This is a genomic window from Methylobacterium oryzihabitans (genome assembly GCF_004004555.2).
GTDB classification, from domain to species: domain Bacteria; phylum Pseudomonadota; class Alphaproteobacteria; order Rhizobiales; family Beijerinckiaceae; genus Methylobacterium; species Methylobacterium oryzihabitans.
This window is the reverse complement of the sequence record NZ_SACP01000021.1, coordinates 1-56,079: the sequence shown is the minus strand read 5'-3', so window position 1 is coordinate 56,079 and position 56,079 is coordinate 1. Positions and strand designations below refer to the sequence as shown.

The window sequence follows — 56,079 nt, the reverse complement described above, 5'->3', positions numbered from 1 at the left end:
CGATGCCCGCCCCCTCGTCGACCACCGACAGCACCGCGAACGGGCCGGGGCTGCCGGCATGACCGCGGATGACGGGCAGGGGCCGGCCGCATTCGAGGTGCAGGACCAGGGTGCCCTCGCCGCGCATGGCGTCGCGGGCGTTGACCGCCATGTTGATGAGCGCGGTCTCGAACTGGCTCACGTCCGCCCGCACGTGGCACGGCACGTCCGGCAACCGCATCACCACCCGGATGCGCGCGCCGGTGACCGGGTCGAGCATCTCGGCGACGCTGCGCAGCCGCGCGCCGATGTCGAACACCTCCGGCGCCAGCGCCTGCCGGCGGGCGAAGGCGAGGAGCTGGCCGGTGAGCTTGGCGGCCCGATCCACCGTGTCGGAGACCGCGTCGAGGTAGCGCCGGCGGCGTTCCTCGGCGAGGTCGGGCCGGCGCAGGAAGTCGACCGAGGAGCGGATGATGGTCAAAAGGTTGTTGAAGTCGTGCGCGACCCCGCCGGTGAGCTGGCCCACCGCCTCCATCTTCTGCGCCTGCCGCAGGGCATCCTCGGCCCTGGCCAGTTGCGCCTGCTCGCGCAGCCGCTCGGTCACGTCCGTGGCGTACTGGAACGCGCCGATCCGCCGGCCGTCGCCGTCGTGCAGGACGGTGAACCGGATCTCGTAGGAGGCGCGCCGGCGCTCCGGGTCGCCGAACTCCGCGACGACGGTGAATTCCTCGCCCGCGACCGCGCGGCCCCACAGGCTGCGCACCGCCTCGCGCTCCTCCGGCACGGCGTCCAGGAGGGCGAGGAGGTCGTCGCCGGCCCGCGGCCGCACGCCGTAGAGACGCGCGAACTCGTCGGCGTAGGCGCGGTTGGCGGCCAGCACCCGGTAGTCGGGATCGAGGGCGGCGACGAGGGCGCTCGTCGTCTCGAACACGTCGGCCCAGAGCTTGCGCTGGGCCAGCGCCTCGGCGATGCGCCGCTCCAGCGTCCGGTTCAGCCCCCGCAGGGCGTCCTCGGCGAGCCGGCGGTCGTGGATGTCCTCGACGACGCCGTACCAGCGCAGGATCGCGCCGGCCTCGTCCCGGCGCGGCCGGGCATGGGCGCGCATCCAGCGGTGCTCGCCGGTGGCGGCGACGCGGATGCGGTACTCGACGTCGACGGGATCGCCCGAGGCGAGGCTGGCGGCGAAGACCGCGAGCGTCGGCGCCACGTCGTCGGGATGGAGCGCCCTCACCCAGCCGTCGCCGAGGGGCTCGCCCGGCGCCTGTCCGGTCAGGGCGAGCCAGCGGCTGGCATAGGACGTGATGCCGCCGGACGGGTCGCAGGTCCAGGCGACCTGCGGGCTCAACTCCACGGTGTGCCGGAAATGATCCTCGCTCTCGCGCAGGGCCGCCTCGCCGAGGACGCGCGCGGTGGTCTCGGCGGTGACGCAGAACAGCCCGCGGACCGCGCCGTCGTCGTCGAGGACCGGCGAGTAGGTGAACGACCACCAGCTCCGCTCCGGCCGCCCGTCGCGCGAGAGGTCGAGCATCAGGTCGGTGAGGGTCCGGCTCTCGCCGGCGAGCGTCGCCTCGACCAGGGGCGCGATCTCGTCCCAGATGCTGGCCCAGACCTCGCGGAACGGCCGGCCGAGGGCGGCGTCGAGGCGGTAGCCGAGGAACGGCCGGTAGGCGTCGTTGTAGAAGCACAGCAGGTCGGGCCCCCAGGCGAGGAACATCGCGGTGGGACACGACAGCATCAGCGAGAGGCTGGCGCGCAGGCTCGCCGGCCAGCCCTGCGGCGGCCCGAGCGGGGTCGCCGACCAGTCGCGGGCGCGGATCTCCGCTCCCGTCGCGCCGCCGGGGGGCAGGAACGAGAAGGCGTCGCTCACGCGGCCGCCGTCCCGCGGCCGGGCAGAGTCGACCGGGGACAGGGAAGGCAACTCGGAGTTGTAAAATCAACGGCACGCATCGCAGAGCTTATGCACCGATCGTTCGGGCGTTCAACGCTCGGGCGGGCCGGAACCGGCGGAATCACGGCGACGTCCCGGCGGGGCGGTCGGCCCGGAGCCGGTCGAGCAGGCGCGCCTCGGCGTAGCCGTCCGGCACCAGCCCGGCGCCGGCCTGATAGGCCCGGATCGCCGCCCGGGTGCGCGGGCCGATGCGGCCGTCCACGGTGCCGACCGGGAGGCCGCGGGCGGCGAGGCCGGCCTGGATCTCGCGCCGCTCGTCGCCGGTGAGCATGCGCTCGCCCCGCGGCCACGGCCGGGCGAGGTCCGGCCCGCCGCGCAGGCGGTCGGACAGGAGCGCGACCGCGAGGCCGTAGGGGAGCGCCGCGTTGTAGCGCAGGATGACGGAAAAGTTCGGCCGCAGCAGGAAGGCCGGGCCGCCGGCGCCGGTCGGCACGAGCAGCCGCGCGGTGGCCCCAGGATCGGGGAAGGCCGCCGCGTCCGCCGGCCGGACGCCGAGGTCGGCCCAGGCGGCGAGGCTGCGCTCGGTGGTCTCGTCGGCGAGGCGGTAGTCGAAGCCGTCCGGCAGCAGCGCCTCGCCGCCCCAGCCCTCGCCGCGCCGCCAGCCGAGGCTCACGAGGAAGTTCGCGGTCGAGGCCAGGGCGTCGGGCACCGAGCCCCAGATGTCGCGGCGGCCGTCGCCGTCGCGGTCGACCGCGTGGCGCAGGACGGTGGTCGGCATGAACTGGGTGTGCCCCATCGCCCCGGCCCACGAGCCCGTCATCCGCTCGGCGGCGACGTCGCCGCGTTCGAGGAGTTGCAGCGCCGCGACCCACTCGTCGCGCCACAGCCCGGCGCGGCCGTCGCCGCCGCAGGCCAGGGTGGCCAGCGAGCGCAGCACCGGCCGCACCCGGGCGGGGTCGTCGAGGACGCTGCCGTAGCCCGATTCGATGCCCCAGATCGCCACCAGGACGTGGCGGTCGACGCCGTATTCGGTCTCGATGCCCGCGAGGTCCGGCGCCCATTGCGCGAGCTTCGCCCGGCCGGTCTCGACCCGGGACGGCCTGGTGGCGGAATCGACCGAGGCCCAGACCGGCTTCTCGAACTCGGCCTGGTTGCGCGAGGCGGCCAGCACCTCGGGGTCGGGCGTCAGCCCCTCGACCCGGGCCGCGACGAGGCCGGGTGCGACGCTGCGCTGAACCGCGAGCGCCGCGAGGTCCTTCAGACAGGTCTCGAAGGCCGGGGGTTCCGGGGCCGGCGTCTCGGCCCGTCCCGGCCCGACCGCCGCGAGGAGCAGGGCGCCCCCGATCAGCCAATCCCGCATCCGGCTCTCCCCGTCTTGCGCCTCAGATCCCGATGCGCCCGACCGCCGGCAGCTTGAGGCCGGGCCGGCGCAGGTCGAGGCCGGCCACCGCCCCGAGGATGTTGACCTCGATGCCCTCGACCCAGCCGAGGGTGAGGCCGAGATAGCCGCCGAGGTTGAGCCGGATCCCGGTGCCGGACGGCGTGAGGCCGAGCCGGTGGCCGTCGAACGGGTAGTCCTTGCCGATCGCCGTGGCGGGCAGGCTCGCGCGCATCTCCGGCACGGCGCTCATCACCGCGGCCACGAAGGTGTTGGAGTTCGGCCCCGGCCACGCCCGGTAGTCGCCCGGGGCGGCGTAGCGGTAGCCCCGGATGGTGTCGCGGATGCGCGGGATCATCGCCTCGGCCGCCGGCCCGTCGGCGGCGAACACCACCTCGGGCGGGCTGCCGAACCAGCGCCCGTCGGGGACGAAGCGGTCGATCCAGATCGGCGTGCCCCAGGCGGTGTAGTCGAAGCGCTGGTAGGCGGGCGCGCCGGCCTCCTTGACCACGATCCAGCTATGGGTGGCGACGATGCCGCGCCAGCTCACCACGCGGGCGGACAACACCCGCACCACCGCGCCGGGCATGCGGTCCGCCGGCGGCAGCAGCCCGGCGCTCGACCGGTCGGCGAGGCGCCAGTCGCCGCGCTCGCGCAGCCCGTAGAGCAGGGCGCAGAGCGCGATCGGCGCGAGGTAGACGAGCGCGAGGACGAGGATGACGACGATCACGGGGGGTCCGGACAGCGGGGCCGCTCTAAGCATGTTTCGCAAAAGTGGTTGCCACTTTTGCGAGAAAACTTGCGACAAAACAATAAACCAAGCGGACGAAGCGTTGGCCTGCCAACGCAAGTCTGCTTAGGCCTCCCCCATATGGAGGCGGGGCCGGCCCCGCGGAAGGGCGCCCTGGGTCAGGGTGCGGTCCCGGCCGGCGCCGCGGCACCCTGGAGGCGCATCAGGACGTAGCCGACCGCGACGACCAGCACGGCACCGGCCGCGGCGGCGGCGTGATGGGCCACAGCGCCGAAGCCGGCGACGCGGTCGGCGAGGAACGGGTCGGTGACGATCATCTCGCCGGCGATCCAGCCGAGCAGGGCCGCGCCGGCCCACACCACCGCCGGGAAGCGCTGGATCAGCGAGGTGATGAGCGAGGCGCCGGCGACGATCAGCGGGATCGACAGCAGCAGGCCGAGCACGAACAGCTCGGGATGGCCCTTCGAGGCGGCGGCGATCGCCACGACGTTGTCGAGGCTCATCACCGCGTCGGCGATCGCGATGGTGCGCACCGCCTTCCACAGGGTGTGGCTCTGGCCGAGGTCGTGGGCCGCGTCGTCCTCGCCCGCCACGAGCTTGACCGCGATCCACAGCAGCAGGACGCCGCCGAGGATGCGCAGGAACGGCACGCCGAGCAGCGTGGACACCACCAGCGCGAAGGCGATGCGCAGGGCGACGGCGGTGCCGGCGCCGAGCAGGATGCCGAGGCGCCGCTGGCGCTCGGGCAGCGACCGGCACGCCATGGCGATCACCACCGCGTTGTCGCCCGACAGCAGGATGTCGATCCAGACGATCTGCAGGACCGCGATCCAGAACGAGGCGCTCGTGTAGTCCATGTCCGGTCCCGGATTCCCGAAAGGCGGCCGCGGGCGCGCGGCGATGGGCCATAGCCCGACGATCGTGGTCGGAACGAGGCCGGTCGCGGCCGTGCGACGGCGTGGAGCGCGAAAAGGGTCGTCGCTCGGCGATACGGGAACCGGCCCTGCCCAGCGGAGCCTCACAGTACACGGCACAGCAGGTTGCGCTGTGCAGGAGCGACGGCGCCGCGCAAGACCCCTCCCCCCTCTGCGGGGGAGGGTGGCCCCTGCGTCAGCAGGGGTCGGGAGAGGGGCGGCGCGACGCTGATCCAGAGAGCGCCCTTCACGACGGTTCCGCCACATCCGGAAGCGTCGTTCCCCTCTCCCGGCCTGCTCTGCAGGCCACCCTCCCCCGCAGAGGGGGGAGGGTTCACGCTCTCGGCCGTCGCTCCCGCACCCGTGCAGCCTTCTGTGTCGTGTAATGTTAGAGGTGCCTGCCGGACTCACCCTTCCTGCAACATCCGGCGGACCGCCTCACAAGCCGGGCGCCACGACGGGAGCGGCCCCGACCACCACCGGCAGCAGGTTGAGTTCGAGCTGCGGCTTCTCGTCGGCCCGCGGCAGGGCGTGGCGGTAATGGTAGCGCCGGGTCTTGAACCGGCCCCGGCCCATCTCCTCCTGGCGGTAGCTGAGCAGTCCGCCGGCCCGGATCATGTCGTCGAACGCCTGCCGGCAATCCTTGCGGAACTGCGAGCGCTGGGCATTGGTCTCGGCCTCGCCGAACAGCGGGTGCGAGACGAGGTTGGCCAGCATCGTCTCGTCGACGTAGACGTGGGTCGGGTTGGAATCGATGAACGGCCAGAAGCTCTTGGCGTAGTCGCTCTTGAGCGCGAACTGGACCTCGGCGTTGAGCGAGACGAGCTGGCGGTTGCGGAAAGCGGTCATCACCGCCTTGCCCCAGCGCACCGTGACCTTGCTGTCGAGGTTGGCCCCGTCCCATTCGACGAGGTCGATGACGCCGGTGATCCGCCCGGCGCCGCGGGGCAGCCGGCCGCTCTGGAGCTGCTTCATCACCTCGTCGGGATCGCCCTCGTAGATCGTCAGCATGATCTGGCGCAGGTCCTCCATCACGTTCTTGGCGGTGAGCAGGTTGTTGACGTGCTCGGTCTTGCCCATCGTGCGCAGGAGGTCGCGCCACGACACGATGCTCTCGACCACGTCGATGTGCGACGGCACCCCGTCGGTGGTGCCGTTCGAGGGCGCGTCGGGGTTGCGCGTGCGGTAGGACGTGATCTTGTTCTTCATCCGGAACAGCGCGTAGATCATGTCGCGGTGCTGGGAGCCGAGTTCGCCTCCCTTGACCACCACCACCGAGTGACCCGGGACGTGGAAGATCCGCTCGATCCCGCGGTCCACGAGGCCGAAGCGGCGCGGCGAGAAGGCCGAGGTCCGGGTCAGGCGCGCCGGCACCGCCGAGGGGTTGGTGCGGCCGCGGCGGTTGCGGCGGGTCCGCTCGTCGCGGGCGAGCCGCTTCTTCTCGGCCTCCGTCAGATCACGCTTCTCGGCCATGGGACCTCCCGCTCGTGGCTCCACCGTGCCGTGTACAGGCGGATCGTCAAGCGATCGGGAATCGCAGCCCCACGAAATGTGGCGGCATCCCCGTGATCCTCGATTCCCAGCTTGTCCCCAGGCTGTGGACCACCCGGCCTTCGCGGGGAATCACAGCCCCATCAACAGGAGGCGCGGCCCCACGAACGGGAATCACAGCCCCATGAGCAGGAATCACAGCCCCACGAACGGGCTCCAAGTCTCTGATCCGATTGAGGCGGCGACCCTGACTCTTAAATCGATAGTAGAATCGATTCTGAATCGACCCCGCTTTCCACAGCCCCAGAGGAGCAAGCGGCGCGGACGGCCCGAAGGGACGGCGGGGCCAGCGGAGGGAGCCAGGCTGGAGATCCATCCAAGCCTCTGAGGAAAAAAGGATTTAGGCGGGAATCACAGCCCCACGAATCGACCGGGCGGGAGGGTCCCGAAGGAGGCGGTCGGAACAGGGCGACCGGGAATCCGGCAACGACTCCATCGGCTAACGCGGGAATGGCAGCCCCACGACGATCGGGCCGGCGATCCGGGGATGGACTCGGAGCCGCTCGATCCCCCACAGCCGCCTGGTACGAATTCGGTCGATCCGACAACGGCTTGAGGGCGGTCCACATCCCCACGGCGATGCGGGTGGCCCCGACGGGGCAGCGCCGCGCGCGGGAATCACGGCCCCACGAAGCCGCCCGGAGCCCGCGCCCCGCGGTCGAGTCGAAGCCGAGTCGAAGTCGCTGTGGATGCCCGCCCAAAGCCGGAACCCGATGAGAAGATTCAACTTCTGGACTCGCTTCCCGAATCGAGCGAAGGCGACGGCATGAACATCCCAGCATCCGATCCCCGCCGGGACGCCGTGCGGTCGCGAACCGGCGGCACCGCCCGGAAAGCGGTCGCGGCTCCGTTTTCAAAAAGCCGCTCGATCTCAGAGGCTTGAGGCGGAATGGCAGCCCCACGACGCAGTCCCGTCGCAGGACTTGGCGCCCGGCACGCGGGGAATGACAGCCCCACGAAATCCGTCCGCATGGTGAATCGAACCCGGAACGCCGAAAATCCCAGCAATGTCAAGGACAGGCTTGGGAATCGCAGCCCCACGAGCCTGCCGCTGCCCCGTGCCTGCCCGGCCGGAGCGTTCCGGGACCGGCCCGCGACCGCCCGGAACGGCAGCCCCACGAAGCCGGCAAGGCCGCCCGGGATGATCCAACGAGTCCGGGACCTTGGCTCGGAATAGCAGCCCCACGAACCGGCGCCGGTCCGTGTCGGTGACCAGTCGGGACGCGGGTTCGATCGCGACGGCACACCGAAACCGCGAGTCGGTTCAACCGGTTGGAACGGAAGCGCAGCCCCACGGCGGCGACGCGCCCGGCCGATGCGGGTTCCGGACGCGAAGGCTCCGCGCTCCGCATGGCGCCAGCGACCGCAAGGCCGTCGCCGAGCACGCGATCGGAGGTCGCACGACGAGCCTCGGCGACGCGAACCGGAACGCCAGCCCCACGAACCGGAATGGACCAGAACCCCTGTGATACGATTTCCGGAAGGATCACTTCCGGAAATCGTATCCCCAGCCGGCGCGGTGGAGCCGAAGGCTCCACACGCATGAGCGAAGCCGAAATCCGCATCGCGACGCCATCCCGTAGGGATCGCCTGAAGCAATCGATCGGATTTCGTATGATACGATTTTCGGACGATCAGTTCCGAAAATCGTATCATCAGCCCGCGCGGCGCATGAGCGAAGCCGAAATCCGCATCGCGAAGCGATCAATCGGATTTCGTATGACTTCGGGCGACAGCGGGTCTCGCGGCAGGAGCCGTCGCAGCAGGTCGGGATCAGATGCGCGTCCCCTCGCTCACAGAGCGCCCTCGCGGATCGCTCCCGGATCCGCCAGCGCGTGCAGCAAGCCGGCGGCGACGTGGGCGAAGCGCAGGGTCACGGCCTTGCGCCGGGCCGGCGCGAGGGGATGGGCGTCCGGCTCGCGCAGGATCTCGGCCCCGAAGGCGTCGGCGACGATCAGGCCGGCCTCCTCGGGCAGGATCCCGACGGGCATCTCCGGCGGGACCGCGAAGTAGAAGCGGTCGCAGAAGTCGCGGTATTCGGGCCATTTCCGGTCGGCCCGGAAGTCGGCGACGCTCGACTTGATCTCCACGATGGCGAGCCGGCCGCAGCCGCCGAGCGCGATCACGTCCGCCCGGCGGCCGTTGGCGAGGGTGAATTCCGGAATCGTGGCGTGGCCGAGTTCGGCGAGCAGGCGCCGGACGCCGCGCTGCACGCCGAGCGCGGTCGGCGACTGGCGGCGGTCGGGGGGCAGGACGAGGGCGGTGGCGGACAAGGCGGGACGGGAGTGCGAGCGGACCGAATCGTGAACGCCATCCGACCAGACGCCGGCGGCCTTGTCACCTCGCCCCCCTTGTCGCAGGCCGGCGCCGGTCCCTCGCACCCGGCCGGGCCCTTGCATCGTGCGACCGGCGCGGCTAGCACCCGGACAGAAAACCATCGTCCGATCAATAGATTAGGATCGTTCCAGACTGCCGGGCGACGCCGCCCGCCGACGGGGAGACGCGATGACGGCCGCCAGCATCCGGGCCTGGAGCTTCGTCCACACATGGACGAGCCTGATCTGCACGCTGTTCATGCTGCTGCTGTGCCTCACCGGCCTGCCGCTGATCTTCCACCACGAGATCGACGACTGGTTCGGGTCGATGACGGAGGCCTCGCCGGCGACCGGAGAGAAGGCGCCGGAATCGCGCATCATCGCCAGGGCGCTCGCCGACCATCCCGGCAAGGTGGTGCAGTATGTCGGCTGGGACACCCACGAGCCCGACCACGTCTACGTCATCCTCCACGACAGCCCGGCCGGCGACCCCAACGCCTCGACCAGCAAGGTCTACGACGTCCGCACGGCCGCACCCCTCGGCGAGCCGGGCAGCGCCTTCATGCGGGTGATGCTGCGGCTGCACGTCGACATGTTCGCCGGCCTGCCCGGCACGCTGTTCCTCGGCGCGATGGGGCTGCTCCTCGTCGCGGCGATCGTGTCGGGCGTGGTGCTGTACTGGCCGTTCACCCGGCGGCTCGACTTCGGGACGATCCGGCCGCGGCGCTCGCGGCGGGTGGCGTGGCTCGACCTGCACAACCTGCTCGGCATCGTCACGGTGGCGTGGCTGGTCGTGGTCGGGTTCACCGGCAGCATCAACACCCTGGCCCAGCCGCTGATCGGCTACTGGAAGCAGGCCGAACTCGGCGCGATGATCGCCGCCCATGCCGGGCGGCCCGCCCCGGCGCGGCTCGCGCCCTTCGACGCCATGCTGGCCCGCGCCCGGGCGCACGCGCCCGGCATGGCCCCGGGCTTCGTCGCCTTCCCGGGCACGCCGTTCACCACCGGGCACCACTTCGCCGTGTTCCTGCGCGGCGACACCCCGCTGACCTCGCGGCTGCTGCGGCCGGTGCTCCTCGACGGCGAGACCGGCGCGGTGGCGGATGCCCGGGGCCTGCCGTGGTACCTCACCGCGCTCCTCGTCTCGCAGCCGCTGCATTTCGGCGATTACGGCGGCCTGCCGCTCAAGATCATCTGGGCGCTCCTCGACGTCGTGAGCCTCGTGGTGCTGGGCAGCGGCCTCTACCTGTGGTGGACCCGCCGCGCCCGCGGCGGCGCGCCCGCCGGGGCGGCCCTGCCCGAGGCGGCCCGGGCATGACCCGCCGCAGCCCCGGCGGTTGGCGCCGCGTGTTCGGCATTCCGCTCGTCGTCGGGATCGCCGGGATCCTCGGCCTCGTCAGCGCCCTGGTGTTCGAGGGCCCCGGCCGGGTCGCCGCGTGGATCGGGGTCGGCCTGCCCCTCGCCCTCGTCGTCTGGTTCGTCGGCCGCGCCTATGGCGGCCGGTCCGCGTCCCGCTCCGGATCCCCGCGCCCGGGCTGACAGTTGAGCGTTGGCGGTTGATCTTGCGGTCCCTCTCGCCGAATGTCGCCGCGAGTCCGCCGTAGAGCGGCCGGCAGGGAGACGACGGCATGGGCCAGCACGGCGCCGCCGAGGAACGCAAGGGCAAGGACGGCCGCGGCCCGCGGCTGGTCGGCGGCACCGCCGTCTCGGCGCGGAGCGCCGCGGTGCGGCTGGAGGGCGTGGCGATCGCCTTCGCCCTCAAGGGGGGCCGGCGCTACACCGCGGTCGAGGGCATCGACCTCGCGATCGAGCCCGGCGAGTTCGTGGCGGTGGTCGGCCCGACCGGGTCGGGCAAGTCGACGATCCTCAACGCCGCCGCCGGCCTGCTCAAGCCGGCCGCCGGCCGGGTCGCGGTGTTCGACGCGGCCCTCGCCGGCCTCAACGCCCGCGCCGGCTACCTCTTCCAGGCCGACGCCCTGATGCCGTGGAAGACCGCCCTCGACAACGTCGCGGTGGCGCTCGAACCCCAGGGCGTGAGCCGGACCGAGGCGCGCGAGCGCGCCCGCGACTGGCTCAGGCGCGTCGGCCTCGCGGCCTTCACCGACCGCTATCCCCACATGCTGTCGGGCGGCCAGCGCAAGCGCGTGGCGCTGGCCCAGATGCTGATCCGCGACCCCGAGATCCTGCTGATGGACGAGCCGTTCGGGCCCCTCGACGCCCAGACCCGGCAGATCATGGGCAACCTGCTGCTGGAGCTGTGGGCGGCCAACCGCAAGGCGGTGATCTTCGTCACCCACGACCTCGAGGAGGCGATCGCGCTGTCCGACCGGGTGATCGTGCTCTCGGCCGGGCCCGCCGCCCGCGTCGTCGGCGAGTACCGGGTGCCGCTGGCGCGCCCGCGCGACATCAGCGAGATCCGCCTCGAACCGTCGTTCCACGCCCTCTACAAGGACATCTGGTCGTGCCTGAAGGTCGAGGTCTCCCGCGCCTACGCCAGCGGCCCCACCTGAGACCCGCCCCGGAGCCCCGCCCGTGAACCGCCTCGGCCTCCTCGCCCTCCAGATCCTCGTCGGCCTCGCCGGCCTCGCCGTCTGGCACGTGCTGACCGTGTACCCGGTCTTCGGCGCCCCCAAGCAGGTGCAGTTCTTCTTCTCGACCCCCCTCGACGTGCTGGCCCGCACCTGGACCGAGATGACCAACCCGGAGATCTGGGGCCACCTGTGGATCACCCTGCAGGAAACGGTGCTGGCCTTCGTGTTCGGGGCAGCCGGCGGCATCGCGTTCGGGTTCGTGTTCGCCCGCAACGCCCTGCTGGCGGCGGTGTTCGACCCCTACATCAAGGCCGCCAACGCCCTGCCGCGGGTGGTGCTGGCGCCGATCTTCGCCCTGTGGTTCGGGCTCGGCATCTGGTCGAAGGTCGCACTCGGCTTCACCCTCGTGTTCTTCATCGTGTTCTTCAACGTCTACCAGGGCGTGCGCGAGGTCAGCCCGGTGGTGCTCAACAACGCCCGCATGCTCGGCATGAACGAGCGCGGGCTGCTGCGCCACGTCTACTGGCCCTCGGCGCTGACCTGGATGTTCTCGTCGCTGCACACCGCGGTCGGCTTCGCCCTCGTCGGCGCGGTGGTGGGCGAGTACCTCGGCTCCTCGGCCGGGCTCGGCTACAAGATCCACGAGGCCGAGAGCGTGTTCGACGTCACCGGCGTCTTCGCCGGGATGCTGATCCTGACCGTGTTCGTCATCGTCATCGACGCGGTCGTCACCCTGATCGAGAACCGGCTGCTGAACTGGCGCCCCGGCGCGGGCCACGGCTGACCTTCACTCCCCCTGCCGCAGGAGACACCCATGGACCGCCGCAGCTTCCTCGCCGGCGCGGGCGCCGCGACCCTGGCGCTCGGCCACGCCGCCCCGGCCCGGGCCGACATCGTCAAGGTGCGCATCGGCGTCGGCGGCAAGCCGCTGCTGTACTACCTGCCGCTGACGATCGCCGAGCGGAAGGGCTTCTTCAAGGAGGAGGGCATCGACGCCGACATCAACGATTTCGGCGGCGGCGCCCGCTCGCTCCAGGCCCTGATCGGCGGCTCGGTCGACGTGGTGACCGGGGCCTACGAGCACACGATCCGGATGCAGGCCAAGGGCCAGGACGTGCGCGCGGTGTGCGAGCTCGGCCGCCTGCCGGCCATCGTCATCGGGGTGCGCAAGGACCTCGCCGGCACGATCAAGTCGCCGGCCGACTTCAAGGGCCGCAAGATCGGCGTCACCGCCCCGGGCTCCTCGACGGCGCTCGCGGCGCAGTACGCGATGCTGAAGGCCGGGCTGAAGGCGAGCGACGCCGCCCTCATCGGCATCGGCGGCGGCGCCGGCGCGATCGCCGCGATGAAGAAGGGCGAGATCGACGCGATCTCCCACCTCGACCCGGTGATCGCCAAGCTCGAATCCGACGGCGACATCGCGGTGCTGATCGACACCCGCACCGATGCCGGCACCCGGGCGCTGTTCGGCGGCGCGAATCCGGCCGCGGTGGTCTACACCAAGGCGGACTGGATCAACCAGCACGCCATGGCGACCCAGAAGGTCGTCAACGCCTTCGCCAAGTCGCTCAAGTGGATCGCCGCCGCGAGCCCGGACGAGATCGCCGACACCGTGCCGCCGGCCTACCATTTCGGCGACCGGGCGCTCTACGTGCAGGCGGTGAAGAACTCCCTGGAGAGCTACTCCCGCACCGGGATCCCGACCCCCGAGGGCATGGCGAGCATCCTCGACCTCGTGCGGACCCTCGACCCGGAATTCCAGGGCGCCAAGGTCGACCTCGCGGCGACCTTCGAGGACCGCTTCGTGCGCAAGGCGATGAGCTGAGCTGAGCGGCCCGGCGCCTCGGGAGCCGGGCCTACTTCCCCGGCCAGAACTGCACCACCCCGGCCCCCGGCGCCAGCCAGACGAAGGCCCAGACGAAGGCCGAGCTGACGTTGGCGAGCTGGAAGTGCAGCCGCGAGACCGCGAACACCCCGGCGATGAGCGGCACCACCGCCCGCGCCGGTCCGATGAACCGGCCGACGAAGATGCCCCACGCGCCCCAGCGGCGGCAGAATTCCTCGCCCTTCTCGACCATCGCCGGATAGCGGCTGAGCGGCCAGATCCGCTTCGAGCCTTCCTTGTAGTAGCGGCCGAACTCGTACGACACCCAGTCGCCGAGGATCGCCCCGATCGCCGCCCCGATCATCACCGGCAGGAACGGGATGTCGGTGGCGCCGAGCAGCGCCCCGATCCCGAGCAGGATCACGGTGGCGGGCACCAGGAACGACAGCACCGCGAGCGACTCGCAGAAGGCGATGATCCCGGTGATGACCGGCGCCCAGGCCTGGTGCTCGCGCACGAAGTCGAGGGTCGTGGTGCGGATCGTCTCGAAGTCCATGAATCCTGATCTTCCAGTATCCTGATCGTCCGGCATCCTGACCGTTCGGCCGCTGGGATCTGGTTCGCGGCTGCCCCGGGGCAAGCTCTGCCCTCCGGGTCCATGGCATGATCGTGAGCGAATTGCTGCGCTCGGCGCCTTCCGCTACGCAGCCCGCACGGGTTGGCGGCACGCGGACCCGCGAGGGTTCTCCGGCCTGCGAGACGCGCCATGAACGTCCTGTCGATCCAGTCCCACGTCGCCTACGGCCATGTCGGCAACGCCTCGGCGGTGTTTCCGATGCAGCGCCTCGGGGTCGAGGTCTGGCCGATCCACACGGTGCAGTTCTCCAACCACACCGGCTACGGCGCGTGGCGCGGGCGGGTGTTCGACGGTCCGGCGATCGAGGAACTGGTCGACGGCATCGCCGAGCGCGGCGTGCTCGGCACCTGCGACGGGGTCCTGTCGGGCTACATGGGCTCGGCCGATATCGGCACCGCGATCCTGACCGCGGTCGGGCGGGTGCGCGCCGCCAACCCGGCGGCCCTGTATTGCTGTGACCCGGTGATCGGCGACGTCGGCCGCGGGGTGTTCGTGCGCCCGGGCGTGCCGGAATTCATGCGCGATCAGGCGGTGCCCGCCGCCGACCTCATCACCCCCAACCAGTTCGAGCTGGACTTCCTCTCGGGCCGGGACAGCGGCACGCTCGCGGCGGCGAAGGCGGCGGTGGCGGCGGTGCAGGCGACCGGGCCGCGGGTGGTGCTGGTCACCTCGCTCCACACCGCCGAGACGCCGGACGACGCCATCGACCTCCTGGCCGGCGAGGGCGGGCGGTTCTGGCGCCTGCGCACTCCGCGCCTGTCGCTCGACATCAACGGCGCCGGCGACGCCACCGCGGCGCTGTTCCTCGTCCACTACGCCCGCACCCGCTCGGCCGAGGCGGCGCTCGCCGCCGCCGGCGCCTCGGTCTTCGGCCTGCTGCGCCGCACCGCGGAGGCCGGCGCCCGCGAGATCCTCACGGTCGCGGCCCAGGACGAGTTCGTGTCCCCGAGCCGGGTATTTCCGGTCGAGGCGGTGTGAGCCTCCCGAAGGCGGGGGCGATCAGACGAGGCTGACCGCGAGCGTCTTCCCGACCGCGGATGCCGCCTTCACCAGCGTGTCGAGCTGGATGCGGTCGTTGTCCGGGTCGAACAGCCGGCCGACCTGCGTCGCGCTGGTCCGCATGCGGCGGGCGAGTTCCGACTTGGTGATGTTCTGCGACAGCATCTCCCGCTCGATCTGGAGCGCGAGCGTGCGCTTGATCGCCGTCGCCGTCACATCCTCGTAGAGGCCTTCGTCGCGCAGGAAGCTGTCGAAGCTCTCGCCGATCCTCGGATTGTCATTCATGGCGCAGCACGTCCTTCATCCGGGCTGTGGCGAGGTCGATTTCCTTCTCGGGCGTCTTCTGCGTCTTCTTGATGAAGCCGTGCAAGAGCACCATACGCGGGCCGACCAGAACGAAGAAGACGCGGGCGATCCGACCCGATGAAATCGTCGAACGGACCTCGTACAATCCCTTCACGCCGGAGATGGGCGCGCATTTCGGTTTCCCGATCGGCCAGCAGAACTCGAGCGTCGCGATATCCTCGCCGATTGTCTTGCGGTCGGTGGCGGGCAGCTCCATGAGCCAGTCCCGGACCGGACGTCGTCCGGATTCCATGGTGTAGAAGGCCGCCTGGAGGGTCTTGATCGGTCCACCCATCGCTGCCCCACCTTTTGAGGTTTACCTTATAAGGTAGAGACGTCAAGGCTGGGAGAGGCCGATAAGGGCTTGCGCCCGCCCGCCCCCGCGTGTTGCGTCGCACCACAGAGTCGAACCGGAGAGATCCATGGCCGCGCGCCGCTTCGCCACCCTCGACGTGTTCACCGAGCATCCGCTCGCCGGCAATCCGCTCGCGGTGGTGCTCGATGCCGAGGGGCTCGACGCCATGGCCATGCAGGCGATCGCGGCCGAGTTCAACCTGTCCGAGACGGTGTTCGTGCTCCCTCCCGACGAGCCGCGCCACCGGGCCCGGCTGCGCATCTTCACCCCGCGCCAGGAGCTGCCCTTCGCCGGCCACCCCACGGTCGGGACCGCCGTGCTGCTCGCGCTCCAGGACAAGCGCGCCGAGATCGCCGACGCGGTGGCGTTCGGCCTCGAGGAGACCGTCGGCACCGTGCCCTGCATCGTCGAGACCGGCGAGGGGCGCGGCCGGGCCCGGTTCCGCCTGCCGCGCCTGCCCGAGATCTGGGGCGAGGCCGGCGGGCTCGGGCCGGAGCCGGAGGCCGTCGCCCGGGCGCTCGGCCTCGACCCGGCCGAGATCGGCTTCGACCTGCACCGGCCGAGCCGCCACACCGCCGGCACGCCGTTCGACTTCGTGCCGGTGCGCTCCCTGGCCGCCCTCGGGCGGGCGAAGCCGAGCGTCGAATCGCTCCAGGTCGCGTTCGGGGCCGGCGCCAAGGTGTTTCTCTACACCCGCGAGACCGGCGACCCGGCCCAGTCCTTCCGTGCCCGGATGTTCGCGCCGGCGAGCGGCATCCCGGAGGATCCGGCCACCGGCGGCGCCTCGGCGGCCTTCGCGGGCGTGCTGATGCAGTGCGAGCCCCTCGGCGACGGCACTCACGACGTAATGATCGCCCAGGGCTACGAGATGGGCCGGCCGAGCGAGATCGCGCTCCAGCTCGTGATCGAGGGCGGCGCCCTGCGCGGCGCCGAGATCGGCGGCAGCGCCGTGGTGGTGTCCCGGGGCGAGCTGCTGCTGTGAGCGTCTCCCTTACCCGGGTCCGCCGGGTCCGCGCCCGCGTCGGGCCGCACGACTGGGCCTGGGCGCGGGAGGCCCGCGCCGCGATCGCCGCGAACTGGCGCCGCCGCCTCGCCGCGACGCCGGCGATGTTCAACGGCGCGGTGCTGCTCGCCCACGAGTTCGCGGTGGAGCCCGACGGCACGCTGCGGCTCGGGCTGTTCGAGTCCGACTACGCCGCCCTGACGGCGTTCATCGACCTCGGCTTTCCCGACGACTCGGTCGCCAACGTCTTCGCCGCGCTGGCGCCGCGCACCGCGGACGGCGCCTACCTGCTCGGCCGCATGGGCGGGCACACCGCCCGGGCCGGGCAGGCGTACTTCGCCTGCGGCACGCCCGACCGCTCGGATGTCGGGCCGGACGGGGCCGTCGACCTCGCCGCCAGCGCCCGGCGGGAATTCACCGAGGAGACCGGCCTCGTCGGGCCGGAGAGCACCGAGGGCTTCGTCGTCGTGCGCGACGGCGGGCTGCTCGGAATCCTCGAGCCGGTCGTCCTGGCGGACGAGACCAATGCCGTCCTCGCCCGCATCGAGGCGCATCTCGCCCGCGAGGCCGAGCCCGAACTCGCCGGCATGGTGGTGGTGCGCGGGCCGGGCGACATCGACCCGGCCCGCATGCCCGGCTACGTCCGGACCTTCCTCGCCGACGCCCTCGCCGGCGCCTGACGCCCTACGGGTAGCCGTAGCGCGCCTTGGCGGCGGCGAGCAGGCGCATCGCCTCGACGTCCCGTCCGCCGGCGCAGGCGTTCGACGCCACCGCGAGGTCGGCCGAGAAGCGCTGCCCGACCGGGGCGTTGAGGTTGCCGGTGGCGACGTCGCTGTCGACCACCGCCTGAGTGCGGGCGATCGCCGGGCCGCAGCCGGCGCCGGGCACCAGCGCCGCGACCGGACCCGGGGCCGCCGGCACCGCGGCGACCGGAGCGGGGGGGGCCTTGGAGTTGCAGCCGGCGAGCGGCGCGGCCGCGGCGAGGACGAGGGCGGCGAGCCCGTGGCGGAGTGAGGGTGACACGGCTGTTCTCCCCGTGAACCGGACGGCGGCCGGGCTAGGCCGCATGGCCAAGCTTGTGGCCCGCCGGTCGGGGACGGTCAATGCGAGGCGCCAGGGCAATCGGGTGAACCCGATTGCCCTGGGTTTCTTGCTTGGCCTCAGGCGCCGGCATTCGCGTCCGCTCACTTGGCTTCGCTCCGCTCTGCGTCCGAGAGGACGTTCGTCCTCCCGGACCCGCTGCGCGGGGCGCTCTTCGCGCCCGACGGATCGACAATCGGGTTTCACCCGATTGCCCTGTGCGAGTCGCTGCCGCGTCTTGTCAGCGCGCCCCGCGGCCGGTAAACGGAGAGCCCTCGCGAGGGGCATGACGCCGGATCGGCGCCCCGCATCAGGAGATTCGAGCCGTGGCTCATGCCGGCTCCGCGCTGACGACCGACCGCCCCGCTCCCGCGGTGGCGACGTCGCGCGCGCTCCGTCTCGCCGGCCTTCTCCTTATCAGCCCCTGAGGGCCGTCCGGGCGTGCGCCTGGGCCTTCAGGGGACCGCAGAGACCCGAGCCACCCTGCCGCGACCGTCCCTGCGCGACGCCGTTCGTCCCGGGACCGAACTCCAGAGATCCGCCATGTCCGAGACCGTCCGTGCCGCCGCTCCCTCCCCCGAGCGCGTGCTGATCTTCGACACCACCCTGCGCGACGGCGAGCAGTGCCCCGGCGCCACCATGACCTTCGAGGAGAAGCTCGCGGTCGCCGAGATGCTCGACGGCATGGGCGTCGACATCATCGAGGCCGGCTTCCCGATCGCCTCCAACGGCGACTTCGAGGCGGTGTCCGAGATCGCCCGCCGGTCGAGGAACGCCGTCATCGCCGGCCTCGCCCGGGCGATTCCCGCCGACATCGCCCGCGCCGGCGAGGCGGTGCGCGTCGCCAAGCGCGGCCGCATCCACACCTTCGTCTCGACCTCGCCGATCCACCTCGCGCACCAGATGCGCAAGACCGAGGACGAGGTGCTGGAGATCATCCTCAGGACGGTGGCCCAGGCCCGCGACCTGATCGACGACGTCGAGTGGTCGGCGATGGACGCCACCCGCACGCCGATCGACTACCTGTGCCGCTGCGTCGAGGCGGCGATCCGCGCCGGCGCCACCACGATCAACCTCCCCGACACGGTCGGCTACGCGACCCCCGACGAGTACCGGGCGATGTTCCGCGCCGTCCGCGAGCGGGTGCCCAACGCCGACAAGGCGATCTTCTCGGTCCACTGCCACAACGACCTCGGTCTCGCCATCGCCAACTCGCTGGCCGGCGTCGAGGGCGGCGCCCGGCAGATCGAGTGCACCATCAACGGCATCGGCGAGCGCGCCGGCAACGCCGCGCTGGAGGAGGCCGTGATGGCGATCCGCACCCGCGCCGACGTGCTGCCCTACGCCACCGGCATCGACACGACCCAGCTCGTGCGCGCCTCGAAGCTGGTCGCCGGCGCGACCCACTTCCCGGTCCAGTACAACAAGGCGATCGTCGGCCGGAACGCCTTCGCCCACGAGAGCGGCATCCACCAGGACGGGATGCTGAAGAACCAGTCGACCTACGAGATCATGACACCGGAATCGGTCGGTGTGCACAAGACCTCGCTGGTGATGGGCAAGCATTCCGGCCGCGCCGCCTTCCGCTCGAAGCTCGACGAGATGGGCTACGGCCTGTCCGACAACCAGTTCCAGGACGCCTTCGAGCGGTTCAAGGCGCTCGCCGACCGCAAGAAGCACGTCTACGACGAGGACATCGAGGCCCTGGTCGACGAGAACCTCGCCACCGCCCACGACCGCATCCGCCTCGTCTCGCTCACCGTGATCGCCGGCACCCGCGGGCCGCAGCGGGCGACGATGCGGCTCGACATCGACGGCCGCGTCGTCACCGAGGAGGCCGACGGCAACGGGCCGGTCGACGCGGTGCTCAACGCGATCAAGACCCTGGTCCCGCACGAGGCGAGCCTCGAACTCTACGACGTGCACGCCGTCACCGGCGGCACCGACGCCCAGGCCGAGGTCTCGGTGCGCCTCAAGCAGGACGACCGCATCGTCACCGCCCGCGGCACCGATCCCGACACCCTGGTCGCCTCGGCCAAGGCCTATCTCGCCGCCCTCAACAAACTGCTCGCCGGCGCGAGCCGGCGCCTGCACGCCCAGCACGCCGCGGCGGAGTAGGGCGGGAAATCTGCGCGGCGGCGGATCTTAGGGCTGGACACGTCCGGGTCGAGCCTGTAGATCCCCGCCTCACAGACGGAGCGGCTGGTGACCGCTCCGACCTCGCTCTTCGGAGTGACGGGCGCATAGCTCAGTTGGTAGAGCAGCTGACTCTTAATCAGCGGGTCCTAGGTTCGAGCCCTAGTGCGCCCACCAAATTCCCCAAGCAGCAGAGCTACTTGGTGAGAGGCATAACCGGGTTGTTGGAGAGCCGTTGGAATCCTTCCCTGACGGAGCGTTCCAATACCTCAGATACCCCAGGCACCACCTTCCCCTTCTGACATCATCTGCGCGGCCCTCGAACCTGGCCTCAAGGGCGGGATCGCGGCAAATCGGACCGCTCTCGTGGTCAGCGCTCTGCATGCCGCCGGCTGGAGCTTCGTTCACGAAGACGTGATCCCGGCGACAGGCCAGAGCCATCCGACCGTTTCTGCTGCATCGAGCGCTGTCGGTTCTGCGAGCGTGGCGCTAATCCGCCCCACTCACCCGGACGACGTGGCCGTGGATGCGTTCGCAGCTGCCACGAAGGCCGAATTCGCTCGATCTCGGGAAAAGGGGCGCGGGGGCTGGAACGACGCTGAGCGGTGCTCTGTCGAGAGCCTGGCGGCCATGCTCAACGAGCACGTCCTCAAGGGCGACCCGGTCGACGTCGCGAACTTCGCGACGATGCTGCACCACCGCGGCGGGCGAACGGGCCCTGATGCCGAATCGAAAGCTCTGCGCGGTCTCGCCTGGGTGCTCGACGCGCATCTCTCGGACGGCGCCCCGTCCGACCACCGCTATGATTTGGTCACGGCGCCCCTCGGCCGCGTCTATCCCGACCGCGTCCACACCGTCGAGCGGTGCGGGGAGTCCTCATGTCGCGCGCACGGCTGCGACGAATGCCCGACGGACGCGCAATGGCGGGCGGCCAACGATCGGCTGACGGCGTGGCTCGCCCGAGATCCGAACTCGGCACCGGCCGGACCACGCGCGCTGATCGTTGACGAGAGCACTCCATTGACGGCCGAGCAGCTCGCCCGCTCACTCCCACTCGCGCCAAACGCCGTCGCGATCTCGGCCCAGCCGCAGGTCTTGGACCCCGCGAGCTGAGGGTCGTGCCCCTCCGCCGCCAATGCGGCCAGCCGCTCCGCGCCCACCAGTGCAGCCCCAATTGGTGCAGCCGCACCCTGCTCTGGTCACCCGACGACAAACGCAAGCTCAGGGGGACGAGACGGGATCGTGACTCCCATCCAGAGCCAGAAGGGCGACCCGATCGCCGAGATCGACGCAATCCTGTGCCTGTTCGATCGGAAGGGCCTCCAGCCCGAGGCCGGCGTGCCGGTCGAGGTGATGATCAGCCACGCGCCACCCTACCGCTGGCACCTCCGCTACGCCGAGATGAGCGAGGAGAAGGGCCTACACCCGCCGACGATCGCGTTCCTCATTCTGCGCCCCATCACGACTGACGACGTGCTGATCGAGCATGAGGGCTTCGAGTGCGCCGGCAGCATGGCCCGGGCGTCGGCCCGGGTCACGGACGAGGCCGACGCCCGGCTCAAGCGGGAGCACGGCCGGACGGTCGGGTGGCTCGCCCCCGGCCGAACTCCCGTAATCGAGGCGAGCAACGTCAATGCAGGGTCGACCTGGGGCATCGCCCGCAAGCCCCTCACACCGGGCACGGTCTACGTCTCGCTCTCCGACCTGCGGGAGGGCCGCAACCGGGTGACGGGCATCCCGGACCTGGAACCGCTCGACCCACGGATCCTCGGCAGCCTCTACCGGCGCCGGGTCGCGCCTGCCGCATCGCGTCGGATCTCGACCGACCGTAGCCGACGCGGTGGGCGGGGCGAACCCGCCACGAGCCGAGGGAATGTCTCGCAAAGGTCGTAGACCCCGCAGTTGACGTGTCTCGAAACGCCAAAAGCGGCCTTCCGAGACGTACCGCCGGGTGATGAGTGTGGACGCTGCGCCAACTTACACTCGTAGTGCCAAGCTTGGACATCGAAGTACCAGTGGCATAGCGTTTCCATTGGAAACATCTTGTATCGCCACTGATCCTTAAGTGGCTCCCGAGCTTGCACCGCTCGCTGGCTCGATTGCAGGGTAAGGCTCTGGGAAAGCGCTTGGCAATCTCACCGCATCGAGGGCGACAGCGGCTCGTTAGTCATGAGGGGGAACGCCCGCCGAGTTCAGCAACGAGATGACCAGTGCCAACCGGAGGAGGCCGCCTCGGTACGATTCATTTCCGTTGGACAGTTGACAGTGGAAAGTTTCCGATGTAAATATCGCATATCGCCGAGATGGACCTCCTCATGAAACTGGTCAAAAAGGCCAACGCCCATCATCATGGCGCCCTGCGCGAGGCCCTCCTCGCTGAAGCCGAGCGCGTGATCGATACCCAAGGGCTGGAGGCTCTCTCGCTCCGCTCGATCTCACGGGCCGTGGGCGTCACCCACGCCGCGCCCACCAACCATTTCGGCGATCTGACCGGCCTGCTGAGCGAGTTGGCAGCGGACGGTCTACGGCGCCTCGCTCAGCACCTGCACACCGCCATCCGGGTCGCAGGCCCGGGCCTGCGTGAGCGAGCCCACGCCATGGCCCGCGCCTACCTCCATTTCGCAATCGAACATCCGGGCCTGCTGGTACTGATGTCGCGCAGTGCCCACCTCGATCCGACCCGTCCCGCACTCAGGGAGGCCATGGAGCAAGCAAGCCGGGTACTGGACGACTTCGCGGACGAGATCCAGAAGGCGAAGGGCGTCGATCCGGTACGGGCTGCAGCCGAGCGCACAGCGTTGCGCGCCCTGATCCATGGCTATTCGGCGCTGCTGATCGACGGTCGTCTCGAACGCACCCTGGCGGCGCTGCCGGAGGGCACGACAGCTGAGAGCTTCTTCGACGTCGTTCTCGACGTCATCGATTTCCCATGACGCTGACCCGAGTGCGACAGTCCTCGTTGTTGGCCTGATCGAGGCCATTCTGCCGAGGCGAGCCTCTATGCTGAGCGTTTCCCTTGTTATAGTGCTCGGTTTCGATAAAAAAGAAAACGGCTGGCGACGGAGACACTGCGTCTCCGAACGGTCCGGCATTATCCTCCGCCAACTCTTGTCAGGATCAGAACCATGTCTCACGTCGTTCGCGCCGCCGCTGTCGTGGCGCTGATGGGCCTCACGGCCGTCCCAGCTTCGGCCATGCCGGTGTCTAATCCGTCAGGTACGACCCCACTGATCGAGCAGGTCGCTGGGGGATGCGGTCCGGGTGCGTGGCGCGGTCCATGGGGACACTGCCGGAGCACGCCGTATTACGGGCGCCTGCCGAACGGCTACTACCAGACGCGCGTCGGCAACGGCTGCCCTCCTGGCTATTGGCGCGGTCCGTGGGGCCATTGCCGCAATACCCCGTATCACGGGCGCCTGCCGGGTGGTGGCTGGAAGTGATCCGCGGCAGGTCTGGTCGGCGTCGGCCGGACCAAGCAACATCTCCCTATCACAATCATCGTTGCCCGGCTTCTTGCGGAGCCGGGCGCGACGGAGCACGACGACCATAAGCGCCGAGCCGGTGTCTCTCGCCGCGAACGCTCGCACGCCGGCGTGGCCGTCGACCGATCCTGCTGCGCAGTCCGTGTATGTTGCTATCGTCGTGCTCAGGGATCCGAGACAGCTGGGTCGAAGCCACCAGCGTCTAGCATCGGACCTATCGTCCCCAAGCCAGCGTCTGTGAGGTCATCATGCGCAAGAGTGTGCTCGCCCTCGTGTTCGTCGTCTCGGCGACGAGCCGAGTCCTGGCCAACGAACCGCCAATCCAGGGGCCCGCGGACGCGGCCTGTCGCGAGCAGGCCCGGACGCAGGTCTTCACCGCGCCGAACCCGAACGGTCTGAGCCTCTGGGATCTCGGCTCCCAGCTCTGGCACAGCTGCATGGCCGCCTACCATGGGCGTAGTCCCAACGCGGATCGCCGGGAGCAGCGGTTCTGACGTCGTAAGCTCGTTAGGTCATGACTAACCGGGTCCGACTGGGCATCGTGGAGGAGAGAAGGTGTCTTCCAGATCTTCATCAAGGATTGCGAGCATGATGCATCGCCCGTGGCGCCCGATCCGCCAACCTGCTTTTGCTTTTGTGCGCCTGCTCGCAACCGCGATGATCGCCTGCGGATTGATCGGCGGGGGGGAAGCGCTTGCGCAGCCCGTGCCCCAGCTGCGATCGGGGGCGCGGACTGCGCCCGGCACCCTGCTCGATGCCCAACCGCTGGCCAACGCGCCCGACGGCACATCGGCTTACCGGGTGCTCTACCGCTCGACCGGCCTGCGAGGCGAGCCGATTGCTGTCTCGGGCGCGGTCATCGTACCGGCTGGACCGATACCGCCCGGAGGTCGGCCCGTCGTGGCTTGGGCGCACCCGACCACCGGCGTCGTTGACAAGTGCGCCCCTTCCCTGGCTCGCGTGCTCTATCGCTCGATCCAGGGCCTACAGGAGATGCTGGCCCGCGGCTACATCGTGGCCGCGACGGACTATCCCGGCCTCGGCACGCCCGGCCTTCACCCCTACCTCGTCGGGATCAGCGAGGGACGCGCCGTGCTCGACTCGGTGCGCGCCGCTCGGCAGCTCGCCGGGTCCAGCGGCGCCACGAATGCCTTTGCGGTCTGTGGTCATTCGCAAGGGGGGCACGCTGCGCTCTTCACCGGCCTCCTAGCCCACGGCTACGCCCCGGAGCTCACCCTCGTTGGCGTCGCCGCGGCTGCGCCGGCGACCGAACTCGCCACCCTGATGATGGCCGACCTCGACACCTCGGGCGGCAAGAACCTCACCGCGATGACGTTGTGGTCGTGGTCGCAGGTCTACGGCGCGCCGATGACCAAGGTTGTCGCGCCGGCTGCACTCCCTGTTATCGACGAACTCGCCAACGACTGCCTCGAGACGCTCATCGACGTGCTGGAGCGGCGGGGACCATCGAGGGCGCTCGACCGAAGCTTCCTGTCGGTCGATGACCTCGCCGGACGAGAGCCCTGGCGCTCGCTGCTCGCCCGCAACACGCCCGGCACGCTGCCGCCCCGCATCCCGGTCATTCTAGCGCAAGGTGCCGCCGACACGCTCGTGCTACCTCGGGTGACATCGGATTATCGGATGCGGCTTTGCCTGGCTGGCAGTCGTGTCCAGTTCGATTTGGTACCGGGGGTTGGGCATCTCTCCATCGCCAAGGATGCAGCACCGACCGCTCTCGACTGGATCGGCGATCGGTTCGCTGGGGAGCCCGCGCCGAGCAATTGTGGCGCGCAGTAGCCTCTCAAACCGCTTCAGACCCCCTGAGCTCGCCTCCAGAAATGTGGTGACTGGCGGGCTTACACTCCATGGCAAGGCGGTGATGGTCATGGCTACCTTCCCCGGCAAAGCTGAGACGCCTCGACAGGGTATACTAAAAAGAGATGGCAGAGTGGAGGGAGGGGGGAAGTAACCGCCCCCTCCCCCATCCGACATCACGCGAAGAAGCGAGCATCCGTGTTGGCAGCCCCCGCCGACAGGTCGAGGTTGCCCACGCCGGTCAGCCGGAAGCTGCCGCTCGTCAGGCCGTCGCCGCTGGTCACCGTGTAGAGGTCGCTGCCCGACCCGTGCGAGAGCACCGCGTCGGTGCCGAAGCCGTAGAACGCCAGCGTGTCGGTGCCGCGCACGAAGTCCGTCACCGTGTCGCCCGCGGTCTCGCCTGCCCGCAGCACGAACGTGTCGCGACCGAGACCGCCGGTCAGCGTGTCGGCCCCGCCACGTCCATCAAGGATGTTGTGACCCTTGTTGCCAACGAGGAGGTTGGCCAATGCATTGCCGGTGCCGTTCAGCGATGCGCTGGTGCCCAATCCGAGATTTTCGACATTGTCACCCAGAGTGTAGCTGGTGCCTGCCAGCACCCGGTCGGTACCTTCGCCCGCCTTCTCCACCACCACGTCAGCCGCATTGTCGACGACGTAGGTGTCGTTGCCGAGCCCCCCGACCATCGTGTCGGCCCCGGCGCCGCCATCGAGGCGATCGTTGCTTCTCCCGCCGGTCAGAAGGTTGTCCAGCCCGTTGCCGATGCCAGAGAAGCTGCCCGAGCCGGTGAAGGTGAGCCCCTCGACGTTGTCGGCCAGCGTGGCACTGGCCAGCGAGGTCCGCACCGTGTCGCGGCCTTCACCCGGCAGCTCCACCACCACGTCACCAGCATCGTCGACGACGTAGGTGTCGTCACCAGCCGCGCCGCGCATCGTGTCGGCGCCCGCGCCACCATCGAGTAGTTCATTGGCGGACGTACCGACCAGAACGTCGTTGCTGGCAGGGATGCCGCCGATAACGGTGAAGTTGCCCGCGGTGAGCACCTCCCTGACGTCGAGAGTGGCGAACTGCACGGCGGCCGTGACGCCGCTGCCGTCGGCGTCAAAGTACAGGCCTCCTGTAGCGGCATCGTACAGGATCCGGTCGTCCGCGTCGGCCGGGCCAGTCGCGAGATCGCGGAAGGCGCTCGTCGCCAGAGTGCCGTTGACCAAGTCCCTGAAGACCGCGCCGTCGAGCTGGATGGTGTCGTCGGCTCGCGAGAAGTCGGTGATACGGTCGATGTTTCCAGCGCCCAGAGGGGTGGAGAACGCGAACGTGTCTTGACCGAGTCCTCCAGTCAGCGTGTCGGCTCCACCGCCCCCGTCGAGGACATTGCGGCCGTTATTGCCGACGAGGAGATTGGCCAGAGCGTTACCGGTGCCGTTGATCGAGGCGCTCGACCCCATGCCGAGGTTCTCGACGTTCTCGGGGAGCGTGTAGCTGACGCTCGTGAGCACCCGGTCGATGCCGCCGCCGGCGTTCTCCACCACCACGTCAGCCGCGTTGTCGACGAGGTAGGTGTCGCCGCCCAGTCCCCCAACCAGCGTGTCGGCGCCAGCGCCACCGCTGAGGCGGTTGCCGCGGTCGCCGCCGGTGATGAGGTTGGCGAGATCGTTGCCGGTGCCGGTGAAGAAGCCGGTGCCGGTATAGGTCAGCGCCTCAAGGTTGTCGGCGAGCGCGTAGGTCGACAGGCTAGTCCGCACCGCGTCGGAGCCCTCGCCGAACAACTCGGTGATGAGGTCGCCGGCATCGTCGACGAGGTAGGTGTCGTCGCCGAGCCCGCCGGTCATCGTGTCGGCACCGGATCCGCCATCCAGACGGTCGTTGCCCGCTCCTCCGATCAACCGGTCGCCACCGCCCAGACCTAGAAGCGTGTCGTTGCCGCTCAGGCCGCGCAACCGGTCGGCATTCACCGTACCCGCCAGCGCATCGTCTACGCCTTCGCGGCCGGTCATTTCGTTGTAGGGCGAGGTAACGGTGATCGTAGCCTGACCCACCGCGCTCAGCGGGACCGGCCAACCGCCATCCACGACCGTGTAGGCGACCGTGGCCGTGCCGAAGAAATCGGCGGCGGCCGTGAACACGAGCTTGCCGTCGACGATCGCGGCCGTGCCTTGGGCCGGGTCGACCACGAGCGAGCCGGGTTGCAGGCTGAGTTCGTCCCAATCCACGTCCGTGTCGTTGGCCAGCACGTCGAGCGTCACGCTGGCGCCTTGCATCACCGCGCCCGAATCATCCTGGGCCACGGGCGCATCGTTGACAGGGGCGAAGGATATAGGCTGGTTAAAGACAAACGATGTTTCGCCGGAGCCGTCGGAAATTTGGTAGTACAACGGAACAAGCCCCTCAAAATCGGCAGGCGGAATGTAAGTCCAACCCAGGCCGTCGGCGTTGGGCTCGACTGCACGCCCGTTGATTGAAAAATATTCGATTGTGAGAGTGTCGCCGTCCGGGTCGGTGTAGCCGGCGAGCAGGTCGGCCTTGGTGAGCGTGTAGGGGGTGTCTTCCCTACCCGTTGGCAGGGTGAAGGGGACGCCGGTCAGGATCGGCAGGTCGTTGACCGGCGCGACGCCGAGGTTGACGGTCGTCGGGCTGCTGGAGAGGGTGCCGTCGCTGGCCGAGTAGGTGAAGCTGTCGGCACCGTGGAAGTCGGCGTGGGGCGTGTAGGTGAAGCTGCCATTCGCCTCGAGTTGCAGGGTTCCGTGAGCCGGGCCGGAGACGAGCACGGCGCTGAGGGTGTCACGGTTGGCGTCGGTGTCGTTGGCGAGCACGCCCTCAGCCGGGGGCACTACAAGCGATTCGTCTTCGTACAGCGTATAGGTGTCGTTGTTGGCGGCTGGTGCATAATTAGTCAGATCTATCCCGAACACCTGCGCCTTGACACTGCCCCACCAGGCATCTCCGCCGTCACCGCTGTAATCATACCAGGTGACGACGAAACCGCCGCTGTTGAGGCTCGTGATCGCCGGCTGACTTTGCTCGTCGTAGGTCGAGGTATTGACTAGAAACTCGGTGCCAATTTTTGCGCCGCTGGAATTAAACACCTGTGCCTTGACGTCATAGTTGATGTCAAGATCATCGTAGTTTGCATATTCCTGCCAGCTGACGACGAAACCGCCATGGCTCAAACCCGTGATTGTCGGCGCCACCTGGTCAAGGAAGGTCTGGGAATTGACCAGAACCTCGGTGCCGATCTTGGTACCGCTGGCGTCGAACAGCTGCGCCTTGATACCGTAGCCTGAGGCATCGCCACCCTGGCCGCTTCTATCGCTCCAGCTAACGACGAAGCCGCCGTTGCTCAGACCCGTGATCGTCGGCTGGGATTGATAGTCGGCAGTTTGCGTGTTGACGAGGAACTCTGTGCCGACCTTGGTGCCACCGGCGTCGAACACCTGCGCCTTGATGCTGGTGCCTGAGGCATCGCCGCCTTGGCCGCTGTTGTCGGCCCAACTGACGACGAAGCCGCCGTTGCTCAGACCCGTGATCGTCGGCTGGCTTTGGGAGTCGGCAGTTCGTGTGTTGACGAGGAACTCGGTGCCGACCCTGGTGCCGTTGGCGGCGAATAGCTGCGCCTTGATGCCAGTGCCTGACGCATCGCCGCCCTGACCGCTGTTGTCCACCCAACTGACGACGAAGCCGCCGTTGCTCAAGCCCGTGATCATCGGCGCTGATTGGTCACGGGCGGTCTGTGTATTGACGAGGAACTCGGTGCCGACCTTGGTGCCGCCGGCGTCGAACACCTGCGCCTTGATGCCGGTGCCTGACGCATCGCCGCCCTGACCGCTGTTGTCCACCCAACTGACGACAAAGCCGCCGTTGCTCAGGCCCGTGATCGTCGGCACTGATTGGTTGTTGGCAGTTTGTGTATTGACGAGGAACTCGGTTCCGACCTTCGCGCCGCTGGCGTTGAACACCTGCGCCTTGATGCCCCAGCGGGAATCGTCGCCTCCTTGGGCACTGGCGTCCATCCAGCTGATGACGAAGCCTCCGTTGCTCAAACCCGTGATCGTTGGCTGGTACTGAGTGCTGCCGATCTCCGTATTGACCAGAAACTCAGAACCCTGACGGTAAGCCACGGGCTTGTCATCGATGGGAGCAAAGTATATGTCCCGGCTGATCGAGACAGTTCCACCTCTGCGGCCGTCGCTGATCGTGTAATTGAGCACGACCACGCCGTCGTAGTTGGCGGGCGGGGTGAAGGTCCAGCCCGAGCCGTCAGCGTGAGCGGTGAACGTGCCGCCGCCGGCAGACAGATCCTGGATCGTGAGAGTGTCACCGTCCGGATCGGCGTAACCGGTGAGCAGTTGGGCCCTGGTGATCGTGTAGGGGGTGTCTTCCCTACCCAATGGCAGTGTGATGGGAAGACTGTTCAGAACCGGCGCATGGTTGACCGGCTCGACACTGAGGCTGACAGCTGTCGGGCTGCTGGAGAGCTCGCCGTCGCTGGCCGAGTAGGTGAAGCTGTCGGCGCCCAGGAAACCGGCATCGGGCGTGTAGGTGAAACCGCCATCGGTCTCAAGCTTCAGGGTTCCATGTGACGGGCCTGCAACGAGCACAGCGCTGAGGGTCCCCCCGTAGACATCGGCATCTGTGTCGTTGGCGAGCACACCCTGAGCGGCAGACAATACGAACGGCGCGCCCGCATCCAGAGCATAGTTGTCGATGTTCGTGACTGGCGCAGAATTAGTCGGCGCTATCCCGAACACCTGCGCTTTGATGCTCCAGTCCGAGTTGTCACCACCTTGGCCGCTGATGTCGGCCCAACCAACGACGAAGCCACCGTCGCTCAGGCCCGTGATCGTCGGCCAGCGTTGGTAGCTGGCAGTTTGCGTGTTGACGAGAAACTCGGTGCCGACCTTAGTGCCGCTGGCGTCGAACACCTGCGCCTTGATGCCGGTCCCTGAGGCGTCGCCGCCCTGCAGACTGATGTCCTCCCAGCTGACGACGAAGCCGCCGTTGCTCAGCCCAGCGATCGTCGGATCCGCTTGGCCGCCCGTCGTCCGGGTGTTGACCAGAAACTCGGTGCCGACCTTAGCACCGCTGGCGTCGAAGACCTGCGCCTTGATGCCAGAATAAGAGGTATCACCACCTTGGCCGCTATAGTCGGTCCAGCTGACGACGAAGCCACCGTTGCTCAGGCCAGTGACCGTCGGCTGGGATTGGTTGTCGGCAGTTTGTGTGTTGACGAGGAACTCGGTGCCGACTTTGGCGCCGCTGGCGTCGAAAACCTGTGCCTTGATGCCGTAGTAAGAGGCATCGCCACCCTGGCCGCTGCCGTCGACCCAGCTGACGACGAAGCCGCCGCCGCTCAGGCCCGTGATCGTCGGCTGGTTTTGGGTGTATAAGGTTCGTGTGTTGACGAGGAACTCGGTGCCGACCTTGGTGCCGCTGGCGTCGAACACCTGCGCCTTGATGCCGGTGTTTGAGTCATCGCCACCCTGGCCGCTGTTGTCGACCCAACTGGCGACGAAGCCGCCGCTGCTCAGGCCCGTGATCGTCGGCTGGCTTTGGGAGTCGGCAGTTCGTGTGTTGACGAGGAACTCGGTGCCGACTTTGGCGCCGCTGGCGTCGAACACCTGTGCCTTGATGCTAGAGTAAGAGGCATCGCCACCCTGACCACTATAGTCGACCCAGCTGACGACGAATCCACCGCTGTTCAGGCCGGTAATCCTCGGATCAAACTGCACGCCATCCGTCTGAGTGTTGACGAAAAACTCGGCACCAACCTTTGCGCCACCAGCACTGAACACTTGCGCCTTGATGTCCTGATATGAATTATTGCCATTTTGCCGGCTATCATCCGTCCAACTCACGACGAATCCGCCGTTACTCAGGCCGACCATTGTCGGCATCAGCTGTACGCCCAGTGTCTGATTATTGACCAGCAACTCAGTACCTTGGCGATAAACAAAGCCATTCATGGTCGCGCCCCAAATGCTGACTTATGGATTGTCGCTTTGATTCGATCTGTAGATACTTTTTAGAATGAGAATATGCAAGTGCAAAGCTGGTCAAATTACTCAGGCAAGCTATCACATTAGGATTTATGCATGAAAGATAACGCACTTGGAGCAATTTTTACTTTCAAATATTGTTGCATGGACGACAAAGATAAATTTTCGTACCCCCGAATTGGAATTTTGCATTATTGCAATATTTAAAGACATGATTTATTGACGAATAAAAATTGAAAACTTTTCCTAGGGGCGCGAGAAAGTATTCTAGCATAGAAATTACCAGTGTATGCAAGGAATAAAGATAGCATTTGTATTGTGGTCGTGTGCGTATTATATTCAAAATTAGAAATTTATTGCAATTATATACTTACCTGCTGATAATAGATGAGTCATCATCAAACGAAGATTTGATTGGAATCCCTGTCATTAGGACGCTCGGCCGCGTTCAGCACATTCAGTATTTGCAGGATATGATTACAAAATCACACTTGCAGAATGAATTGTTGAGACGTCTCGCCGAGGAAGTATCTGATGAGCTTCTGCTCTCTGACATCTCGCCGTAGGTGGAAGGAAACGCGAGAAAGATTTGGCCGCGATGAGGGCCCCAGCGAAGAAAATACCGAGCGTCAGGTGTCGTAGCCGCCTGCTCCGATACGGGAAGCTGCGAGATCCGCTTTGATTCCCAGCTCGCTCGAACTGTCTGCCACCCGCGCTGGCGCCGCGACCGCCTGCACCTCGGCGATCGACAGCGCGAGGTGGGCAAGGTCGATCAAGGTCAAGACCACTGCTTGCAGGCGCCCCTGGTGGTCGGTGTAGACGAGCACCGGATCCGGGTCGGCGACGACGTGCGGGCGCAGCATCGGCCGGCGGGCGATCTCGGCGAGCGGCGGGTTGCGAGGCGGCTGCATCCTCACTCCTCCACCGAGGCGCAGAGCGCGACCGCCGTGCAGCAATCGCCGAAGTGCCGGCACGCCACGCGCTCCAGCGCCCGCGTGTACGTCTCCCCCTCGACGTCCCCCATCCGGACGCTCGCGCACAGGAGCGCGAACCCCGCCATCAGGTCGCCGCCCTCCGTGATCGCCGAGGCGAGCGCGGCCTCGGCCGCGCGGTCGAGATCGGCGGCGCTCATTTGCCCCGCCTCAGGTATTCGAGGGCGAGCGTCAGCATGCCGAGCCTGATCGCCGAACAGATCGCGTTCCAGCCGGTCGTCTGCGCCCGCTCCCAGAACGTGCGGCGGCGGTCGGCGAACTCGAGCGTGGCGCGCAGGCGCTTGAAGTCGTCCTCGTCGTCGAGGTCGAAGCCGAGCGGCTTGAAGAACTCGACGACGCATTTGCGCACCGTCGCCTCGATGTCGGCGGAGCCGCCGGGCGGGCTCCGCCCCTTGGCGAGGAGGTCGCCGACGATGAGGGCGGCGGCCCTGGCGAGGGCTGCGACCTGCACGGGATCGACCGTGGGCGGCGGCAGGCTCGGCGGGGTCGGGACAAGGTCGTCCATGGCGCGGGGCGTGCTCGCGATGCCGATGGTGGTCGAGGAGCTGGTGCACCGGCCGAGCCTGTCGCGGATCGGGCCGATGATCGTGTGCGAATCGACCGGCCGGCCCTGGCGCGCCCGCCACTTCCGCGAGGCGTGGCGCGACGGCGCCCGGGCCGCGGGCGTGCCCGACAGCGTGTGGTGCATGGATGCCCGCGCCGGCGGCATCACCAAGGGTTCGGACGCGGGCGCCGATCTCGACCACCTCCGGCGCGCCGCCACCCACACCACGACGGCGACGACGAGCCGCTACAACCGCGACGGCCTGTCGAAGTCCCGCAAGGTCGCGCAACTGCGCGTCCTGAATCGCACCGCCTCTCGCTGACCGCGAGTTCTCCAACGGCTTCCATATTTTCCAGATACTTGGTTGAGCCTCTCAATCAGCGGGTCCTAGAGCATTTTCCGACGAAGTGGATACCGGTTCGTCGAAGAAAATGCGGCAAAATCAAAGACCTAGAGAGCTTCGCGATTGCAGCGCGATCGTGAGGTGCTCTAGGTTCGAGCCCCGGTGCGCTCACCATTCCTTGACAAATCCATGACGGGGCCCGGACGATCGACGGGACCTTTCGTCTGTCCGGCACCCGGCGGGCATGCCCGCCGGGCCGGAGCGACCTCAGCTCTTGTTGACCAGCGGGCAGCCGCCCTCGGCGATCGGCCGGAACGCCTTCTCGGCCGGGATCGTCGCCAGCACCTTGTAGAGGTCCCACTCGCTCTTCGACTCGGAGGGCTTCTTGACCTCGAACAGGTACATGTCGTGCATCTTGCGGCCGTCGGCCCGGATCGTGCCCTTGCCGAACAGCGGGTCGTCGGTCGGGTTCGCCTTCATCCACTCGACGACCTTGGCCGCGTCGGTGGACTGCGTCGCCGCGACACCCTTCATGTAGTGGACGAGGCTGGAATAGACCCCGGCCTGGATCATGTTGGGCATCCGCCCGCTCAGCCGCTCGCCGAACCGCTTCGAGAACGCCCGTGTCGCGTCGTTGAGGTCCCAGTAGAACCCTTCGGTGAGGATCAGGCCCTGGGCCGCCTTGGGGCCGAGCGCCCGGATCTCGCCGATGAAGATCAGCAGCGCGGCGAGGTTCTGGCCGCCCTCGACGATGCCGAACTCGCCCGCCTGCTTGATCGCGTTGGCGGTGTCGCCGGCGGCGTTGGCGAGCCCGATCACCTTGGCCTTCGATGCCTGCGCCTGGAGCAGGAACGACGAGAAGTCGGTCGCCGGGAACGGCGTGCGCACCGCACCCACGACCTTGCCGCCGTCCTTCAGCACGGTCTGGCGCGCGTCGCGCTCCATCGCGTGGCCGAAGGCGTAGTCGGCGGTGAGGAAGAACCAGGTGTCGCCGCCCCGGCGCGTCAGGGCGCCGGCCGTCCCGTTGGCCTGCGAGTAGGTGTCGTAGGTCCAGTGGATCGTGTAGGGGGCGCATTGCGCCCCGGTCAGGTCCGCGGTCGCCGCGCCGGAATTGATGAACGCCTTGCTCTTCTCCCGCGAGACCTGATTCACCGCGAGCCCCACCGACGAGGTCGGCACGTCGAAGATCGCGTCGACCTTGTCGCGGTCGTACCATTGCCGGGCGATCGAGGCGCCGACATCGGCCTTGTTCTGGTGGTCGGCCGAGACCACCTCGACGGTGAGCCCGAGGCTCTTGGCGTAATCCGCCACCGCCATCTCGGCGGCGACGACCGAGCCCTGCCCGGTCGCGTCGGCGTAGACGCCGGACCGGTCGTTCATCACGCCGATCTTGACGGTCGGACCGGCCATCGCCGCGCCCGCCGAGACTGACAGCAGCAGCGCTGCCAGCATGGACTTGCCCATCGGTCTCTCCCTAGGTGATCGCTTTTGTTTGTTGGGCGTCGAGACGGAACGCCCCGCGTGCACCGGCCGGCCGGTCGCGCACGAGGTCCCGCCCCAGAGTAACGGTTGCGACGGGTGCGGCAATCCTGCCCGCGTCGTCGTCCAGGGCAATCGCTTCAGAGCGATTGCCCTGGTGTTTTGCTCCGCCTCAGGCGCCGGCGTTCGCATCCGCTCACTTGGCTCTCGCTCCGCTCTGTGTTCGAGGGGACATTCGTCCCCTCGAACCCGCTCCGCGGGGCGCTCCTCGCGCCCGGCATGCAGCGTCGCCCTGCGGGCGACCGCAGGACAATCGCTGAAGCGATGGCCCCGCGTCGTCCTCCCGCGCCCTGCGCAATCTTTGCCACCGCCGCCGAAGGTCATAGCCCGAACGGGCGGCCTGGATCCCGGCCGGCCGACGTGAGATGACGGCGGGCCGGGGCCGGCCCTGGGGCGGTGCCGCCCGGGCCCCCGGATGCCAGCAGGCTGCGCCATGACCACGCTCCCGAGACCGGTCCGGATCCAGGCGCTCCTCACCAGCCGGGCGAAGCTCGACCGCACCGCCGCGCCCGCCATCCTGTGCTTCCTGCACAACCTCTCGGACGACGGCGCCTGCGTGTCGTTTCCCGACGGCGCGGCGCCGCCCGAGCGGTTCGACCTGTTTCTCGAACAGGGCGGCCAGGCCCATCCGGTCGAGATCCGCTGGCGGGACTCCGACCGGGTCGGCGTCCGCTTCCTCGACCCGTTGTCCGACGAGACCCTGTGCCGGCTGCTGCCCCATCTCGGGCTCGCGGCCGGAGAGGGTGGCGCGGGCGACGCGCCGGGGTTCTGAGCGCCCCGGGCTACTGCGCCGCGGCCGGGACGGGCGTGCCCCCGTCGAGGCCGTACCGGGCCGCGAACGCCTCGGCCGGCATCGGCCGGCCGAACAGGAACCCCTGCCCCTCCCGGCAGCCCTTCGCCCGCAGGCGGGCGTGCTCCCGCTCGGTCTCGATCCCCTCGGCGATGACGTCGAGCTTGAAGCCGTGCCCGAGCTGCAGGATCGCCCGCACGATGGTCTCGTCCCGGCGCGAGGACGTCATGCCGGTCACGAAGGAGCGGTCGATCTTCAGCCGCGTCAGCGGGTAGCGCTTGAGCAGGCTCAGCGAGGCGTAGCCGGTCCCGTAATCGTCGAAGGCGATCCCGACCCCGAGGGCGCGCAGGCGGGCGAGCGGCGCGAGGGCGACGTCGTCGTGGCGCAGGACGATGGTCTCGGTGATCTCCAGTTCGAGACCGGCCGGCGGCAGGCCCGTGCGCACCAGGGTCCGGGCCACCGTCTCGGCGAGGTCGCCGCGCTGGAACTGCGCCGCCGACAGGTTCACGCCGATGCGGAAGCCCGGCGCGCCCCGGGCCCGCCAGCGCACCGCCTGCCGGCAGGCCTGATCCAGCACCCAGTCGCCGACCTCCGCCGCGCACGAACTGCTCTCGAGCGTCGCCAGGAACGCCGCCGGCGCCAGCAGGCCGTCGCGGGGATGCCGCCAGCGCAGCAGCGCCTCCGCCCCGACGAGGCTGCCGTCGGCGAGCGAGACCTGCGGCTGGTAGAACAGCACGAACTCGCCGCGCCGGACCGCGTCGTGCAGCGCGCCGCGCAGGCGCCGCACCTGCTGCTGCGCCTCGCGCAGGGCCGGCCGGTAGACGCGGTGGCAGTGCCGCCCCTCGGCCTTCGCCTGATGGAGCGCGATGCCGATGCTGGTGCCGAGATGCAGGACGTGGCCGTCGTGCAGGAACGGTTCGGAGAAGGCCCGCGTCAGCGCCGCCGCCATCGCGTCCGCCTCGGTCTCGCCGGCATCCGCCAGCAGGATCGCGAACTCGTCGCCGCCGAGCCGGGCGACCGTGCCGGCTCCGCCGGTGCCGCCGAGCAGGCGCTCGGCGACGAGCCGCAGCACCGCGTCGCCGGCTCCGCGCCCGAGGGCGTCGTTGACCTCCTTGAAGCCGTCGAGATCGAGAACCAGCACGGAAGCCGGCCGGTCGCCCGCCAGCAGGCCGTCGAGGCTCCCGCGCAGGGCGGACCGGTCGGGCAGCCCGGTGAGCGGGTCGAGCCGGGCGAGGCGCAGGAGATGCTCCTCGGTCGCGCGCCGGGACAGCGCGGACCGGTGCAGTTCCAGATGATCGAGAACGAGGACCGACAGATCGCGCAGGGTCGCACGGTCCGCAGCCGGGAAGGCGGCCCGCGGCCGCGGGTCGGCGATCCGCAGGGAGCCGAGCGCCGGCCCGTCCGGTGCACGCAGCGGCACGGCGGCCGTGAAGCGGAAGGCCGGCGCGCGCCCGGGCCGGCGCCCCTCCGCCGCCGCATCGAGGACGACGTCGACCCCGTCCCCGGCGACGGGCGGGTGGCGGAGACCGTCGCACGCCTCGGCCGCGGGGATGGCGGGACCGTGCGCGACGCGCACGACCTGCCCGTCCGGTCCGGTCAGCGACACGAGGACGGCGGGAACGTCGAACAGGTGGGTGGCGAGCGCGAGCAGGCGGGACAGGGCCGGGAACGAGGTCTCGTCGCCCGATTCGCCTTCGCCCGGTCCTTGCGGGCCGGCCCGCTCCGGGGCGGCGATATCGGCCTCCGACACTGACTGCTCTCCCACGCGCAAGCGGACCAACCGAGGGTGAGCCTGTCTCGGGGCGGCTCGCATGCGGGCGGTTATCGGCATTCACCGTTAAATCCATGCTAACGCCCGTCGGCCGGTGTCGTCTCACTGTATCCGGCGACCGGTCTGACCCAACGAAACCGGTGGCGTCCGCCGATCCGCGACTGCGTCATCCTGTGCGATCACGCTTGCGACCTCGTCGACGAGACGATTCCTCGGGGGGCGAGACGGGCCGGAGACCACGGGACGCGATCGTGCGGGCCGGTCCGTTGCAGGACGCAGGCCCGGAACAAATCGCCCCGCCACCGGATCATACGATTTCCGCATCGCGAAGCGATCGATCGAGAATCGCATCGGACGCCGTCCCGCCGTCCTGCGGCGCGGCAAAAAGGAACTGACATGTTCCTTTATCCGTTCACGAGCCGGGCGGGGATCCGGCCGCCCGTTCGTTCCGGAGAGGAACCCGATGCCATGAAGGTCGTGGTCGACCTGAACCGCTGTCAGGCCTACGCGCAATGCGTCTACGCCGCGCCCGACCACTTCGCCCTCGAAGGCGCCGAGGTGCTGGTCTACGACCCCGCTCCCGGCGACGCGGCGCGGGCCGAGATTGAGCGGGCGGTGCAGGCCTGCCCGGTGCGGGCGATCACCGCTTTCCCCGACGCCGCCCCCGGGGCGGCGTGAGCGTGGCGGCCGGTTCCCCGCCCCGCCGTATCGTCGTCGTCGGCGCCTCCCTGTGCGGGCTCTCGGCGGCGCAGGCCCTGCGCGAGGAGGGCTTTTCCGGCGAGATCGTCCTGGTCGGCGACGAGCCCGAGAGACCCTACGACCGCCCTCCCCTGTCCAAGCAGGTCCTGCGCGGGCGCTGCGGCCCGGACACCACCCTGCCGTGCCGGCCCGACCTCGACCTGCGGTTCCGCCTCGGTACGGCGGCGGCCGGGCTGGATCCGCGGGCCCGCCGCGTCGTGCTCGCCGACGGCGGGACCATCGCCTACGACCGCGTGCTGATCGCCACCGGGACCCGGGCGCGGCCGTGGCCCGGCGACCCCGGATCGGGCCCGCTCCACACCCTGCGCACCCGCCGGGACGCCGAGCGCCTCGGCGCGCGTCTGGCGGACCGGCCGCGCCGGGTCGTGGTCGTCGGCGGCGGGTTCATCGGCTGCGAGGCGGCGGCGAGCATCCGCGCCATGGGCCTCGACGTCACGCAGGTGGTGCGGGAGACGGTCCCCCTCGTCCAGGCCCTCGGGGACGCCGTCGGCGCGATGGTGGCCGAGGTCGCCCGCGGGGCGGGCGTCGACCTGCTCACCGATCGCGGGATCGACGGTATCGAGGCCGCCGGTGGCGAGACCGCCGTGGTGCGTCTCGACGAAGGCCGGCGCATCGAGACCGGGTGCGTCCTGGTGGCGCTCGGCGCCGTGCGCAACGTCGAGTGGCTCGCCGGCGCCGGGCTGGCGGTCTCGGACGCGGGCGTGCGGGTTGACGCGGAGTGCCGGGCGTTGACCCCCGACGGCCGGGTCGTGCCGGACGTGTTCGCCGCCGGCGACGTGGCGCAGTGGCCGAGCGCGGTCTACGGCGGCGCGCGGCTCGCGGTCGAGCACTGGGGCAACGCGGTGGCCCAGGGCCGGGTCGCCGCCCGCAACATGGCGGCGGCGGGCGGTCCCCTCGCCCGCCACGACCACCTGCCGGATTTCTGGTCGCACCTCTACGGGCTGACGGTCAAGCTCGTCGGGGTACCGGACGGGGCCGACCGCTTCGCCGTGGTCCAGGGCACGCTGCGCGAGCGCCGCTTCGTCGGCATCTACGGCGCGGGCGAGCGCACCGTCGCGGCGGTGTCGGTCGACTCGGCCCGCTGGCTGCCGGCCTACCGGGCCGCCATCGCCGAGGGCGCGCCGTTCCCGCCCTTCACCGGCGCCCTCGACCAGCCCGGCTTCGCCCCCCACCCCCTCGCCACCGCCTGACGGCACCCCGCCTCCTCCCGCCGGAGCCATCCCGTGAGCCCCACGCTCTTCGCCCAGGTGCTCGACCCGGCTCATCGCGCCGACCCCTATCCGCTCTACGAGGCCCTGCGCCGGTCGCCGGTCAGCCGGCAGGACGACGGCACCTGGGTGGTCAGCTCCCACGCGGCGATCGCGCGCCTGCTCCACGACCCGCGCATCAGCTCGGAGGACCTGCCCGACCCGCCGCTGTTCCGCTGGACCGGCCACCCGATCCAGGATCTCCTGGTGCGGCCGATCCGCAGCCGGATCGTCGCCCGCCACCGCCCGTTCATCTTCCGCGACCCGCCCGACCACGACCTCCTGCGCCGGCACGTCATGCGGGAATTCTCGCCCGGGCGGGTGCGGCGGATGCGGCGCGAGACCGAGGCGATCACCGGCGCGCTGCTCGACCGGCTGGAGGGACGCGCCGCGTTCGACCTCGTCGAGGACGTCTCGTACCCGCTGCCCGTGACGGTGATCTGCGACCTGCTCGGGGTGCCGCGGGAGGACGAGCCGCGCTTCCAGGGCTGGGCGACCCAGCTCGCCACCGCCCTCGAACCGAACCAGCGCACCGACGCGGCCAACGCCGCCCGCAACGAGGCGGCGTTCACCGCGATCTCCGACTACCTGCGCGGACTGATCCGGGAGCGGCGGGCCTCGCCCCGCGACGACATGCTGTCGGGGCTGGCCGCCGGCCGTGACGGCGAGCGGATGAACGACTACGACCTCGTCGCCACCGCGGTGCTGCTGCTCGTCGCCGGCCATGAGACGACGGTCAACCTCATCACCAACGGGATCCTCACCCTGCTGCGCTTCCCCGAGCACGCCGAGCGCCTGCGCCGCGAACCGGAGATCGCCCCGCGCCTGATCGAGGAGCTGCTGCGCTACGAGCCGCCGGTCCACTACCGCACCCGCCTCGCTCTGGCCGACATCGGGCTCGGGGACGCGACGATCCCGGAGGGCGCGCCGGTGGTGCTGCTGCTCGCCGCCGGCAACCGCGACCCGGCCCGGTTCCGCGATCCCGACCGCTTCGACCCCGACCGCGAGGACAACCGCCATCTCGGCTTCGGCGGCGGGCTGCACTACTGCGTCGGCGCCCCGCTGGCGCGCATCGAGGCCGAGGTGGCGCTGACCGCGATCGTGCGGCGGCTGCCGCGCCTGCGCCTGCTCGACGACCCGCCGCCCTACCGGCCCGGCGCCTCCCTGCGCGGGCCGCGCCGGCTGCGGCTCGCCGTCGAGGCGCCGGTGGGCGCCGCCCGGTGATGCGGCCGCCGGCTCCGCGGACTGCGAAAGGTCGCAGGTCCCGGCGTCTTTCCCCGACCGGTCGGGCGTGCCAATCGGCACCGCCCGACCGCGATCCATCCTCCATCCTCCAGACCGGCCCGGGCGGCGTTCGCGCCGACGGAGCCCAGACCAAGGGAATCGTGCCGATGCGCACCCTGATTGCGGCCCTCGCGACCCTGTTCCTGCTCCCGGCAGGCGCGAACGCCCAGAGCAGCGACGAGGAGCGCAACCGCGTCTGCGGCGCCGACGTGATGCGCCTGTGCCTCAACGCGATCCCCGACCGTCCGCGGATCATCGCCTGCATGCAGTCCCAACGCGACAACCTCTCCCCCGCCTGCCGGGCGCTGTTCGACCGCGAGCGCGGAGGCGCCGTCCCGGGTCGGCGGGGCTGAACTGGCCCTCCCTCAGCCGCTCGCCGGCCCGGCGCCCGCGCCGTAGGCCCGCAGGAACGCCGCCACGCCGCGCCCGACGATCCGGCGGATCTCGTCGCGGCCGGGCGGCAGGCCGAGCAGCGCGCGGTTGCGGATGGCCTCGGTGGTCAGGCCGGAGAAATGCGCGACCGCGAGGTCGGCGTCGTCGATCGCGAGGACCGACCGGCGGGACAGCCGGTCGAGATAGCCGGCGAGCAGGGCGCGGTGGCGCGCGACGCCGGCGAGGTACGTCCTGGCCAGTTCCGGGAAGCGGGGCGCGTCGGCGATCACGAGGCGGTAGAGGCCGAGTTCGAGCGGCGAGATCCAGTGCTCGGCGATCCGCAGCGCCACCGCGGTCAGCACCTCCTCCGGCGCGGCGTCCGGCCGGCCGAGCGCCTCCTCCACCTCCGCCCGGGATTCCGCCACGAGACGGTGCACCACCGCCAGGAGCAGCGCCTCCTTGTTGGCGTAGCGGGCGTAGATCGTCTTGGCGGAGATCCGCGCCGTGCGGGCGATGCGCGCGAGGCTCGCCCCGCCGTAGCCGTGGGCGAGGAACTCGGCCGTCGCCACCGCGAACAGGTGCGCCTCCCGGCTCTCCAGGGCGGCGGCGGGCGGACGGCCCGGGCTGGGACTGCGCGGCTTCATGGGCGTGTTTTCATGGGCGTGTTCATGCGGGTGTCGGACGGCGGGGACGGCGGCACGGACGATCGCTCCCGCTTTACACGTCTGGCGGCCGATGCCGCGCGCCGGAGATGTCCCCGCGCCGGTGCAGACGCCGTTAAGGATGCGGACCGCGATCCGGCCCCGCTCCGTGGACCCGCCGCCAGGGCCGGCCTACATCCCGCGGGCTGGGTCGGCACAACCTGAACGTGTCGAAACCCGTGGGTTCCGGGGCGTGGGCCGGGCGACGTTCGCGTTCGATTCACCATTCCCGGCCAGCATCGGCCGTCTCCCGATCCGTCCCGCTCCCTCCTGCCACCGGGCCTCCCTCATGCTCGCGCGATCCAGCACCGTTGTGAGGTCCGGACCGATCCCGGCCGCGGCCGGGGAGGCCGCCGGCGAGGGGCGGATCCTGCGCTCCCTCGCCTCGGCGCGGCAGGGCCTCGTCCTGCTCGGCGGCGGCGCCCCCGTCTGCACGGCGCCGGCGGAGCGGATCCTCGGCCGGCCCGGGCCCGGTTCGGTCGCCGGCTGGCTGCGCCTGCTGCGGGACGGGACCGGGCTGACCCGGCCGGAGCTGTTCGGCCGGCTGCGCCGCGCCCGCGGCCGCACCGAGGCGGCGCTGTTCGAGACGCGCTGCGGCGAGCGGACGGTGATGGTCGAGTGCTGGCCGGTCCCGGGCGAGGGCTGGGCGGCGGCGATCGAGGACGTGACCCATCGCCGGGCCGCCGAGTCCGACGCGGCGGAACAGGCCCGCCTCGACCCGCTCACCGGGCTGGCGAACCGGCTCCACCTGCGCGAGCGCCTCGACGGCGCCCTCGACCGGCTGCGGCGGACCGGCGAGGGCTGCGCCGTGCTGTTCATCGACCTCGACCGCTTCAAGCCGGTCAACGACACGCTCGGCCACCCGACCGGCGACCGGCTGCTGGAGAAGGTCGCCGACCGGCTGCGCTCGACGGCGGGCGAGGGCGACACCGTCGCCCGGATCGGCGGCGACGAGTTCGTGGTGCTGCGGGCGGGCCTGCGCGACACCGGGCCGGTCCAGGCCCTCGCCCGCCGGATCGTCGACCTGCTCGGCCGGACCTACATGATCGACGGCCAGCTCCTGACGATCGGCGCCAGCGTCGGCATCGCGCTCGCCCCCGCCGACGGCGACGACGCCGAGCGGGTCCTCAAGAACGCCGACCTCGCCCTCTACCGGGCCAAGCTCGACGGGCGCGGGACCTTCCGCTTCTTCGAGCCCGCCATGGACGAGCGCATGCAGGCCCGGCGCCGGCTCGAACTCGACATGCGGCAGGCGCTGGCCCGGCGCGAGTTCCAGCTCCACTACCAGCCGCAGCTCAACCTCGAGACCGACCGGCTCGTCGGCTGCGAGGCGCTGATCCGCTGGCAGCATCCCGAGCGCGGAACGGTGCCGCCGGGCGACTTCATCCCGCTGGCCGAGGAGATCGGCCTGATCGTGCCGATCGGCGAGTGGGTGATCCGCCAGGCCTGCCGGGACGCCGCAGCGTGGCCGGCGCCGGTCTCGGTCGCGGTGAACGTGTCTCCGGCGCAGTTCAAGAGCGACCGGCTGGTCGAGACCGTCATCTCGGCCCTGTCGAACGCCGACCTCCCGGCCGGGCGGCTCGAGATCGAGATCACCGAGGGCGTGCTGCTGCAGGAGAACGAGCGCACCCTGCACACGCTCTACCGGCTGCGCGAGCTCGGCGTGCGGGTGTCGATGGACGATTTCGGCACCGGCTATTCGAGCCTGAGCTACCTGCGCTCGTTCCCGTTCGACAAGATCAAGATCGACCGCTCGTTCGTGCACGACATGGCCAAGCGGCCCGACGGCGAGGCGATCATCCGCGCCATCGCGGGGCTCGGCCGCAGCCTCGGCATGACCACCGTGGCCGAGGGCGTCGAGACCGAGGACCAGATGCGGCGCATCCGCGCCGAGGGCTGCACCGAGGTGCAGGGCTACCTCGTCAGCCGCCCGCTCCCTGTTGCCGACCTCGTCGGCCTGCTCGCCGGCCGCTGAGGCCAGCGTCCGTTCCCGAGACCCCGTCCGCCGCCGAGGCGGCGCCCAGGAGACCGCCATGATCCTCGCCGGCAGCGACCTCTACCGGCTCGTCTACGCGAGCAAGAACCTGCTCGGCCCGGACGACGACCCGGCCGGAGCGGTCGACCAGATCCTCGACGCGTCGCGGCGCAACAACGGTCCGGCCGGCATCACCGGGGCGCTGCTGTTCAACGGCGGCGCCTTCGCGCAGGTGCTGGAGGGGCCGCGGGACGCGGTCGAGCTGACCTTCGAGCGGATCCAGCGCGACCTGCGCCACGGCGAGGTCACGGTGCTGCAATGCGGCCCGGCGGAGAGCCGCGGCTTCCCGGACTGGTCGATGGCCTTCGTCGGCCGCTCGCCGCGCGGGCAGCAGCTCTGGAGCGGGCTGGCGGCCGAGAGCGGGTTCGATCTCACCCGCCTCGACGGCGACGCGGTGTTCTCGATGCTGCACACCCTGGTGCTCGACGAGGAGGGCACCCCGGCCGCCCCGGCCGCCGTCGCGGTGGTGGCGGATCTCGACGCGGCCCGGCTCCGCGCCGCCCCGGAACCCGCCCCGGCGCCCCGGCCGCAGCCCGCCGAGCCGGCGGCCGCCCCGGCGGCGAGCCCCGCCCTCGGCGTGCTGCGCGCCGCCCTGGCCGAGGAGCGCCAGCGCACCACCGCCCTGCGCGACGAACTCGACGACCTGCGCATCGCGCTGGCGGCCGGCGAGGCGCAGGTCGCCGCGGCGATGCGCGAGCGCGACCTGTGGGCGGAGCGGGCCCGGCTTCTCGCCGCCACCCTGTGCCAGGAGGCCGAGGCGGTCCGGCGCGCTGCCCTGCGTCCGTCCGCGGAGGAGGCGGTGCCGGTGCTGCGCACGGCGTGATCGCGCCTCACCCCAGCCACGCCACCAGCGCCGACACGGTCGCGATCGAGGCGAGGTGCGACAGCAGGATCGCGCCGGAGGTGACGCCGGCGTCGAGGTCGTAGATCTTCGCCAGGGTGAACGGGCCCGACCCGATCGGCAGGGCGCTGAGCAGCACCGCCGTCCGGGCCCAGAGCGGCGGCATGTCGAACACGCCGTAGGCGAGCAGCGCCGTCACCGCCGGCTGCACCGCGAGCTTGAGGACGACGAGGGTTCCGATCGCCCGCAGGTCGGTGAGCACGAACCGCTCCTGGGCCAGGAAAAGCCCGATGCAGACCAGCGCCGCCGGCGAGGCGGCGTCGCCGAGGAGCCGCGCCGCCCGCTCGGCCGGGGCCGGCAGCGGCAGGCCGAGCAACCCGACCGCGAGGCCGGTCACCGGAGCGATCAGCAGCGGGTTCGTGAGCAGCGCCCGCCCGACCTTGCGGGCGGTGCGGCCGCGGCCGGTGCCGCCCTGGAGGTCGCTCTCGATCAGCACGATCGCGAACAGGAACAGCACGCAGGCGGTGAACAAGGTCGCGATCACCGCCACCGGCAGGCTCGCGGGGCCGAAGACGAGGAGGCAGAGCGGGATGCCCATGAAGCCGACATTGCTGTAGCCGGCGTCCAGCCCCTCAATGCTGGACTGGGCGAGGCGGCCGCCGCGCAGGCGGCTCACCGCGAAGCCGCCCGCGAAGGCCGCCGCGATGCCGCCGAGGAACGCCAGCGCGAAGCCAACCTGCGCCACCTGATCCGGGGTGATCCGCGCCATGGCGAGGAACATCAAGGCCGGCAGGGCGAGGTAGACCGCGAACCGGTTGAGGTTGTCGGTCATCTGCGGGCCGAATTTCGGCGAGCGCCCGCACAGGAACCCGACGAGGATCAGCGCGAAGATCGGCAGCGCGGCGTTGAGGACGGCGTTCATCGGATCCGAGGGGGAGGAGGGCTGCGCCTCAACGCCGGATGCCGGGCCGCGGAGTCAAGCCCGGACGGGCGGCCTCAGCCCCCGCGCCCGATCTGCTCGCGCAGCACCCGGTAGAGCACCTTGCCGGTGGCGTTGCGGGGCATCTCGTCGTCGTGGACGAACGAGAACGAGCGCGGGCGCTTGAAGCCGGCGATGCGCTCGCGGCACCACGCGGCCAGATCCGCCTCGTCGGGCGCCGCGCCGGCATGGGGCACCACCACCGCGTGGACGCGCTCGCCCCAGGTCGCGTCGGGCAGGCCGACCACCGCCACGTCCTTGACGCCGGGATGCGCGCCGATCAGCGCCTCGACCTCGGACGGGTAGATGTTCTCGCCGCCCGAGATGATCATGTTGCTCTTGCGGTCGACGAGGTGGATGTAGCCGTCGGCGTCGCGCCGGGCCATGTCGCCGACGCTGCACGCCCCGTCCCGGAACGCCTCGCGGGTCTTCCCGGGCAGCTTCCAGTAGCCGTCGAAGGTGTAGGGCGTGTTGGAATAGAGCTCGCCCGGCATCCCGTCCGGGACCTCGTGGCCGGCCTCGTCGAGGATGCGGATCGGGCCCGACCCGACGCATTCGCGCCCGACCGAGCCGAGCTTGGTGAACTGGTCGCGGGGGTGCAGCATCGTCACCCAGCCGGTCTCGCTCGACCCGTACAGCTCGTAGAGGCCGGACTTGCGGAACATCTCCATCACCGCCCGCTTCGTCTCCTGGCGGGCCGGCGCGGACGAGATCATCAGCCGGGTGACGCGGTCGAGGTCGAGGCTCTCGCGGATCGCCGCCGGCAGGCCGAGCATCATGATGTAGTGCGTCGGCACCAGCGAGCTGAAGGTCGCGCCGCTGGTCGCCAGCGTGCGGGCGCCGTGCTCGGGGTCGAAGCTGCGCCGCGAGTAGATCGTCACCGCCGCGCCGCAATACGTGAAGGCGCCGAAGAAGTAGAGCGAGTTGGCGTGGCACATCGGCATGACGAGAAGGGCGTCGTCGTGGCGGTGGATGCCGAGCTCGATCTCGGTGACGAGGGAGAGCAGGATGCCGCCGCGATGGCTGCGGATCACCCCCTTCGGCCGGCCGGTGGTGCCCGAGGTGTACATCAGCACCCACGGATCCTCGGGCAGGACCGGGTCCGGCGGCTCGGTGGCGGCGCCCGCCGCGATCAGGTCCTCGTAGGCGCGGTAGCCGGCCGGGCACGGGCCGTCGCCGAACCAGATCAGGTTGCCGGAGGGGAGGCTCAGGTCGTCGCGGATCTCCTCGATGCCGTCGCACAGCGCGTCCTGCACGATCAGCGCCGAGACCTCGGCGTCGTCGAGGATGTAGCGGATGTCCGGGCCGATCAGCCGGAAGTTGATCGGCACCGCGACGAGGCCGGCCTTGGCGGTGGCGGCGTAGATCTCGGCCCAGGCGAGGCAGTTGTAGGCCAGCACCGCGACCCGCTCGCCCTTGGCCAGCCCGAGGCCGCGCAGCGCGTTGCCGAGGCGGCAGGCGCGGTCGTTCCACTGCCGGAAGGTGAGCGACCGTTCGAGGTCGCGGGCGCCGAGGCTCTCGCCGCGCAGGCGGGCATGGACCGAGAGCATCTGTCCGATGGTCAGCATCTCGCGCATGGCTTCAGTTCCTCGGGGTCGTGCCGGCGCGCCACCGGCGCTCGGCCTCGTCCCAGGCGGCGAGCGGCTGGAGGTCCGGCACCCAGGCGAGCCCGGTCTTGGCGTCGGAGGAGACGGCCTCGGGCGTCACCACGACGTCGAGGAGCGCCGGGCGGTTCGCCATCGCGCGGGCGATGGCGGGGCCGAGATCCGCCTCGCGCTCGACCCGCTCGGCATGCATGCCGAAGGCGCGGGCCATCGCGGCGTGGTCGGCGAACTGGAGCCGGGTGCCGACGACACGTCCGTGGGTCACGGTCTGGTCGTGGACCTCGATCTGCCAGGCGCCGTTGTTGGCGACCACGATCAGCACCGGCGCCTTGTGGCGCACGGCGGTGTCGACCTCGATGGCATTGAAGCCGAAGGCGCCGTCGCCGGTCGCCACCAGCACCGGCCGGTCGGGGCAGGCGAGGCTCGCGGCGATGCCGTAGGGCACGCCGATGCCGATGCAGCCGAACGGGCCGGGATCGAGCATCTGCCGGGCCGACAGGCCGACGCGGGCGAAGCTCAGGAAGTCGCCGCCGTCGGTGACCACCACCGCGTCGTCGCCGATTGCGTCCTGGAGCGCGGCCAGTACCCGGTTCGGGTGCAGGCGCCCGTCGCTCCCGGCGGGCGCCGCCGCCATGGTCCGGCGCAGCTTGGCCGCCCGCTCCTCGTGCGCGGCGCGCAGGGCCCCGGCCCAGGCGCGGTCGACGCCGGACGGCCGGTTGCCCGCGGGCGTCGCCCATCACCGCGCCGCGCATCGCCGCGACGACGGAGGGGTGCTCGTCGGGCACGAGGCCGCGGCTCTCGCCGGTGTCGAGATAGACCGCCCCGAGCCGGTCGAGGAGCGCGACGAGGTCGGGGCCGGCGCCGCGGGCGCCGCGGCCCGACACCACCAGCACCCGCCGGGCCGACCACAGCACCTCGACGGCCTCCGCCACCGCCTCGGGATCGGGCCGCGGCGCCGGCCGGCGCTTCGTCCGCAGGTGCTCGTCGAGCTGCACCGCCCGCGGCACCACCGCCCGTAGGGTGTCGACCGGGAAGTCGATGTAGCTCGGCCCCGGCTCGCCGCCCTCGCCGAAGGCCCGGGCGATCGCCTCGTCGAGCTCGGCCGGCACCAGGGCCGGCTCGCGCACGGTGCGGGCGTAGCGGGTGATGCCGCGTACGAGCGCGGTCTGGTCGAGATCCTGCAACCCGCCGCGGTTCTCCTGCGGCCGCGGGCTGGTGCCGGACAGGACCAGCACCGGCGCCCGCGAGACGTGGGCGTTGGCGATGCCGGTGATCGCGTTGGTGACACCCGGCCCCGCGGTGACCAGGGCGACGCCGAGTTCGCCGGTCAGCTCGGCATGGGCCTGCGCCATGTGGACCGCCGCGCGCTCGTCGCGCACGTCGACGATGGCGATGCCCTCGGCGTCGAGGCACATCCACAGCGGCATGATGTGGCCGCCGCACAGGGCGAAGACCCGCGCCACGCCGCGCCGCCTGAGGCAGCGGGCGACGACGGCGGCGGCGCAATCGGGATCGAAGGTCGTCATGGGGATGTCCGGGGAAGGGGGCAGACGGTCGCCGGAATTCGGCCCGTCGATACCCGCCCCATGTCCCGGACGACTGAAGCGTCAGCGGAAGGAGATCCGGGATCCAGCACGATCAGTCGCGAAGCGTCCGTACCCAGCACCAGTGCCGGCAGACTGAGCCGCTTCGCGGCACTCCTCGCGCTGGATCCCGGATCTCCTTCCACTGCGTTCCAGTCGTCCGGGAAAAGGGCGGAGTGATTTCTCGTCCAGGTCAGACAGTTAGTCAGCCGACGTCGCCGGCGTAGCGCTGGAGCAGGCCCCACGCCTCGGGGCCGAACCGCTCGCGCCACTGCCTGTAGAAGCCGGCCTCCTTCAGCCTAGCCTGGAAGGGCGCGCCGTCGACCGGGTTGAAGACGAGGCCCTTGGCCTCGATCGTGCGCTGGAGGTCGAGATTGGCTTTCGCGATGTCGTCGCGCTGCTGGCGCGCCGCCGCGTCGAGGTGGCGGGCCATCACCGCCTGCAGGTCGGGCGGAATCGTGCGCCACACCTTGCCGCCCGACAGCAGCCAGAACCCGTCCCAGGCGTGGTTGGTGAGCGAGCAGTATTTCTGCACCTCGTAGAACTTCGCCGTGTCGATCAGCGCCAGCGGGTTCTCCTGGCCGTCGGCGATCCGGGTCTGGAGCGCCGAATAGGCCTCGCTCAGCGGAATGCTGGTCGGGGCGGCGCCGAGCGCCGAGAACATCGAGACCCAGAGCGGCACCACCGGCACCCGGATCTTGAACCCCTTGAGGTCGGCCGGGGTGTGAATCGGCCTGGTGCTGGTGGTGATCTGGCGGAAGCCGTTGTCCCACACCGCCGCGAAGGGCTGGAGGTTCGCCTTCTCGATCGCCCGGCGGATGTGGTCGCCGACCTCGCCGTCCATGGCGGCCCAGACCTTGGCGTAGTCGGTGAAGGTGAAGCCCAGCCCGGTGAGCGAGGTCTGCGGGATCAGGGTCGACAGCACCGTGCCGGGCATCGTCGCCATCTCCAGCGCGCCGGAGCGGAGCTGGGACATCATGTCGGAATCGCTGCCGAGCTGGTTGCTCGGGAAGATCGTGATGACGAGGCCGTTGTTGGTCTCGGCCGCGATGGCCGCCACCGCCTCGCGCAGGCGGATGTTGACCGAGTGCGACGGCGGCAGGTTGTTGCCGAGCTTGAGCGTGACCGGGCCGGACTGCGCCAGGACGGCCGGGGCGCCGAGTCCCGGGACCAGGGCGGCCGCGGCGCCGAGGCCGGCCGTGAGGATGCTGCGCCGGGACACGGACGTCATGGGGTTTCCTCCTTGCCGAATCGCGCGCCGGGGGCTCGTGGGCCCGCCGGTCGTTGCAATTTGAATTCGGTATGCGAACTCCGTACACGTTTTTGGAATTTGCACAAGCCGGGCGCATCGACTAAGCAGGTCCGATGGCGGTACGGCCCCGGGGGCGGGTCCTGATCTGGCGGCGATGGTGAGAAGCGACGGTCCCACTCCGATCCTGACGGTCCAGCCCCGGCTCGCCGAGCAGGTCTACGAGGCGATCCTGTCGGAGATCATCGAGGGGCGGCTCGCCCCGAACGCCCGCCTGATCCAGGACGAGCTGGCCGAGGCCTACGGCGTGTCGCGCCAGCCGGTGCAGCAGGCGCTGCTGCTGCTGCGCAACCACGGTCTGGTGAAGGACGCGCCCCGGCGCGGGCTGATCGTCTCGGCGCCCGACGCCGAATACGTGCGCAACCTCTACGAGATCCGCGCCGCCCTCGAGGGACTGGCCTGCCGGATGGCGGCGGAGCGGGATCCCGCCCGGGCCGCGGCCGAGGGGGCGGCGCTGATCGAGGCCGGGCGCGCGGCGGTCGCCGGCGGGTCGCGCACGCAGCAGATCGCCGCCGACATGGCGTTCCACTGCTTCCTGTACGACCTGTCCGGCAACCCGCTGATCGCCGAGACGACCGCGCCGCACTGGCATTACCTGCGGCGGATCATGGGTGAGGTGCTGCGCGGCGACGAGACCACCCCGTCGGCCCTGTGGGACGAGCACGCGGCGATCCTCGACGCGGTGACCGCCGGCGACGCCGACGAGGCCGACCGCCTCGCCCGCTCGCACATCACCCGGGCCGCGAAGGTGTTCGTCACCCGGTTGCAGGCGCAGGAGGAGGCGGCGCAGGCGGATCTCCGCCGACGGTCCCTGCGCCGGTGAGCGGGACGGGCGAGGCCGAGTCGCGTCCTGGCATGCGTTGCGACCGTTGAAGGCGGTTATGTATCTCGCGCCCGAACCCTCTCCCCCTCTGCGGGGGAGGGTGCCCCGCTGCGAGTGCGAAGCACTCGTGCGCGGGGCGGGCCGGGACGACAGTCCCGCAAGAGGGGATCGCGACGCTGATCCAGGGTGCGCCTTCATCAAGGTCGCGACCTTTCCGGAAGCGGGGTTCCCCTCTCGGCGGGACTACGTCCCGCTGCGCTCACTTCGTTCGCCACCCTCCCCCGCGGAGGGGGGAGGGACCGGGCGGCACCCTCGAAGCAGGGCCGGCCTACGGCGCCAGCGCCTCGCGCACGCCCGCCGGCCACGCGGCCGTGTCGAGGCCGTGGGTGGCGAACAGCGCCACTGCGAGCCGGTCGATGCCGAAGGCGACGCAGCCGGTATGGGCCGGTTCGCCCGCCGCGTCGCGCAGGTTCCAGGTCGTGCCGAAATGCTCGCGGTGGTAGTTGAAGCTCATGCAGGCGGTGCCGGCGGCCTCGCCGCGCAGGGGCACCAGCAGCTCGAACTTCAGCGCCTGTTCGAGCTGGCTCATCGCCATCATCTGCCCGACCCGGCCGAAGAACGGGTCGCTCGCCTGCACCACCTCGTAGGCGAGCCCGAGCCGGTCGGCGAGCGCCGTCGCCTTGACGATCCAGCGCTCGCGGAACGCCTGGATCTGCTCGGGGCTGCCGACGCAGACGTACTCGCGCATCCGGAACGATTGCAGCCGGTCGAGGTCGCGGGACGGCTCGCGCCGGAAGCAGTCGCAGGCGACGTCGAAGCGGTAGCCCTCCGCCGGCACCGCCCCGCGGGCGGCGGCGATCGGGTAGACCGGGTAGCAGGCCGCCGGGGTCAGGACGAGGTCGGCGGTCTCGAGCGAGGCCGTCCAGTCGCCGCCGGCGGCGTGGCGGTCGGCGGCGGCGCGGATCTCGGCCTCGCTGCCCTCCAGGCACGAGACGCAGCCGAGGAGGTTGGGGAAGCTCTTGAGGTAGCCGTGGGTCTCCAGGTGCCGGCGGCTCATCACCGGCGGGAACCGGAAGATCTCGGTGCCGTCCTCGCGCTGGCGCGAGATCAGCGACTGGAGCGCCTCGACCACCGCCTCGTAATGCCCGGTGCGGGCGTAGACGCCGTCGGCGTCCATCGGCCGGAAGAGGCCGTCGAACAGCCCGTCGAGGGGATCGCGCGCCGGCGCCGGGGCGGGAGCGTTCAGGACCGTCATGTTCATCGGTGGAGTCTCTTCGAGCGTGCGAGGGCGTGGAAACGGTCAGTCGGCGAGGCCGGCCGGCACGGTGGCGAGCAGGGCCGTGGTGGCGAGGTTCTGGGTGATGCGGTCGTTGTGGATCATGATCGGCGCCGACAGGATGTCGCGCAGCGACCGGCCGATGCTGAACGGGCCGTCCTGGCGGTAGCCGGCGAGCCCGCAGGCGCGCAGCGCGCTGCCCACCGTGGTCACGGCGAGTTCCGACACCTCGACCTTCAGCATCGTGACGGCGGTCTGGAAGTCGAGGCCGGCGCGGCTGCGCGGGTCGGCGGCGGTGGCGGCGTGGCGTGACAGCGCGTCGGCGACCAGCGCTCGCAGGGTCTTGAGCGACGACACCGCGCGGCCGTAATGCACCGCGCCCGGCGGCATCTGGCCCCCGGCCCCGCGGGCGGCCTGCCGGGTGAAGGCCTGCGCCCGCTCCACCGCGCCTGCGGCGATGCCGGCCCAGGCGCTCGACCACAGGATGTGCGAGACCGGGGTCATCGTCTCGGCGTGGATCGCCGGGTAGCGCTCGGGCAGGACCTGCTCGGGCCGGAACCGGGCGCGCAGCCGGAAGCCGGCGCTGCAGGTGCCGCGCATGCCGAGGGTCTCCCAGCCGCTCACCCGCTCCAGAGAATAATCCTCGCGCAGCAGCACCGCGAGCACCTGGTCGGAGGGCTGGGCGTCGGGGGCGCGCCGGGCGGTGGTGACGACCCCGTCGGCCTCGGCGCCGTAGGAGATCACGCTCGCGGCCCGGTCGAGGGTGACGCACTCGCCGTCCGGCTCGATCGCGGCGGCGCTGGAGCGGACGTTGCCGCCGCCCTGCCCCTCCGTGGTCGAGGAGGCGAGGAGGAGCTGCTCGTCGCACAGCCGGCGCAGCAGGGCCGCGTGCCAGGGCGAGCCCGTGCCGTGATCGACGATGCAGGCGACCTTGGTCTGGTGCATCGCGAAGATCATCGCGGTGGAGGCGCAGGCGCGGCCGAGCCGGTAGGCCACCTCCGCCACCTCGGCGAGCGAGCGCCCCTCGCCGCCGAGGGCCTGCGGCACCAGGAGGCCCATCAGCCGCTGCGCCTTGGCGGCGGCGATCGCCTCGGCCGGGAAGCGGCCGTCGCGGTCGACCGCCTCGGCGGCGGCCGCGGCGATGCCGGCCACCACCAGCGCCCGCAGGGCCGGATCGCCCGCGACCGACTCGCCGGCCTCCGCCGCGTGGATGGGTTGAATCGTCATGCCGGCCTCCCGCCCTGTCGTGCCGCGTCGCGTGCATCGCCGAAGAGATCGCCCGCCCGACCCGGCATGCGGCCCCGCGGCGCAGGCTGGCGAGCAGACGCTAAGACTTGATGATGTGGATCCCGGAAAATCGGCAGCATTGCCGCAAATCCGGGGATGGGTGGTGCGCGAAACATTAAGTCTGAGCAGTCTAAACCTTTGACCGCGCCGGACGGGCCGCCTAGCCCGGTCCGGCACCGACCTGACCGCGAGGACGCCCCATGACCGACAGCATCCCGGCCGACGCCACCGGCCGCATCACCGCCCTGGTGGAGGGCATCCTGGCCCAGAAGGGCGCCGACCGCCGGGTCGAGCCCGACACGTTCCTGACCGAGGCCGGGCTGACCTCCCTCGACCTCGTCAACCTGATGCTGGCGATCGAGGCCGAGTTCGACCTGACGATCCCGTCGAGCCATCTCGGCCCGCAGAGCTTCCGCAGCGTCGCGACGATCGCCCGGATGGTCGCCGAGGTGGCGCCCCCCGGCCGCCTCGTGGCGTGAGCCCGGGGGCCGGCCACGGCCGGAGAGGAGCGCCGGCATCGCGCGGCCTCACCGGCCGGGGGCCGCGAACTGGTCGCGCAGCAGCGCGAGGGCGAGGCCGACCATCAGCCCGACCACGAGCCCGGCGGCGAGGATCACCGCCTTCGAGGTGCCGGTCTTGGTCAGCGGCGGCACCGCCGCCTTGATGAGCCGGGCGTTGCTGGTGTCGAGGCTGTTGCGCTCCTGCAGGTCGCGGGCGCGGTTGAGGAACGCCTCGTAGACGGTGCGGTTGGCGCTCGCCTCGCGCTCCAGCTCGCGCAGCTGCACCCCGGCGGCGTTGGCGGTGGCCGCGTCGGACTTGAGCGTCGCGACGCGCCGGTCGAGGATCGCCTCGCTGGTGCGGGCGCGCTCGTAATCGGCCGCCGCCGCCTTGGCGATGCGGCCGAGCTCGTCGTCGAGCTGCCGGCGCGCCGCCTGGACCCGCTCAGCGATGCCGGTATTGGCCGGGTGGCGCGGGCCGTAGACGAGCGCGGTCTCGGCCTGGACGCGCAGGGCCTCGGCCAGGGTGGCGCGCAGGCCCGCCAGGGTCGTCGACTGGACCGCCTCGGTGGTGCCGTCCGGCAGCGCGCCCCCCGCCCGCAGGCGCTGGACCTGGGCGACCCGGGCGCTCGCCTCGGCGGTGCGGGCGCGGGCGGTGGCGAGCTGGTTGGCGAGGTCGCCGAGCTGCTGCTCGCCGACGAGCCGGCCGCCGCCCGACCCGATCAGGTCCTTGCTGCGGCGGTAGCTCTCGACCGCGGCCTCGCTGCGCTGGAGCCGGCCGCGCAATTCCGCGAGCCGGCCGTCGAGGGCCTCGGTTGCCCGGGTCGCCGCCGCGGTCCGGGTGCGGGCGAGCTCGGACAGGAAGGTGTCGGCGACCGCGTTGGCGATCCGGGCCGACTTGTCGGCGTCGCTGGTGGCGACGCCGATCTCGACGATCAGGGTCTTGTCGGAGCGGCGCACCGCCAGCGCCCGGTCGAGGGCCCGGATCGCCTTCGTCTCCGGCGTCTCGCCCGCCCCCGGGGCGGGGGCCGGCGGCCCGATCAGGCGCCGGGTCAGCACCGCGAGCAGGCCGGGCTCGGGCGAGCCGAAATCCGGGTCGGCGGCGAGGTTCTGCGCGCGCACCACCCGGGTCAGCACGTCGGTGGAGCGCACGATCTGCGCCTGGCTCTCGGTGATGAGCAGCGATTCCTCGCCGGTGGTGCTGCCGGGAGTGAGGTCGTTCTGGAGCACCTGGAGGTTGCGGGGGTCGAGCAGCACCCGGGCGGTGGCGTCGTACTGAGCCGGGATCAGCATCGCGACCGCGAAGGCCAGAGCCCCGGCCAGCACGACCGGCACGGCGATCCAGCGCCAGCGGGTGCGGAACACCCCGACGATCCCGCGCAGGTCGATCACGGCGGCCGGGGGAGGCGGCGGCGCGACGAATTGCGGCGTGGCGGCCACGAACCTCTCCATCCGACCCATCATTGCGATTCCCACCAGCGTCTCGCTCCTGGACGGGCCGGAGACAATCCCGTCCCGCCCTGGAACGGGACGGCCCGGAGGCCGCGCCCGTGCCGCCGTCTCCGCAAGCCCGGGACCAGCCGCCGGCGTGCGAGGGCGGGACGGCGCGCTCAGGGCCGGGGCAGGATCTCGATCCGGGTCAGGGCCTCGTCCCGGTCGAGCCGGCCGGCGAAGACGACGGCCTTTGCCGGCGCGAGGTGCCCGAACCCGGCCGAGTGCGGTGGCGCGTCGTCCCCGCCGGCGTGGATCCGCGTCTCGAACCCGTCCGGCGCCACGAGGCGGCAGAGCGGACCCGACGCCCCGGTCACGGTGACGGACCCCGTCACGGTGACGGATCCCGTCACGGTGACGCCCCGGTCGCCGGGCGCCAGCGCGAGGCCCGGCGGCAGCAGGAAGCGGATCTCGACCGGCAGCGGCGCACGGGCCCCCGGCAGGCTGTCGGCGACGAGGTAGCCGTCCGGCCGGCGGGCGAGGCGGCGGCGATGGGCGGTGCCGAACCGGCGCAGGTAGCCGTCATGCTGGCCGGTCACCGACCAGTCCGGCCCGGCCTCCTCGGCGACCAGCGCCGCGTCGGCCCGGCTCGCCCAGCTGAACCCGGCGCTCGCGACGCTCTGCGAGGCCCCCCCTATGGATAATGTATTGTGCGCGAGACTCTCGCGCAGCCGCGTGCGCTGCCCGCGGCCGGAATGATAGAGGTAGGTACCGGCATCGATCAGCACCGGCTCGTCGTCGAGGGTGAGCCAGAGCGCCAGGGCGTCGGCGTGGCCGTGGGCCGCGAGGGCGAGGTAGCCGAGCGGGCCGTGGTCGAAGACGAGGGCGGCCCGCCGCCCGGCGATCGTCTCGTGCGCCGCGGTGTAGCCGCCGTCGCGGAACACCGCGGCGCCCTTGGGCGCGACGAAGGGGCGCTGGCGCGAGATCCGGCGCTCGGAATTGGTCACCGTGCCGTCCTTCTCGCCCCAGGCGAGCGCCGGCAGCACGATGGCGTTGCGGGCGCGCAGGGTGTCGGTGCCGGCGATCGCCTCGGAG

Annotated in this window: 50 protein-coding genes, 1 tRNA gene and 2 pseudogenes (1 of these 53 only partly in view); 26 read left to right on the top strand and 27 right to left on the bottom strand. The window is 70.7% G+C overall.

Annotated features, from left to right (window positions below; genetic code table 11):
- The 7 genes and pseudogenes from EOE48_RS30515 to EOE48_RS19560 all read right to left on the bottom strand — a co-directional run.
- On the bottom strand, positions 1-910 hold the 5' portion of the coding sequence (locus EOE48_RS30515; protein ID WP_425463678.1) for a PAS domain-containing sensor histidine kinase. 623 nt of this gene lie to the left of the window's left edge; the window shows 910 of its 1,533 coding nt (coding positions 1-910); it begins with the start codon at positions 908-910; its stop codon lies off the left edge, out of view.
- Between the two features lie 81 nt (positions 911-991).
- A pseudogene (locus tag EOE48_RS30510) lies at positions 992-1,693 on the bottom strand (PAS domain-containing protein); the annotation flags it as partial.
- Between the two features lie 295 nt (positions 1,694-1,988).
- Entirely contained in the window at positions 1,989-3,227 is a 1,239-nt protein-coding gene (locus EOE48_RS19585) for a lytic murein transglycosylase (protein ID WP_127732268.1), read from the bottom strand.
- Positions 3,228-3,249: 22 nt separating this feature from the next.
- A complete protein-coding gene (locus EOE48_RS19580) occupies positions 3,250-4,008 on the bottom strand; it encodes a DUF3750 domain-containing protein (RefSeq protein WP_127732266.1) in 759 nt (252 codons plus the stop codon).
- Positions 4,009-4,154: 146 nt separating this feature from the next.
- Complete coding sequence (locus EOE48_RS19575) at positions 4,155-4,853, bottom strand: TerC family protein (protein WP_127732264.1); 699 nt, start codon at positions 4,851-4,853, stop codon at positions 4,155-4,157.
- Between the two features lie 495 nt (positions 4,854-5,348).
- On the bottom strand, positions 5,349-6,383 hold the full coding sequence (locus EOE48_RS19565; protein ID WP_127732261.1) for a hypothetical protein: 1,035 nt from the start codon (positions 6,381-6,383) through the stop codon (positions 5,349-5,351).
- A 1,871-nt stretch (positions 6,384-8,254) separates the two neighbouring features.
- Complete coding sequence (locus tag EOE48_RS19560; RefSeq protein ID WP_246154613.1) at positions 8,255-8,734, bottom strand: MmcB family DNA repair protein; 480 nt, start codon at positions 8,732-8,734, stop codon at positions 8,255-8,257.
- A gap of 232 nt (positions 8,735-8,966) precedes the next feature.
- Between EOE48_RS19560 and EOE48_RS19555 the strand changes: the two genes are divergently transcribed.
- The 5 genes from EOE48_RS19555 (at position 8,967) to EOE48_RS19535 (ending at position 13,132) form a co-directional block, all read left to right on the top strand.
- Positions 8,967-10,094: a PepSY-associated TM helix domain-containing protein gene (locus EOE48_RS19555; RefSeq protein WP_127732257.1), complete on the top strand. Its 1,128-nt coding sequence runs from the start codon at positions 8,967-8,969 to the stop codon at positions 10,092-10,094.
- Positions 10,091-10,315, top strand: coding sequence for a hypothetical protein (locus EOE48_RS19550; RefSeq protein WP_127732255.1), 225 nt, complete (start codon positions 10,091-10,093; stop codon positions 10,313-10,315). The genes EOE48_RS19555 and EOE48_RS19550 overlap by 4 nt, the downstream gene beginning before the upstream one ends.
- Before the next feature lie 89 nt (positions 10,316-10,404).
- Positions 10,405-11,286: an ABC transporter ATP-binding protein gene (locus tag EOE48_RS19545; protein ID WP_127732253.1), complete on the top strand. Its 882-nt coding sequence runs from the start codon at positions 10,405-10,407 to the stop codon at positions 11,284-11,286.
- A 22-nt stretch (positions 11,287-11,308) separates the two neighbouring features.
- On the top strand, positions 11,309-12,091 hold the full coding sequence (locus EOE48_RS19540) for an ABC transporter permease (protein WP_127732251.1): 783 nt from the start codon (positions 11,309-11,311) through the stop codon (positions 12,089-12,091).
- A 30-nt stretch (positions 12,092-12,121) separates the two neighbouring features.
- Positions 12,122-13,132 carry an ABC transporter substrate-binding protein gene (locus EOE48_RS19535; protein WP_127732249.1) on the top strand — a complete coding sequence of 337 codons (1,011 nt, stop codon included), beginning with the start codon at positions 12,122-12,124 and terminating at the stop codon, positions 13,130-13,132.
- A 31-nt stretch (positions 13,133-13,163) separates the two neighbouring features.
- Here the strand turns inward: EOE48_RS19535 and EOE48_RS19530 are convergent, their stop codons facing one another.
- Positions 13,164-13,688, bottom strand: coding sequence for a DedA family protein (locus tag EOE48_RS19530; protein WP_127732247.1), 525 nt, complete (start codon positions 13,686-13,688; stop codon positions 13,164-13,166).
- A 210-nt stretch (positions 13,689-13,898) separates the two neighbouring features.
- On the opposite strand from EOE48_RS19530, the gene pdxY reads away from it, so the two are divergent.
- Complete coding sequence (pdxY, locus tag EOE48_RS19525) at positions 13,899-14,747, top strand: pyridoxal kinase PdxY (protein ID WP_127732245.1); 849 nt, start codon at positions 13,899-13,901, stop codon at positions 14,745-14,747.
- Positions 14,748-14,768: 21 nt separating this feature from the next.
- On the opposite strand, the gene EOE48_RS19520 is transcribed toward pdxY, so the two are convergent.
- Entirely contained in the window at positions 14,769-15,053 is a 285-nt protein-coding gene (locus tag EOE48_RS19520) for an XRE family transcriptional regulator (protein WP_127732243.1), read from the bottom strand.
- Positions 15,046-15,408: a type II toxin-antitoxin system RelE/ParE family toxin gene (locus EOE48_RS19515; protein WP_127732241.1), complete on the bottom strand. Its 363-nt coding sequence runs from the start codon at positions 15,406-15,408 to the stop codon at positions 15,046-15,048. The genes EOE48_RS19520 and EOE48_RS19515 overlap by 8 nt, the downstream gene beginning before the upstream one ends.
- A 127-nt stretch (positions 15,409-15,535) precedes the next feature.
- Here EOE48_RS19515 and EOE48_RS19510 point away from each other — a divergent pair, with 127 nt between their 5' ends.
- Positions 15,536-16,450 carry a PhzF family phenazine biosynthesis protein gene (locus EOE48_RS19510; protein ID WP_127732239.1) on the top strand — a complete coding sequence of 305 codons (915 nt, stop codon included), beginning with the start codon at positions 15,536-15,538 and terminating at the stop codon, positions 16,448-16,450.
- Positions 16,447-17,151 (top strand): NUDIX hydrolase, encoded by a 705-nt coding sequence (locus EOE48_RS19505; protein ID WP_127732237.1) that lies wholly within the window; start codon positions 16,447-16,449, stop codon positions 17,149-17,151. Before EOE48_RS19510 ends, EOE48_RS19505 begins: the two co-directional genes overlap by 4 nt.
- A 4-nt stretch (positions 17,152-17,155) precedes the next feature.
- On the opposite strand, the gene EOE48_RS19500 is transcribed toward EOE48_RS19505, so the two are convergent.
- The gene (locus EOE48_RS19500) at positions 17,156-17,494 is read right to left on the bottom strand and encodes a hypothetical protein (protein WP_127732235.1); all 339 of its coding nucleotides are present in this window, start codon (positions 17,492-17,494) and stop codon (positions 17,156-17,158) included.
- Between the two features lie 600 nt (positions 17,495-18,094).
- Here EOE48_RS19500 and EOE48_RS19495 point away from each other — a divergent pair.
- From EOE48_RS19495 to EOE48_RS19460, 8 genes are all read left to right on the top strand, one after another.
- Entirely contained in the window at positions 18,095-19,669 is a 1,575-nt protein-coding gene (locus EOE48_RS19495) for a 2-isopropylmalate synthase (RefSeq protein WP_127732233.1), read from the top strand.
- A 119-nt stretch (positions 19,670-19,788) separates the two neighbouring features.
- Positions 19,789-19,864, top strand: a tRNA-Lys gene (locus tag EOE48_RS19490).
- Between the two features lie 189 nt (positions 19,865-20,053).
- Positions 20,054-20,800 carry a hypothetical protein gene (locus EOE48_RS29285; protein ID WP_187371485.1) on the top strand — a complete coding sequence of 249 codons (747 nt, stop codon included), beginning with the start codon at positions 20,054-20,056 and terminating at the stop codon, positions 20,798-20,800.
- Positions 20,801-20,929: 129 nt separating this feature from the next.
- Complete coding sequence (locus EOE48_RS19480; RefSeq protein WP_127732231.1) at positions 20,930-21,580, top strand: hypothetical protein; 651 nt, start codon at positions 20,930-20,932, stop codon at positions 21,578-21,580.
- Between the two features lie 410 nt (positions 21,581-21,990).
- Positions 21,991-22,620 carry a TetR/AcrR family transcriptional regulator gene (locus tag EOE48_RS19475; protein WP_127732229.1) on the top strand — a complete coding sequence of 210 codons (630 nt, stop codon included), beginning with the start codon at positions 21,991-21,993 and terminating at the stop codon, positions 22,618-22,620.
- A 261-nt stretch (positions 22,621-22,881) separates the two neighbouring features.
- Entirely contained in the window at positions 22,882-23,127 is a 246-nt protein-coding gene (locus EOE48_RS30505; RefSeq protein WP_127732330.1) for a GCG_CRPN prefix-to-repeats domain-containing protein, read from the top strand.
- A gap of 290 nt (positions 23,128-23,417) precedes the next feature.
- Positions 23,418-23,663 (top strand): hypothetical protein, encoded by a 246-nt coding sequence (locus EOE48_RS19465; RefSeq protein ID WP_127732227.1) that lies wholly within the window; start codon positions 23,418-23,420, stop codon positions 23,661-23,663.
- A gap of 94 nt (positions 23,664-23,757) precedes the next feature.
- Complete coding sequence (locus tag EOE48_RS19460) at positions 23,758-24,966, top strand: lipase family protein (RefSeq protein WP_127732225.1); 1,209 nt, start codon at positions 23,758-23,760, stop codon at positions 24,964-24,966.
- A 194-nt stretch (positions 24,967-25,160) separates the two neighbouring features.
- Here EOE48_RS19460 and EOE48_RS19455 read toward each other — a convergent pair whose 3' ends face one another.
- The 4 genes from EOE48_RS19455 to EOE48_RS19440 all read right to left on the bottom strand — a co-directional run bounded on the left by EOE48_RS19455 (position 25,161) and on the right by EOE48_RS19440 (position 32,474).
- Positions 25,161-30,944, bottom strand: coding sequence for a cadherin-like domain-containing protein (locus tag EOE48_RS19455; protein WP_127732223.1), 5,784 nt, complete (start codon positions 30,942-30,944; stop codon positions 25,161-25,163).
- Between the two features lie 662 nt (positions 30,945-31,606).
- On the bottom strand, positions 31,607-31,888 hold the full coding sequence (locus tag EOE48_RS19450) for a hypothetical protein (protein ID WP_127732221.1): 282 nt from the start codon (positions 31,886-31,888) through the stop codon (positions 31,607-31,609).
- A gap of 2 nt (positions 31,889-31,890) precedes the next feature.
- A complete protein-coding gene (locus EOE48_RS19445; protein ID WP_127732219.1) occupies positions 31,891-32,109 on the bottom strand; it encodes a hypothetical protein in 219 nt (72 codons plus the stop codon).
- Entirely contained in the window at positions 32,106-32,474 is a 369-nt protein-coding gene (locus EOE48_RS19440) for a hypothetical protein (RefSeq protein ID WP_127732217.1), read from the bottom strand. The genes EOE48_RS19445 and EOE48_RS19440 overlap by 4 nt, the downstream gene beginning before the upstream one ends.
- On the opposite strand from EOE48_RS19440, the gene EOE48_RS19435 reads away from it, so the two are divergent.
- Positions 32,473-32,835 (top strand): hypothetical protein, encoded by a 363-nt coding sequence (locus EOE48_RS19435; protein WP_127732215.1) that lies wholly within the window; start codon positions 32,473-32,475, stop codon positions 32,833-32,835. The two genes, EOE48_RS19440 and EOE48_RS19435, sit on opposite strands and share 2 nt — an antisense overlap.
- A gap of 288 nt (positions 32,836-33,123) precedes the next feature.
- On the opposite strand, the gene EOE48_RS19430 is transcribed toward EOE48_RS19435, so the two are convergent.
- Positions 33,124-34,320 (bottom strand): ABC transporter substrate-binding protein, encoded by a 1,197-nt coding sequence (locus tag EOE48_RS19430; protein WP_246154611.1) that lies wholly within the window; start codon positions 34,318-34,320, stop codon positions 33,124-33,126.
- 508 nt (positions 34,321-34,828) lie between these two features.
- Here EOE48_RS19430 and EOE48_RS19425 point away from each other — a divergent pair.
- Positions 34,829-35,167 carry a PilZ domain-containing protein gene (locus tag EOE48_RS19425; RefSeq protein ID WP_187371484.1) on the top strand — a complete coding sequence of 113 codons (339 nt, stop codon included), beginning with the start codon at positions 34,829-34,831 and terminating at the stop codon, positions 35,165-35,167.
- 10 nt (positions 35,168-35,177) lie between these two features.
- Here EOE48_RS19425 and EOE48_RS19420 read toward each other — a convergent pair whose 3' ends face one another.
- Positions 35,178-36,935: a putative bifunctional diguanylate cyclase/phosphodiesterase gene (locus tag EOE48_RS19420; protein ID WP_187371483.1), complete on the bottom strand. Its 1,758-nt coding sequence runs from the start codon at positions 36,933-36,935 to the stop codon at positions 35,178-35,180.
- Positions 36,936-37,424: 489 nt separating this feature from the next.
- Between EOE48_RS19420 and EOE48_RS19415 the strand changes: the two genes are divergently transcribed.
- From EOE48_RS19415 to EOE48_RS19400, 4 genes are all read left to right on the top strand, one after another.
- The gene (locus tag EOE48_RS19415) at positions 37,425-37,634 is read left to right on the top strand and encodes a ferredoxin (RefSeq protein ID WP_127732209.1); all 210 of its coding nucleotides are present in this window, start codon (positions 37,425-37,427) and stop codon (positions 37,632-37,634) included.
- Between the two features lie 2 nt (positions 37,635-37,636).
- On the top strand, positions 37,637-38,905 hold the full coding sequence (locus EOE48_RS19410; RefSeq protein WP_127732207.1) for an NAD(P)/FAD-dependent oxidoreductase: 1,269 nt from the start codon (positions 37,637-37,639) through the stop codon (positions 38,903-38,905).
- Between the two features lie 33 nt (positions 38,906-38,938).
- Positions 38,939-40,186: a cytochrome P450 gene (locus tag EOE48_RS19405; RefSeq protein ID WP_127732205.1), complete on the top strand. Its 1,248-nt coding sequence runs from the start codon at positions 38,939-38,941 to the stop codon at positions 40,184-40,186.
- Between the two features lie 167 nt (positions 40,187-40,353).
- Positions 40,354-40,599, top strand: coding sequence for a hypothetical protein (locus EOE48_RS19400; protein WP_127732203.1), 246 nt, complete (start codon positions 40,354-40,356; stop codon positions 40,597-40,599).
- A 12-nt stretch (positions 40,600-40,611) separates the two neighbouring features.
- Here EOE48_RS19400 and EOE48_RS19395 read toward each other — a convergent pair whose 3' ends face one another.
- Complete coding sequence (locus EOE48_RS19395) at positions 40,612-41,262, bottom strand: TetR/AcrR family transcriptional regulator (protein WP_127732201.1); 651 nt, start codon at positions 41,260-41,262, stop codon at positions 40,612-40,614.
- 346 nt (positions 41,263-41,608) lie between these two features.
- On the opposite strand from EOE48_RS19395, the gene EOE48_RS19390 reads away from it, so the two are divergent.
- Positions 41,609-43,294, top strand: coding sequence for a putative bifunctional diguanylate cyclase/phosphodiesterase (locus tag EOE48_RS19390; protein ID WP_127732199.1), 1,686 nt, complete (start codon positions 41,609-41,611; stop codon positions 43,292-43,294).
- Between the two features lie 58 nt (positions 43,295-43,352).
- Positions 43,353-44,177 (top strand): BLUF domain-containing protein, encoded by an 825-nt coding sequence (locus EOE48_RS19380; protein ID WP_127732197.1) that lies wholly within the window; start codon positions 43,353-43,355, stop codon positions 44,175-44,177.
- A gap of 7 nt (positions 44,178-44,184) precedes the next feature.
- On the opposite strand, the gene EOE48_RS19375 is transcribed toward EOE48_RS19380, so the two are convergent.
- From EOE48_RS19375 to EOE48_RS19360, 5 genes and pseudogenes are all read right to left on the bottom strand, one after another.
- The gene (locus EOE48_RS19375) at positions 44,185-45,117 is read right to left on the bottom strand and encodes an AEC family transporter (RefSeq protein WP_127732195.1); all 933 of its coding nucleotides are present in this window, start codon (positions 45,115-45,117) and stop codon (positions 44,185-44,187) included.
- Between the two features lie 74 nt (positions 45,118-45,191).
- Positions 45,192-46,751 carry a class I adenylate-forming enzyme family protein gene (locus EOE48_RS19370; protein WP_127732193.1) on the bottom strand — a complete coding sequence of 520 codons (1,560 nt, stop codon included), beginning with the start codon at positions 46,749-46,751 and terminating at the stop codon, positions 45,192-45,194.
- 4 nt (positions 46,752-46,755) lie between these two features.
- Positions 46,756-47,412, bottom strand: coding sequence for a thiamine pyrophosphate-dependent enzyme (locus EOE48_RS29960; protein ID WP_246154609.1), 657 nt, complete (start codon positions 47,410-47,412; stop codon positions 46,756-46,758).
- A 163-nt stretch (positions 47,413-47,575) separates the two neighbouring features.
- Positions 47,576-48,304 (bottom strand): annotated as a pseudogene (locus EOE48_RS29955) (thiamine pyrophosphate-binding protein); the annotation flags it as partial.
- 262 nt (positions 48,305-48,566) lie between these two features.
- Positions 48,567-49,592 carry a TRAP transporter substrate-binding protein gene (locus EOE48_RS19360; RefSeq protein ID WP_127732191.1) on the bottom strand — a complete coding sequence of 342 codons (1,026 nt, stop codon included), beginning with the start codon at positions 49,590-49,592 and terminating at the stop codon, positions 48,567-48,569.
- A gap of 175 nt (positions 49,593-49,767) precedes the next feature.
- Here EOE48_RS19360 and EOE48_RS19355 point away from each other — a divergent pair, with 175 nt between their 5' ends.
- Positions 49,768-50,493, top strand: a complete 726-nt coding sequence (locus EOE48_RS19355) for a GntR family transcriptional regulator (RefSeq protein WP_127732189.1) — start codon at positions 49,768-49,770, stop codon at positions 50,491-50,493.
- A 328-nt stretch (positions 50,494-50,821) separates the two neighbouring features.
- On the opposite strand, the gene EOE48_RS19350 is transcribed toward EOE48_RS19355, so the two are convergent.
- Together EOE48_RS19350 and EOE48_RS19345 are read right to left on the bottom strand one after the other, a co-directional pair.
- On the bottom strand, positions 50,822-51,754 hold the full coding sequence (locus tag EOE48_RS19350) for an amino acid--[acyl-carrier-protein] ligase (RefSeq protein ID WP_127732187.1): 933 nt from the start codon (positions 51,752-51,754) through the stop codon (positions 50,822-50,824).
- A 39-nt stretch (positions 51,755-51,793) separates the two neighbouring features.
- Complete coding sequence (locus tag EOE48_RS19345; RefSeq protein WP_127732185.1) at positions 51,794-52,996, bottom strand: acyl-CoA dehydrogenase family protein; 1,203 nt, start codon at positions 52,994-52,996, stop codon at positions 51,794-51,796.
- A 260-nt stretch (positions 52,997-53,256) separates the two neighbouring features.
- Between EOE48_RS19345 and EOE48_RS19340 the strand changes: the two genes are divergently transcribed.
- Positions 53,257-53,535: a phosphopantetheine-binding protein gene (locus tag EOE48_RS19340; protein ID WP_127732183.1), complete on the top strand. Its 279-nt coding sequence runs from the start codon at positions 53,257-53,259 to the stop codon at positions 53,533-53,535.
- Positions 53,536-53,583: 48 nt separating this feature from the next.
- Here EOE48_RS19340 and EOE48_RS19335 read toward each other — a convergent pair whose 3' ends face one another.
- Together EOE48_RS19335 and EOE48_RS19330 are read right to left on the bottom strand one after the other, a co-directional pair.
- Entirely contained in the window at positions 53,584-55,005 is a 1,422-nt protein-coding gene (locus EOE48_RS19335) for a GumC family protein (protein WP_187371482.1), read from the bottom strand.
- Positions 55,006-55,163: 158 nt separating this feature from the next.
- Positions 55,164-56,079, bottom strand: a 916-nt coding sequence (locus EOE48_RS19330; protein ID WP_148239790.1) for a heparinase II/III family protein, incomplete at its 5' end; no start/stop codon positions are given.

Excerpts from the sequence above, each read along its gene's own strand:
- EOE48_RS19585 (WP_127732268.1), bottom strand. The coding sequence starts at position 3,227 with ATGCGGGATTGGCTGATCGGGGGCGCCCTGCTCCTCGCGGCGGTCGGG.
- EOE48_RS19580 (WP_127732266.1), bottom strand. The coding sequence starts at position 4,008 with ATGCTTAGAGCGGCCCCGCTGTCCGGACCCCCCGTGATCGTCGTCATC.
- EOE48_RS19575 (WP_127732264.1), bottom strand. The coding sequence starts at position 4,853 with ATGGACTACACGAGCGCCTCGTTCTGGATCGCGGTCCTGCAGATCGTC.
- EOE48_RS19565 (WP_127732261.1), bottom strand. The coding sequence starts at position 6,383 with ATGGCCGAGAAGCGTGATCTGACGGAGGCCGAGAAGAAGCGGCTCGCC.
- EOE48_RS19555 (WP_127732257.1), top strand. The coding sequence starts at position 8,967 with ATGACGGCCGCCAGCATCCGGGCCTGGAGCTTCGTCCACACATGGACG.
- EOE48_RS19550 (WP_127732255.1), top strand. The coding sequence starts at position 10,091 with ATGACCCGCCGCAGCCCCGGCGGTTGGCGCCGCGTGTTCGGCATTCCG.
- EOE48_RS19545 (WP_127732253.1), top strand. The coding sequence starts at position 10,405 with ATGGGCCAGCACGGCGCCGCCGAGGAACGCAAGGGCAAGGACGGCCGC.
- EOE48_RS19535 (WP_127732249.1), top strand. The coding sequence starts at position 12,122 with ATGGACCGCCGCAGCTTCCTCGCCGGCGCGGGCGCCGCGACCCTGGCG.
- EOE48_RS19530 (WP_127732247.1), bottom strand. The coding sequence starts at position 13,688 with ATGGACTTCGAGACGATCCGCACCACGACCCTCGACTTCGTGCGCGAG.
- pdxY (WP_127732245.1), top strand. The coding sequence starts at position 13,899 with ATGAACGTCCTGTCGATCCAGTCCCACGTCGCCTACGGCCATGTCGGC.
- EOE48_RS19520 (WP_127732243.1), bottom strand. The coding sequence starts at position 15,053 with ATGAATGACAATCCGAGGATCGGCGAGAGCTTCGACAGCTTCCTGCGC.
- EOE48_RS19515 (WP_127732241.1), bottom strand. The coding sequence starts at position 15,408 with ATGGGTGGACCGATCAAGACCCTCCAGGCGGCCTTCTACACCATGGAA.
- EOE48_RS19510 (WP_127732239.1), top strand. The coding sequence starts at position 15,536 with ATGGCCGCGCGCCGCTTCGCCACCCTCGACGTGTTCACCGAGCATCCG.
- EOE48_RS19495 (WP_127732233.1), top strand. The coding sequence starts at position 18,095 with ATGTCCGAGACCGTCCGTGCCGCCGCTCCCTCCCCCGAGCGCGTGCTG.
- EOE48_RS19475 (WP_127732229.1), top strand. The coding sequence starts at position 21,991 with ATGGACCTCCTCATGAAACTGGTCAAAAAGGCCAACGCCCATCATCAT.
- EOE48_RS30505 (WP_127732330.1), top strand. The coding sequence starts at position 22,882 with ATGCCGGTGTCTAATCCGTCAGGTACGACCCCACTGATCGAGCAGGTC.
- EOE48_RS19465 (WP_127732227.1), top strand. The coding sequence starts at position 23,418 with ATGCGCAAGAGTGTGCTCGCCCTCGTGTTCGTCGTCTCGGCGACGAGC.
- EOE48_RS19460 (WP_127732225.1), top strand. The coding sequence starts at position 23,758 with ATGATGCATCGCCCGTGGCGCCCGATCCGCCAACCTGCTTTTGCTTTT.
- EOE48_RS19455 (WP_127732223.1), bottom strand. The coding sequence starts at position 30,944 with ATGAATGGCTTTGTTTATCGCCAAGGTACTGAGTTGCTGGTCAATAAT.
- EOE48_RS19450 (WP_127732221.1), bottom strand. The coding sequence starts at position 31,888 with ATGCAGCCGCCTCGCAACCCGCCGCTCGCCGAGATCGCCCGCCGGCCG.
- EOE48_RS19445 (WP_127732219.1), bottom strand. The coding sequence starts at position 32,109 with ATGAGCGCCGCCGATCTCGACCGCGCGGCCGAGGCCGCGCTCGCCTCG.
- EOE48_RS19435 (WP_127732215.1), top strand. The coding sequence starts at position 32,473 with ATGGCGCGGGGCGTGCTCGCGATGCCGATGGTGGTCGAGGAGCTGGTG.
- EOE48_RS19440 (WP_127732217.1), bottom strand. The coding sequence starts at position 32,474 with ATGGACGACCTTGTCCCGACCCCGCCGAGCCTGCCGCCGCCCACGGTC.
- EOE48_RS19430 (WP_246154611.1), bottom strand. The coding sequence starts at position 34,320 with ATGGGCAAGTCCATGCTGGCAGCGCTGCTGCTGTCAGTCTCGGCGGGC.
- EOE48_RS19425 (WP_187371484.1), top strand. The coding sequence starts at position 34,829 with ATGACCACGCTCCCGAGACCGGTCCGGATCCAGGCGCTCCTCACCAGC.
- EOE48_RS19415 (WP_127732209.1), top strand. The coding sequence starts at position 37,425 with ATGAAGGTCGTGGTCGACCTGAACCGCTGTCAGGCCTACGCGCAATGC.
- EOE48_RS19400 (WP_127732203.1), top strand. The coding sequence starts at position 40,354 with ATGCGCACCCTGATTGCGGCCCTCGCGACCCTGTTCCTGCTCCCGGCA.
- EOE48_RS19395 (WP_127732201.1), bottom strand. The coding sequence starts at position 41,262 with ATGAAGCCGCGCAGTCCCAGCCCGGGCCGTCCGCCCGCCGCCGCCCTG.
- EOE48_RS19390 (WP_127732199.1), top strand. The coding sequence starts at position 41,609 with ATGCTCGCGCGATCCAGCACCGTTGTGAGGTCCGGACCGATCCCGGCC.
- EOE48_RS19380 (WP_127732197.1), top strand. The coding sequence starts at position 43,353 with ATGATCCTCGCCGGCAGCGACCTCTACCGGCTCGTCTACGCGAGCAAG.
- EOE48_RS19375 (WP_127732195.1), bottom strand. The coding sequence starts at position 45,117 with ATGAACGCCGTCCTCAACGCCGCGCTGCCGATCTTCGCGCTGATCCTC.
- EOE48_RS19370 (WP_127732193.1), bottom strand. The coding sequence starts at position 46,751 with ATGCGCGAGATGCTGACCATCGGACAGATGCTCTCGGTCCATGCCCGC.
- EOE48_RS29960 (WP_246154609.1), bottom strand. The coding sequence starts at position 47,412 with ATGGCGGCGGCGCCCGCCGGGAGCGACGGGCGCCTGCACCCGAACCGG.
- EOE48_RS19360 (WP_127732191.1), bottom strand. The coding sequence starts at position 49,592 with ATGACGTCCGTGTCCCGGCGCAGCATCCTCACGGCCGGCCTCGGCGCC.
- EOE48_RS19355 (WP_127732189.1), top strand. The coding sequence starts at position 49,768 with ATGGTGAGAAGCGACGGTCCCACTCCGATCCTGACGGTCCAGCCCCGG.
- EOE48_RS19350 (WP_127732187.1), bottom strand. The coding sequence starts at position 51,754 with ATGAACATGACGGTCCTGAACGCTCCCGCCCCGGCGCCGGCGCGCGAT.
- EOE48_RS19345 (WP_127732185.1), bottom strand. The coding sequence starts at position 52,996 with ATGACGATTCAACCCATCCACGCGGCGGAGGCCGGCGAGTCGGTCGCG.
- EOE48_RS19340 (WP_127732183.1), top strand. The coding sequence starts at position 53,257 with ATGACCGACAGCATCCCGGCCGACGCCACCGGCCGCATCACCGCCCTG.
- EOE48_RS19335 (WP_187371482.1), bottom strand. The coding sequence starts at position 55,005 with ATGGAGAGGTTCGTGGCCGCCACGCCGCAATTCGTCGCGCCGCCGCCT.